This window comes from Actinomycetospora lemnae, from assembly GCF_028737315.1.
GTDB lineage: Bacteria > Actinomycetota > Actinomycetes > Mycobacteriales > Pseudonocardiaceae > Actinomycetospora > Actinomycetospora lemnae.
On sequence record NZ_JAQZAO010000001.1, the window covers coordinates 682,129 to 738,749 of the forward strand.

Genomic DNA, 56,621 nt, shown 5'->3' on the forward strand with positions numbered 1-56,621 from the left:
GAACCTGTCCCCGACCGCCGAGGGCGGCGCGACGATCCTACGGCTGCCGCTGCCCGCCGACGTGCCCGTGCAGATGGTCGCGGTGGCGGACATCGGGCGGGTCGCGGCCGCCGTGCTGCTCGACCCGTCCCGCGTGCCGGGCGGCGCGATCGAGATCGCCGGCGACGAGCTCACCGGGGCGCAGGCCGCCGAGGTGCTCGGCGGGCGCTACGAGGCGCTGCCGGTCGCCGTGCTGGACGACCCGGACCTGCGCGCCATGTTCACCTGGTTCGTCGAGGCGCGACCGGCCTACCAGGCCGACTTCGCCGCGACCCGGGCGCTGGATCCGCAGGTCCTGGACCTCGCGGCGTGGGCGGCGCAGCGGGCGACCGCCTGACCGCCGTGCCCTACTTGCGCTTCTTCTTGTTGCCCTTCTTGCCCCCGCCGCCACCGCGGGGACCGCCGCCACCGCCGCCCCCACCGGGGAAGCTCAGCGCGCCGGGGTCGAAGCCCGCGGGCAGCTCGTTCATCCCCGCGAGCGCGGGCGGGAGCTGGTTGAGGCCCGGGGTCTGGTAGCTGCCGACCGACCGCTCGCTCGACTGCCCGGAGCTCTCCGCCGCGATGCCCGCGATCGCCGGCATCTGCTTCGGCCCCTTGCGGACGTTCTTCGCGGCCTTCGCGGCCTGGCGCTTGCCCTTGCGGCCCCCGCCCATGCCCGGCAGCCCGAACTGGCCGGCCATGTTCTTCATCATCTTGCGGGCCTCGAAGAAGCGCTCGACGAGCTGGTTGACGTCGCTGACGCCCACGCCGGAGCCGTTGGCGATGCGCAGCCGCCGCGAGCCGTTGATGATCTTCGGGTCGGCCCGCTCGGCGGGCGTCATGCCGCGGATGATCGCCTGGACGCGATCCAGGTGCTTCTCGTCGAGGCCGGCGAGCTGGTCCTTCATCTGCGCCGCGCCCGGCAGCATGCCCAGCACGTTGGCGATCGGGCCCATCTTGCGCACGGCCATCATCTGCTCGAGGAAGTCCTCGAGCGTCAGCTCACCGGAGCCCATCTTGGCCGCGGCGGCCTCGGCCTGGCCCTCCTCGAAGGCCTGCTCGGCCTGCTCGATGAGGGTGAGCACGTCGCCCATGCCGAGGATGCGCGAGGCCATCCGGTCGGGGTGGAAGACGTCGAACTCGTCGAGCTTCTCGCCGTTGGAGGCGAAGAGGATCGGCTCGCCGGTCACCTCGCGCACCGACAGCGCGGCGCCACCACGCGCGTCGCCGTCGAGCTTGGTGAGCACCACGCCCGAGAAGCCGACGCCGTCGCGGAACGCCTCGGCGGTGACGACGGCGTCCTGACCGACCATCGCGTCGAGCACGAACAGCGTCTCGTCGGGGCTGACGGCGTCGCGGATGTCCGCGGCCTGGCGCATCAGCTCCTCGTCGACACCGAGGCGGCCCGCGGTGTCGACGACGAGCACGTCGTACTGACGGCTCTTCGCGTCGGCGACGGCGCGGCGCGCCACGTCCACCGGGTCGCCGACGCCGTTGCCGGGCTCGGGCGCGAAGACCTCGACCCCGGCGCGCTCGCCGACGATCTGCAGCTGGTTGACCGCGTTCGGGCGCTGGAGGTCGCAGGCCGCGAGCATCGGGGTGTGGCCCTGGCCCTTGAGCCAGTGCGCGAGCTTGCCGGCCAGGGTCGTCTTGCCCGAGCCCTGCAGGCCGGCCAGCATGATCACGGTCGGCGGGTTCTTCGCGAACCGCAGCCGGCGGGTCTCGCCGCCGAGGATGCCGACGAGCTCCTCGTTGACGATCTTGACGACCTGCTGCGCCGGGTTCAGCGCCTCGGAGACCTCGGCGCCGCGCGCCCGCTCCTTGACCTGCTTGACGAACGCCCGCACCACGGGCAGGGCGACGTCGGCCTCGAGCAGCGCGATGCGGATCTCGCGACACGTGGAGTCGATGTCGGTCTCGGAGAGACGGCCCTTGCCGCGCAGGTCGGACAGGACCGACGTGAGGCGGTCGGACAGGGTGTCGAACACGGCGCTCGCTCTCCTTGTTCTCGCCGGCGGCGCGGAGCCCCGGCGGGCCGGTGGCACCGCCGAGGACGAACACCCAGCTTAACGGTCGGCCGCCGACGGCCCGGGCGTGCGCCCTCGGGCCGCCCCCGCGCCGCACCCGTGGGGCTGTCCGGGCGTCATCCCGCCGACGAGCGCTCCGGGGCCACCAGCCCGGCGTCGGCCGCGGCCAGCACCGCCTCCTCGACCGCCTTCCGGCGGTCGTCGTCGAGGCCCTCGTGCTCGGCGGTCTCCAGGCAGAAGGCGTCGAGCACCGAGCTGCCGATCGTCGACACCCGCGCCCACCGCACGTCGAGGTCCTGGGCCTCGAGCGCGGCCGCGACGCGGTGCAGCAGCCCGATCCGGTCGGAGGTGCGCAGCTCGAGCACCACCGCGCCCGTGGCCTCGTCGTCGAACCACACCACGCGGCTCGGGGCGGGCGCGGGGCCGGGACGGTCGTAGTCGCGCTCCTTGGCCGCGAGCCGCGCGGGCAGGTCGAGCGAGCCGCGCAGCACGCGCACGAGGTCCTCGCGCAGCAGCGACGCCTCGGGCAGGCGACCGAAGCGCGGCGACACCGTGAACGCGTCGACCGCGACGCCGCCGTGCTCGCCGAGGTCGGCCGTGTGGACCTGCAGCGAGTGCAGCGCCAGCACGCCCGCGGCGCGGGAGAGCAGGCCGGGGCGGTCGGGGGCGGCGACGGTCATGGTGATCGTGGTGAGCTCGCCGTCGCCGTCGATCGACACCTCCGGCCGGCCGTTGGCGGCCACCACCCGCGCCAGCGCGAGGGCGTCCTCGGACAGCGGCGACGGCCCGGGCGCCGGGTCGCCGGCCATGACCACGCGGCAGCGGCGTACGAGGTCGCCCATGAGCGTCGCGCGCCACGGCGTCCACACGCCCGGTCCGGTGCCCAGGGAGTCGGCCTCGGCGAGGGCGTGCAGGAGCTCGAGCAGGATCGGGTCCTCGCCCAGGGTCTCGACGACCCGCTCCACCGTCGCCGGGTCCTCGGGGTCGCGGCGCGAGGCGGTGTGGGGCAGCAGCAGGTGGTGGCGCACCATCGCCGCGAGCGTGTCCACGTCGGCGGGCCACAGCCCCAGGCGCTTGCCGAGGTGCGCGGCCAGGCGCTCGCCGACCACGGAGTGGTCCTCGTCGCGGCCCTTGCCGATGTCGTGCACGAGCGCGCCGAGCAGCAGCAGGTCGGGCCGCGAGACCCGCGTCGTCAGCTCCGCGGCGCGGCGGGTGACCTCGACGAGGTGGCGGTCGACGGTCCAGACGTGCTGGCGGTCGCGCGGGGGCAGGTCGCGCACCGCGCCCCACTCGGGGAACAGCCGCCCCCACAGGCCCGTGCGGTCGAGCGCCTCGACGACGTCGACCATCCCCTCCCCCGCCCCGAGCAGCGCGAGCAGCTCGGAGAGCGCGGCGCGCGGCCACGGCTCGCGCAGCTCCGGGGCCGCCTCGGCGAGCCGGTGCAGGGTGCTCGCGGCGATCGGCAGGCGGGTGCGGGCCGCGGTCGCGGCGAGGCGCAGCACCAGGGCCGGGTCGCGCGAGACCTGGGCGTCGCGGGCGAGCACGACCTCGCCCCCGTGCTCCACCACGCCGTCGTCGAGGGGGCGGCGCGCGGGCGCCCGGCGCAGCGCGGCCAGGCCGCGGCGCGGCAGCGCGGCGCGGGCCGAGCGCAGGGCGGCGTCGGTGGCGAAGACGACGGTGCGGGCGGCGCCGGACAGGGCCCGGGCGAGGTCGAAGCGGTCGGTCACGCCGAGGTCGCCCGCCGCGTTGGCGACCACCTCGTGGGCGTCCTCGGCCTGCATGACGTCGCGGGCGCGGCCGGCGCGGCGGTGCAGCTCGACGCGCAGGTCGAGCATGAGGCGGCGGGCGTCCTGCACGTCGACGGTCGGGCGGTCGACGAGCTGCGCGGCGGCCAGGGCGTCGAGGAGCTGGACGTCGCGCAGGCCCCCGTGCCCGTTCTTGAGGTCGGGCTCGATGCGGTGGGCGACCTCGCCGGAGCGCGACCAGCGCGCCTCCGTGGCGGCGACGAGGTCGTCGAAGCGCTGGCGGATACCCGCCCGCCAGGCCTGGCGCGCGGTGGCGGCGAGGCGCTCGGCGAGCTCGGGGTCGCCCGCGAGGTGGCGGACCTCGAGCAGCCCGAGGGCCACGCGCAGGTCGGTGGTGGCGACCTCGATCGCCTCGCCGACCGTGCGCACCGAGTGGTCCAGCCCGATCCCCGCGTCCCACAGGGGGTACCAGAGCGCGTCCGCCACCTGCGAGATCTGCTCCCGCCCGCCGCGGCGTCCCCGCCCGTCGTGGACGAGGACGAGGTCGAGGTCGGAGTACGGCGCGAGCTCCCGGCGACCGAGCGCGCCGACTGCGACCAGCGCCGAGCCCTCCCCCACGCCCACCGCCGCGGCGCGCGAGGAGAGCCAGAAGTCGTGCAGCTCGACCAGGGCCTCCCGCAGCGCCGCCGGACCGAGTCGGCGCGCGCCGGGCGGCGGGTCGAGCAGGGCGGCGCGGGCACGGACGAGGTCGACGGCGTCGCCGTTGGTCGTCCCCCGTTCGCCGTCGAGGCCGGAGGGACCCCCGCTGGTCCCGCCCCGTCCCGCGTCCGCCACGGCCACGCTGTCCCCTCTCCGGTGGTGGTCCTCCTCGACGTCGCCCCGAGCGCCGCCGTGACGACGACGCCGGGTCCCCGAGATGAGGGGGGACCCGGCGTCGTCGCGATCTGCGAGCTCCTAGAGGGCGTCGGCCCCGCGCTCGCCGGTGCGCACCCGCACCACGGTCTCGACGGGGGTCACCCAGACCTTGCCGTCACCGATCTTGCCGGTGCGGGCGGTCTCGGCGATCGCGTCGACGACCTTCTCCGCGGCGGTGTCGTCGGTGACGACCTCGATGCGGACCTTGGGGACGAAGTCCACGGAGTACTCCGCACCCCGGTAGACCTCGGTGTGGCCCTTCTGGCGGCCGTAGCCCTGGACCTCGCTGACGGTCATGCCCAGGACCCCGAGCTGCTCCAGGGCGCCCTTGACGTCCTCCAGCACGAACGGCTTGATGATCGCCGTCACCATCTTCATCTCGCTCAGCCCTCCTTGCCTGCGGTCGCGGTGACCTGCGTCGGAGCGGACAGCGTCGAGTGCGAGGACCCCAGACCGCCACCCCCGCTGCGCAGGCTGGAGAAGTCGTACCCGGACTCGGCGTGCTCGCCCTCGTCCACGCCGGCGGCCTCGCTGTCGTCGTCGACCCGCAGACCCATGATCGCCTTCACGATGAGGGCGATGATCGCCGTGACGATGCCCGAGTAGGCGATGACGGCGACCGCGGCGATGGCCTGGATGCCGAGCTGGGCCCATCCGCCGCCGTAGAAGACGCCCGAGGCCGCGGCCGGGGCGCCGTCCCACGCGAAGAAGCCGATGAGCAGCGTGCCGACGAGACCACCGACGAGGTGGACGCCCACGACGTCGAACGAGTCGTCGAAGCCGAGCTTGTACTTCAGGCCGACGCCGTAGGCGCAGGCGATGCCGGCGATGAAACCGATGGCCATGGCGCCGAGCGGCGTCACCGCGGCACACGCCGGAGTGATGGCGACCAGGCCGGCGACGATGCCCGAGGCGGCACCCAGCGAGGTGGCCTTGCCGTCACGGATCTGCTCGATGATCAGCCAGCCGCAGATCGCGGTGCAGGTGGCCACCACGGTGTTGAGGAAGGCGTACGTGGCGGCGAAGTTCGCGACGGCGGCGGAGCCGGCGTTGAAGCCGAACCAGCCGAACCACAGCAGGCCGGCGCCGAGCATGACCATCGTCAGGTTGTGCGGGCGCATGGCCTCACGCGGCCAGCCACGGCGCTTGCCCAGGACGATGCAGAGCACGAGGGCAGCGGTACCGGCGTTGATGTGCACCGCGGTCCCACCGGCGAAGTCGACCGCACCGATGCCGTTGGCGATCCAGCCGGCGTCGAGGTCGAACACCCAGTGGGCGATCGGGAAGTAGACGAGCGTCGCCCACAGCAGGGAGAACACCATCCACGAGTTGAACTTCATGCGGTCCGCGGCGGCACCGGCGATGAGGCCCACCGTGAGGATCGCGAACATGGCCTGGAAGGCCACGAAGGCGACGTCCGGCAGCCCGTCGGTCTGCACCGTCTCGGACAGCAGGCTCGAGAGCATGAAGTACTGGCCCGGGTTGCCGAGCAGCCCGCCGCCCACGTCGTCACCGAACGCGAGCGAGTAGCCGACGATGACCCACAGCACGCCGACGGTGGCGCACGTGCTGAAGACCATCATCATCATGTTGAGGACGCTCTTCGAGCGCGCCTGGCCGCCGTAGAACAGCGCCAGGCCTGGCGTCATGAGCAGGACCAGCGCGGTGCTGGTCAACATCCAGGCGATCGTACCGCTGTCGAGTTCCACGGCCAGCAGCATCCTTTCGTCGCGGGGGCGGCTTCGCTGAGCGAGGATGCGCAGGGCGTGTTTCGGGAGGCGTCGCGGTTCGTTTCGTGGCAGTTAACAGCCCGCTCGGCCGTGTCACCATCATGTTTCGCAGGCGGGCATTTCCGCCCAGGCCCGTCCGGGGTGAGACGCCGGTCATGACGCTGCGCGATCACGACCCCTGACAGGGGTGCGCGGGGCGTCCCGATCGGAGCACACGCTCTCACGCTCCTCCCACGACGTCGCTGCCGGCGAGCACGAGGCAGAAGGGGTTGCCGTCGGGGTCGAGGAACACCCGGAACGTCGTCCCCGGCTGCGTCTCCGGCTTCGTCGCCCCGGCCTCGAGCACGGCTGCCTCGCCGATGTCGAGGTCGCCGACCTCGAGGTCGAGGTGGAAGTGCAGCGCGCCCTCCTCGGGCCACGCCGGGGCACGCTTCTGCGGCGCGCGCTGGAACGCCAGGGTGGCCGCACCACCGGCGTCGAGCTCGACCCAGTCGTCCTCGGAGTCCTCGGCCACCGGGAGGCCGGTGAGCGCCGAGTAGAAGCGCGCGAGCGCGAACGGATCAGGGGTGTCGATGGCGGTCAGCTGCAGGCGGGCGATGGCGGTCATGGGCGCAGGCTAGGGGCGCGCCCCGACGGCGTCCGCGCGGTCAGCGGAGCAGCGCGTCCACGAACGCCTCGGGCTCGAACGGCGCGAGGTCGTCGGGACCCTCGCCGAGGCCCACGAGCTTCACCGGCACGCCCAGCTCGCGCTGCACCTGGAAGACGATGCCGCCCTTCGCCGTGCCGTCGAGCTTGGTGAGCACGACGCCGGTGACGTCGACGACCTCGCGGAACACGCGCGCCTGGGTCAGGCCGTTCTGGCCGGTGGTGGCGTCGAGGACGAGGAGGACCTCGTCGACCTCGGCCTGGCGCTCGACGACGCGCTTGACCTTGCCGAGCTCGTCCATGAGGCCGGTCTTGGTGTGCAGGCGCCCGGCGGTGTCGAGCAGGACGGCGTCGACGCCGGATTCCGTGCCGCGCTTGACGGCGTCGAACGCGACGCTCGCGGGGTCGGCGCCCTCCTTGCCGCGCACGGTCTCCGCGCCGGCGCGCTCGCCCCACGTCGCGAGCTGCTCCGCGGCGGCGGCGCGGAAGGTGTCGGCCGCGCCGAGGAGCACGACGAAGCCGTCCGCCACGAGGACGCGGGCGAGCTTGCCGGTGGTCGTGGTCTTGCCGGTGCCGTTGACGCCGGCGACGAGCACCACCGCGGGCCGCCCGTCGTGGGCCAGCGCGTGCACGGAGCGCTCCATGTCGGGCCCGAGCTGCTCCACGAGCACCTCGCGCAGCAGCTCGCGGGCCTGCTCGGGCGTGCGGACGCCGCGGGAGGCGATGCGCTCGCGCAGCTTGCCGACGATCTCCTGCGTGGTCGACGAGCCGAGGTCCGCCAGCAGCAGCGTGTCCTCGACCTCCTCCCACGAGTCCTCGTCGAGGTCCCCGGCGCCGAGCAGACCCAGCAGACCCTGCCCGAGCGTCGACCGCGACCGGCCCAGCCGGCCCCGCAGGCGCTCCAGCCGCCCCTCGGACGGCGCGATCTCCTCGGTCGGCGCCGCCGGCGCGACGGTGTCGCCCGTGGGGGGCGGGATGACCTCGGTGGTGTCCTCGGTGGTGGTGGTCGCGGTCGTGGGCGTGCTCGGGGCCGTGGGCGTGCTGGGGGCTGTGGGCGTGCTGGGGGCCGTGGGCGTGCTGGGGGCCGTGGGCGGCGCGGGCGGGGCCTCGGCGGCCTCAGGCGGGGCCGTGGCCTGGGGTCCGGCGAGCTCGGGCTCGTCGAGGACGCCGGGGCCGGTGGTGGCGGTCCCGGTGGTCGTGTCGGTGTCGGTGTCGGTGTCGAGGTCCGGGGGCGCCGTCGTGCCCGTCGTGCCCGTGGTGGCCGTGGTGGCCGTGGTGGGGGTGGTGGGCGCGGGCGGGGCCTCGGCGGCCTCGGGCGGCGCCGTGGCCTGGGGGCCGGCGACCTCGGGCTCGGCCGGTGCCTCGGTGCCGGTCGTGCCGGTGCCGGGGGCGCGCTCGGTGGTGGTGCCGGCGGTCGGCGCGGCCGGCGTCGTCGGCGCGGTCGGCGCGGGCGGGGCCTCGGCGGCCTCGGGTGGCGCCGTGGCCTGGGGGCCGGTGAGCTCGGGCTCCTCGAGCACGCCCGGGCCGGTCGCGGCGGTGTCGGGGGTGGTGTCGGTGTCCGGGGTGGCCGTGGCCGCCGAGCCCGCGGGTGCCGACACCGGCGGCGCCTCGGCCGCGCCGGGCGGGGCGGTGCCCTGGGGGCCACCGGCCTCGGGGCGTCCGGCGGGCTCGGCCGGTTCTGCGGGTTGCGCGGGCTCCTCGGGCGGTAGAGCGCTCGGCCCGCGCCGGGGTGGTGTGAGCGTCGACCCGCCCGTGCCCGCGCTGAAGCTGAAGCCGCCGCCGGCCTTGTAGGTGCCCTTCGTCGGCTTCGGCGGCTCCTCCGGCTCGGGCTCGGCGAGCGAGACCTGCCGACGTCGGCGCAGGTAGAGGCCGATGCCCAGGATGATGAGCAGGAGGACGACCACCGCGATGACCACGATCGTGGCGATCAGCCCCGGCGACAGCCCCGCGGCCGGAGCCACGACGGCGAGCGCCGCGGGGTCCGCGGCGGTCAGGTCGAGCGGGGAGGTCAGCGACGAGCTCCGGAACGACACCCCGCCAGTCTCCCAGTCGCGCGGGCTGGTGGCGCGCGGCCGGGGTCGTCGACGGCCGGGTGCCGCCCAGGTTCCCGGTCGCCCGCCGTGATCGCTCCGGCTGCTCCGGGGACCCTGCGTGACGAGGTCGTGGGAGCACCCGGAGCGATCACGAGCACCCGTCGGTCGATGTGGAGCGAGCGTCGTCCGGGTCCTTGTCCGGGTCACGGGCGACACCACGCGCCACGCGTGGCCTCGCGGGGAGCGTCAGGTACTCGTGATCACCCGGGACGGGGCCCTCAGGCGACGAGCAGGACCAGCGCCGTCACGAGCAGGGTCAGCGCGGCGAGGACGGCCACGCCACCGACCAGCAACAGCGCCGCGCACAGCGAGAACCCCGCCGTGCGCTGGCGCGACGGGCCCAGGGAGCCGGCGAGGCGCGGGAGGGCGGGCGCGCGGTAGAAGACCTCGACGGTGTGGCCGGCGGCCACGGGGACGGCGTCGGCGACGTGACCCCAGGCGCGGCGGCCGGCGCGCCCGTGCTCGACCTCGATCTCGACGAGGTGCCGCCCGGCGGGCAGGTCGATCGGCGTGCGCCCCCACGCGAAGCGCCAGGGCAGCCCGTCGACGCTCACGGCGACCCGCCGCGCGCCGAGGTGCGGGGTCAGGCGGCTGTAGGAGCTGTCGATCACCAGGCGGCCCGACGCGACCTCGGGTGCGCGCTCCGGCTCGGGCGCCCGGACGACCGTGCGCAGCGGCACCAGCGGGCCCGACGGCGCGCCGGTCTCACGGCGGGCATGGCGACCGGTGGTCCCGCCCGGCGGGGTCGGTGGGGCGGGCCGCACGACACCGGGTGCGGGCGTCGCAGCGGTGGTCGGGGCGGCGCCGGGGGCTGCGTGCTCCGGACCGGATCGCACCGCCGTCATGTCCGCTCCCCCCCGGGTCCTCGCGCGCCCTCACCAGCACGGTAGAGGCGCCGACCGCACGCCGGGAGGCCACGACAGCGTCGTCCTCACCGCTCGAACGATGACCCCGACGATACTCACAGCAACGTAGCAGCACGCTGCGTGATCACGTTGGGGTGGTCTGCGCGAACGGTCCCGGTGCGTCGCTTCCCCGCAGGCGCTGGGAGATGACGGCGGTGATGCCGTCGCCGCGCATGCTCACGCCGTAGAGGGCGTCCGCGATCTCCATCGTGGGCTTCTGGTGGGTGATGATGACGAGCTGGGAGCTGCGGCGGAGCTCGGCGAGCAGGCCGATGAGGCGGCGCAGGTTGGCGTCGTCGAGCGCCGCCTCGACCTCGTCCATGACGTAGAACGGCGAGGGCCGCGCGCGGAAGATCGCGACGAGCATGGCGACGGCCGTCAGGGACTTCTCCCCGCCCGAGAGCAGCGAGAGCCGCTTGACCTTCTTGCCGGGCGGGCGGGCCTCGACCTCGACGCCGGTGGCCAGCAGGTCGTCGGGGTCGGTGAGCACCAGCCGCCCGTCGCCACCCGGGAAGAGCACCGGGAACACGGCCTCGAACTCGCGGGCGACGTCGGCGAAGGCGGACGCGAAGACCTCGAGGATCGTCGCGTCGACCTGCGAGACCACCTCGAGGAGGTCCTTGCGGCTGTTCTTGACGTCCTCGAGCTGCGTGGACAGGAAGCGGTAGCGCTCCTCGAGCGCCGCGTACTCCTCGAGGGCGAGCGGATTGACCTTGCCGAGCGTGCCCAGCTCCTTCTCCGCGCGGGTGGCCCGACGCTGCTGGGTGGCCCGGTCGAACGGCTCGGGCGGGGGCATGACGACCTGCTCGCCGCGCTCGCGGGCCGCCTCGACCTCGGCGACCTCGCCGGCCGGCGGCGGGATCGGGACGTCCGGCCCGTACTCGGCGACGAGGTCGTCGAGCCCGATGCCGAAGCGCTCGCCGATCCCCGCCTCCATCTGCTGCAGCCGCGTGCGCTGCTCGGCGCGCACGACCTCGTCGCGGTGGACGGTGTCGGTGAGCCGCTCGAGGCTGGCCTGCAGCTCGCGCTGGCGCTCGCGGGCGGTGTCCAGCTCCCCGGCACGCGCGGTCCGCACGGCGGCCGCGGCGTCGCGGGCCTGCGCGGCGGCCGCGAGCGAGGTCTCCAGGCGCGCGAGGGCCTCCTGCCCGTGGCGGACGGCCTCCTCGGTGACCGCCGCGGCCCGCGCCCGTGCCCGCGCGCGCTCCTCCGCCCGGGCCCGCGCCTCGCGCTCGCCCTCGGCGCGGCGGCGCAGCCCCTCGGCACGGCCGGCCACGGCGCGCAGGCGCTCCTCGGCGGTGCGCAGGGCCAGGCGCGCGTCGACCTCGGCCGCACGGGACGCGGTCAGCGCCGCGGAGGCCTCGTCGCGCGCCGCCGCGTACTGGTCGGTCTCGTCGCCCGCAGCGTCGTCGGCGGCCTCGTCCTGGGCCATCGCGAGCCGCTCGGTGAGCTCGTCGAGCTCGTCGCGGCGCTCGTCGCGCGTGCGCTCGACGGCCGCGCGCCGCTCGGTGAGCCGCTGGGCCTCGGCCTCCGCGGCGCGCACGGTCTCGCTGAGCCGCCCGTGGCGGCGAGCGGCCTCGGCGCGGGCGGCGTCGTCGGCGGCCCGGCGGGCGTCGGCGGCCCGGCGCGCCTCGGCGTCGGCGCGGCGGCGGTCGTCGCGGACCTGCCGGGCCACCCCGACCTCGGCGCGCGCCCCGGACTCGGCCTCCCGCGCGGTCTCGAGCGCGGCGTGGGCCTCGCGGACGTGGCGCTCGGCCGCGGCGAGCCGGTCGCCCGCCTCGTCGGCGGCGGCCTGCATCTCGAGCAGGCTCTGGTTGCCCGACGGGCCGCCGGCCGCCCAGTCGGCGCCCAGGAGGTCGCCGCCGCGGGTGACGGCGCGCAGGTGTGGATGGTCGCGCACCACGGCCCGGGCGGCCTCGCGGTCCTCCACGACCACGACCCCGGCCAGGACGCGGGCGACGGCGCCGGCGAGCTCGTCGGGGGCGACCACGAGGTCGGCGGCCCAGCGGGTGCCCGCGGGCGGCGGGCCGGGCGACGCCGGCGGCGGATCCCCACCGCCGACCAGCAGCCCCGCGCGGCCACCCTCGCTGTCGTGCAGGCGGTCGAGCGCGTCCGCGGCCGCCTCCGGCCCGCGGACCGCGACCGCGTCGGCGGCCGGCCCGAGCGCGGCGGTCACCGCGTCCTCGTCGCCCGCCCCGACCCGCAGCAGGGCGGCGACCGACCCGAGCACCCCGGACGACGCGTCGGCGGCGGCGAGCAGCGCGCCGGCGCCGTCGCGGCGGGTCAGGCCCAGGGCGAGCGCGTCGGTGCGCGCCTTCCAGTGGGCACGGTCGCGCTCGGCGTCGCGGTGGGCCGCGCTCGCGGCGTCGACCGCGGCCCGGGCGGCCTCGTGGCGCTCGACCGCGGCGTCGAGGGCGGCCTCCGGGTCCGGGGCGTCGGGCGCGGCGTCGTCCGGGCTCTGCTCGACCTGCCCGGCCTGCTCGACCGACGGCTCGGCCACCGGCTCCGGGCCGGCCTCCTCCTCCACGGCGGCGAGCTCCTCGCGCGCGGTGGCCGCCCGCTCGTGGGCCTCGGTGAGCGACGACGCGAGCTGCTCCAGCTCCTCGGTGGACGACGCCAGCCGCCCGCGCAGCGTCTCGACCTGGCCCGCGAGCCGCGCCACGCCCTCGCGGCGGTCGGCCGCGGCACGCGTCGCCGCGGCCAGGCGACGTTCGGCGGTGGTCAGCGCGTCCTCGGCGCGCTCGCGCCCCTCGGCGTGCCCATCGAGCACGGCCCGCGCCTCGGCGACCTCGGCCTCCAGCGCCGCCTCGTGCTCGGCGGCCTCGCCGGCGCGGCGCTCGAGCTCGTCGGGGTCGGGCCCCGACGGCGCGTCCTCGACGCCGGCGACGTGCCGATGGCGCTCGGCGGCCAGCGCCACGGTGCCGCGCAGGCGCTCCTGCAGCGCCGAGAGCCGGTACCAGCCCTCCTGGGCGCGGGTGTGCGCCGGCGTCGCGGCCTCGACCGCGGCCTCCAGCGCCGCCACCTGCTCGCCGGCCTCGGCGAGCGCCCGCTCGGTCTCGTCGCGACGGCGGCGGGCGGCGTCCTCATCGGCCTGGTCGCGCTCGATGGTGGTCCGCAGCGTCACCAGGTCGTCGGCGGCGAGGCGCAGCCGGGCGTCGCGCAGGTCGGCCTGGATGGTCTGGGCGCGCCGGGCGATCTCGGCCTGGCGCCCGAGTGGCTTGAGCTGGCGGCGCAGCTCGGTGGTGAGGTCGGACAGGCGGGTGAGGTTCGCCTGCATCGCCTCGAGCTTGCGCAGCGCCTTCTCCTTGCGCTTGCGGTGCTTGAGGACGCCCGCGGCCTCCTCGATGAACGCCCGCCGCTCCTCGGGACGCGACTGCAGGATGGTGTCGAGCTGCCCCTGGCCGACGAGGACGTGCAGCTCGCGACCGATGCCGGAGTCCGACAGCAGCTCCTGGACGTCGAGCAGGCGACAGCTGCTGCCGTTGATCTCGTACTCGCCCGCCCCGGACCGGAAGACCCGCCGGGTGATCGAGACCTCGGAGTACTCGATCGGCAGCGCGCCGTCGGCGTTGTCGATGGTCAGCGTGACCTCGGCCCGGCCGAGCGGGGCGCGCCCCGACGTGCCGGCGAAGATGACGTCCTCCATCTTCCCGCCGCGCAGCGCCTTGGCCCCCTGCTCGCCGAGCACCCAGCTGATGGCGTCGACGACGTTGGACTTGCCCGACCCGTTGGGCCCGACGACGCACGTGATGCCCGGCTCGAAGCGCAGGGTGGTGGTGGACGCGAAGGACTTGAAGCCCTTCAGCGTGAGGCTCTTGAGGTGCACGGCCCGGTCCTCCTCCCCGCCCCGGGTGCGCCAGACGCTACGCGAGCCCCCCGACACGGTGACGGGCGCGGTGAAACGTCGTCCGGATCGGTCGAGCCGGTGTGCCGCGTCGCACGGACGGGCCGGACCGCCCGGTTTCGGGCCCGCGACAGCGCGTCAACCCGTCGGTATGGCTACCGCAACGCACTACCTCGAGGTCAACGCCCCGGCCGCCCAGTGCTACCAGTGGTGGCGGCCGCTGACCCATCTGCCGCAGATCATGGACGACGTGAAGTCGGTGGAGCCGAAGGACGGTTCGGCGGACGTCACGCACTGGGTCGTGGACGGTCCGCTGGGCAAGGCCATCGAGTGGGACGCCAAGATCATCGATGAGGAGACCGACCGCAAGATCGCGTGGAAGTCGCTCGAGCAGAGCAACAACCACGTCGAGACCGGCGGCGCGGTCCGGTTCGACCCGCACGGTGACACCACCGGCGTCGAGGTCAGCCTGCACGTGAACACCCCGGGCGGTGCCGCGGGCGACGCCGTCGCCAAGCTCTTCGCCGACCCGCAGAAGAAGGTCGAGAAGGCGCTCGAGGAGTTCAAGCAGCTCATGGAGCGCTCCTCCCAGAACGTCTGAGCAGCACCCAGCACGGTCCCGGGCCCCGTTCCGCTCCCGCGGAACGGGGCCCGACGCGTGTCCGGGCCGCTAGGCTGGGGGCGTGACCGAGCCGGGATACACCGAGGACGGCGTGCCCACGTTCGAGCACGTCCGCGAGACCATCGAGCGCCGCTCCGCCACCGCGGCGGGCTACGAGGAGCTCGTCGCCGAGAGCCCCGCGGGTCGCGAGCGCGCCGAGCGCGAGGCCGACCACGACGCCGCCGCCCGCGACAAGCTCGAGGAGATCCGCCGCTCGCTGCGCGGCGACGGCTAGGTCACGGCGGCCGGGACGTCACCCCGCGCCCACTCGCATGGCCGCCGACGTGCGGTCGTGCACGCCGAGGGTCGTGTAGACGTTCTCGAGGTGCTTGCCGACGGTGCGGCAACTGATGCCGAGCTCGTGGGCGATCGCGCGGTCCGTGGCGCCGCGCGCCACCATCGCCAGGATCCGGCGCTCGCGCGGCGTCAACCGTACGGGCGCGCCGCCCCCGGCGACCCGCCAGAGGGCGTCGGCGAGGTGGGGGCGCACGAGGCGCAGCAGCGCGAGGTCCCGGTCGTCGAACGGCGCTGCACGGTCCAGCACGACCCGGGCGCGCGCCCCGGCCCGCTCGAGGTCGACCGCGACCCGGTGCCCGCCGGCCGGGCGTGCCCCCGGCCACGCCAGCGTCGCGCCGTCGAAGCCGGTGGCCCGGACGCCGGCGCACGGCACGAGGTCGGCGAGGCGCGGCCACAGGTGCGCGGCGAGGTCGCCCGGGGTCCGCACCGCGGCGGCCCCGGCGGCGAGGGCCAGCGCGGCGGTCAGGACCGGTTCCGGGGTCATCGGGCACGCTCACAGCGGAGGCGGGCCACCGAGTGTGGACCGCCGCCCCGCGTGCCCGGCATCGCCGTCACCCGTCTGGCCTACGGAGTCCTCCGTATCGCTCACGGACGCGGGCTGCTGCTTCATGGGACGCACCGCCGTCCGTGTCCGCAGGAGTCCCAGGAGGTCCCCATGACCCGCCGCATGCTCGACTGTCGCGAGGTCCCCAGCGACAGCGGCTGCTCACTGACCCTCACCGGCACCGAGGACGAGGTCCTCGACGCCGGCGCCGCGCACGCCGTCGCGGTCCACGGGCACACCGACGGCCCCGAGCTCCGCGAGGCCCTGCGCGCCCACCTGCGCACCGCGCCCGTCGCCGCGGGCACGGGGTCGTTCGTGCAGGTCCTCGAGTTCCGGACCACCGAGCCGGAGCGCTTCGACGAGCTCGTCGCGGGGTGGGTCGAGGCGATCGGGGGCGAGCGGACCGCGCAGTGGTACGTGCTCGGTGCCGACCGCGAGTCCCCGGGCACCTACGTCGAGGTGGTCGGCTTCCCCGACCACGAGGCGGCGATGCGCAACTCCGACCACCCCGCGACCGTCCAGTTCGCGGCCAAGCTCGGCGACCTCTGCGAAGGACCGCCGACCTTCCGCGACCTCGACGTCGTCAGCGCGATGACGCCCTGACCGGCGCACTCACGGGTGCCGGCGCCGCGGCCGCGGCTGGCAGTGCGGGCACCAGTACGACGACCGGTTCATGAACGGCGCGCGCCGCACGGGCGTGCCGCAGCGCGGGCAGGGCCGGTCCTCCTGCCCGTAGACCGCGAGGGTGCGGTCGAAGTAGCCGGACTCGCCGTGGACGTCGACGTAGAGCGCGTCGAACGACGTGCCGCCCGCGGCCAGTGCCTCCCCCATCACCTCGGTCGCCGCGGCGAGCACCCGCCGGCCCTCGGGGCGCGACAGGGTCGCCGTCGGCCGCTCGTAGTGCAGCTTCGCGCGCCACAGCGCCTCGTCGGCATAGATGTTGCCGATGCCCGAGACGAGGGTCTGGTCGAGCAGCGCCCGCTTGAGACCGGTCCGGCGCCGGCGCAGCCCCGCGACCGCGGCCTCGCCGTCGAACGCGGGGTCGAGCGGGTCGCGGCCGATGTGGGCCACCGGCACGGGCAGCGCCTCCGGACCGGCGACGTCGACGACGGTCAGCCCGCCGAAGGTGCGCTGGTCGACGAAGCGCAGCTCCGGACCGTCGTCGACGAAGCGCAGCCGGATGCGCAGGTGCTTCTCGTCGGGGCGCTCGGCGGGCTGGACCAGCAGCTGGCCACTCATCCCGAGGTGCGCGAGCAGCGCCGCCTCGGGGGCGTCCTCGCCGAGCTCGACCCACAGGTACTTGCCCCGACGGCGGACGTCACGCAGGACCTGGCCGGTCAGGCGCTCGACGAGCTCGGGGCCGCCGCCGGGCTGGCGGCGCACCGAGCGCGGGTGGAAGACCTCGACCTCGCGGACCCGGCGGCCCAGCACGTGGTCGGCGAGCCCTCGCCGGACGACCTCGACCTCGGGGAGCTCAGGCACGGGTCGCCGACGACCCGTCGTCCCCTTCCAGGAACTGGTAGGCCGAGCGGGCGGCCTTCTGCTCGGCTTCCTTCTTGGTGCGCCCGACCCCGGTGCCGCGTTCCTCGCCGGCGACGACGACCGTCGCCGTGAACTCCTTGAGGTGGTCGGGGCCCTGCTCGGCCATCCGGTACTCGGGGACGCCGAGGTCGCGGGCGGCGGTGAGCTCCTGCAGGCTCGTCTTCCAGTCGAGCCCGGCGCCCAGCAGCGGGGCGGTGCGCAGCAGCTCGCCGAAGAGGCGCTCGACCAGCAGGCGCGAGGTCTCGATGCCGTGCTGGAGGTGGACCGCGCCGAGCACGGCCTCGACCGCGTCGCCGAGGATGCTCGGCTTGTCGCGGCCGCCGGTGAGCTCCTCGCCGCGGCCGAGGTACAGGCGGTCGCCGAGGCCGAGCTCGCGGGCGACCCCGGCGAGCGCGTGCATGTTGACCACGCTCGCGCGCAGCTTCGCCAGCTGCCCCTCGGGCAGGTCGGGGTGCTCGCGGTAGAGCCGTTCGGTCACGACGACGCCGAGCACGGCGTCACCGAGGAACTCGAGACGCTCGTTGGTCGGCAGCCCGCCGTGCTCGTAGGCGTACGAGCGGTGGGTCAGGGCGAGCTCGACCAGCTGCGGGTCGAGCTCGACCTGCAGGACCTCGGTGAGCGTCGGCTCCTGGGGAGGCTCCACCGCCTCCGCACTCGTGGCCGTCACGGCGACGTCGGGTGCGGCCTCAGGCCGGGGTGACGGCGCGGCGACCGGCGTACTGGCCGCAGTGGGGGCACGCGACGTGCGGCGGCTTCGGCTTCGCGCAGGCCTTGTTCTGGCACGCCTCCAGCTGCGGCACCGACGCCTTCCACTGCGAGCGGCGGGCGTGGGTGTTCGCGCGGGACATCCGGCGCTTGGGGACGGCCACGGTCTTGTCTCTCCCTAGTTCTCGGTGCGGCCGGTGCCGCCGTACTTCTCCTGCAGCGCGGCCCAGCGAGGATCGATTCTCTCACGGGCCTCTCCGGCCGGGACGAAGGCCCATGCCTCGGGGTCCGGGGTCGCCACGCCGGGGCAGTCCTCGCGGCACAGCGGGGTCACCGGCAGCTCCAGCAGGACCGCGTCGCGCACGGCCGGCTCGAGGTCGATCCGCTCGTCGACGATGCGGCTGACCTCGTCCTCGTCGGCCGTGTCGTCGGTGACCGAGTCGGGGTAGGCGTAGAGCTCGGTGAGCTCCACGTCGACGTGGTCGGTGAACGGCTCGAGGCAGCGCGAGCACTCGCCGCTCACGTCGGCCTCGACCGTGCCCGACGCCAGCACGCCCTCCATCACCGACTCGAGGCGCAGGTCGAGGTGGATCGGCGCGCCCACGGGCACACCGACCATCTCCAGGCCGAAGCCCTCGGGGGCGGGCACGTCGCGGCGCAACGTCTTCATCTGGCCGGGGCGGCGCAGCAGCTCGCGCGCGACGTCGACCACCCAGGGGCTGGTCGCGTCGACGGACGACTCGGGGCTCTTCTTCTCGCTCGTCATCTCACTGCTCGTGACGGTGGTGCTCGGCGGGCACGTGATCACGGCCCGACGAGCCAGTCTACGCGAGCACGATCAGGCGCCCAGGCGCTCGGTCCAGCGCCGCCAGCCCTCGCGCGGCGCCTCGTCGCGCGGCTCCGGCTCCTCGTCCCGCCGTGGCGGACCCGCGGCGGCCGGACCGACCGGCGCGCTCATCCGCAGCTGGTGGCGGTGGCGCCCGACGGTGTCGAGGACCGACTCGAGCGTCTCGGAGAAGTCGGCGAGGGTGCCGTCGACGTAGTGATCGCACTCCGCGCGGCGGCGGTCGGCCTCGTCGGTGGCCGCGTCGACGATCCGCTCCGCCTCCGCCTGGGCCGCGCGCGTCACCTCGTGGGCCTCGACGAGCCGCGCCTGCTCGGCGCGCCCGTCGGCCACCGAGCGCTCGTAGTCCTGTCGGCCGGCCTCGACCATGCGCTCGGCCTCGGCCTCGGCGCGCTCGGTCAGCTCGGCGTACTCGCGGCGCCCGCGGCCGACCGTGCGCTCCGCCTCGTGCTCGGCTTCGGCGATCATCTGCTGGGCCTGCTCGCGCGCCTCGGCCAGCAGGCGGTCGGCCTCCTCGCGCGCCTCGCGGCGCGCGGTCTCGGCCTCCTCGGTCGCGTCGGCGATCAGCTTGTCGCGGTGGTCCAGGACGTCCTGGGCGTCGTCGAGCTCGCCCGGGATCGCCTCGCGGACGTCGTCGAGGAGCTCCAGCACGTCGCCGCGCGGGACGACGCAGTTGCTGGTCATGGGGAGCCCGCGCGCCTCTTCGCAGAGGGTCACGAGCTCGTCGAGAGCCTCGAACACGCGGTACACGGCGGACAGTGTGGCCCCGGCGATCACCGGGACCGGGGATTGCGCACCTGCGTCGGCGTGTCGGGCGGGGCTCGATCCGGGTGCGGCCTCAGCCGATCCGCTCGCACAGGCGGCGGTGCACCTCGGGGTGCAGGAAGGCGCTGACGTCGCCGCCGCCGCGCGCGACCTCCTTGACCAGCGAGCTCGAGACGTACGACCACCGCGGGTCGGTGATGAGGAACGTGGAGTCGACGCCGGTCTGGTGGCGGTTCATCTGGGCCATCGGCTCCTCGAACCCGAAGTCGACGGACGAGCGCAGCCCCTTGACCAGGGTCGCGGCGCCGATCGCGCGGCAGTAGTCGACGACGAGGCCCTCGAACGCGTCGGTGCGGACGTTGGGGACGCCCTCCAGCGCCGTGGCGAGCAGCTCGCGGCGCTCGTCGACGGTGAACAGGCCCTGCTTGGAGGGGTTCACCGCGACGGCGACGACCACCTCGTCGAACAGCGCCGCCGCGCGGGTGACGACGTCGACGTGCCCGAGCGTGACGGGGTCGAACGAGCCGGGGCACACCGCGATCGCCATGGCGCCTGATCATTCCAGAGCGCGACGATGACCGACGTGGACGCCGACCTCCTGCGCGCCGACCTGGCCGCGCTCTACCCGCAGTTCGGGCTGCGGGTGGCCCACGCCGGGACCGTGCTCCTCGGGCCGACCGACGAGGAGCTGCTCGAGCTCGCCGACATCGTCGCCGAGCCCGGCGGGGTGGTGGAGCCGGGGCGCGAGGGCGAGCTCCTGGGGTGGACGCCCGAGAGCGGCGAGGGGGCCGCCCGGCGCTTCCTCGAGTGGGCGTGGCGGCTACGGGAGGCGCCGTCGCCCGCGCGCTGGCGGGTGCCGCTGGCCGTCCTCGACGGCGGCCGCGCGCTCGGGCTGGCGGTGCTGGCGCACGAGCTCGACGATCCGGCGGGGACGGTCCGCACGTCGTCGTGGCTGGCGCGCGCCGAGCAGGGGCGCGGGCTGGGGCGCCGGGTGCGGCTGATGCTCCTGGAGCTGGCGTTCGCGCACCTCGGGGCCACGCGGGCCGTCACCGGCGCGGCCGAGGGCAACGCCGCCTCGCGGGCCGTGACGGCGCGGCTCGGCTACCGCGAGACGCACCGCGCCACGGGTGGCGACGGTGTCGTCGAGGTCCACGCCGCGATCACCCCGGCGACCTGGCGGCGGCGACGCCTGCCCGACGTCGACGTCGAGGGCGTGGACGCCTTCCTGGCGGCCGTCACGTCGTGAAGGCGGTGACCGTCAGCTCGCCGGGCCCGCCGGTGGCCGACCGGAAGACGATCGCGCCGTCGGGGTTCGCGACGCGCTGCTGGGCGTCGTCGGGCGGGAGCCCGGACGCGGCGCGCCACGATCCGGCGTCGGCGAGGCGGACCGCGAGGACCACGCGGGTGTCGATGCCGCTCTGGGTCTCCAGCCGTGTCACCACCGCGTCCGCCGGCAGCGGGGCGAGCGCGGCGAAGCGCAGGGCCCGGTCGACCTGGGCGGGAGTGGGCGGAGCGTCGCGGGGCTGTGGCGGCGCGGTGGTGCAGGCGCCCAGGGCGACCAGCAGCGCCGTCAGGAGCACGGGCACGAGGTTCGACCGCACGTCGTCGATCGTGGCAGGTGCTCCGTGGCGAGGAGCCGCCGCGCGCAGCAGGCCCTGACCGTCGGCGCGTGGGGCGGGTCCGGCTGGGCCGACCGGCGCCGTTTCCGCACCTCACGGGGACGGCGACCCTGTGGGGTACCCCACAAGGAGGCACAGCATGGCTGACGGTTCCCCGCGGCGCGCCCGACGGACGACCCCCTCGACGGGCGACGGAGCCCGCCGCCCGGAGTCCGAGGAGGGCGCCGAGCGGCGGCAGGACGAGCGGCAGGACGAGCGCCGTGCGGAGCGTCGGGCGTCCGGGTCGACGAGCCCGCGCCCGGAGGGCGGCGGCCGCCCCGACGTCTACCTCGACGTCCCGAAGCTGCAGGTCGACCACATCGGGCTCGAGGTCGAGGACCTGCGCGCGAAGGTGTCGCTGCAGGCCGAGGTCCTCGACCTGCTCAAGCTCAACGTCGGCGTCGACGCCCAGCTCGGCAGGGTCGCACTCGAGATCGACGGCGTGCAGGCCGAGGCGACGCTCAAGGTCCGCCTGGACGAGGTCGCCCGGATCATCGACCGGGTCCTGACCACGATCGACCGCAACCCGCAGATCCTCGAGACGGTGGTGCGCAGCGCCGCGAGCGCGGTGCAGGACGTCGGCTCGGGCCTCGGCGAGGCGACGGGCGAGGTCGGGCGCGCGGCCGGCAGCGCGGTCGGCGAGCTCGGACAGCAGGCCGGCGGGGCCGTCGGCGAGCTCGGGCAGCAGGCCGGCGGGGCCGTGGGTCAGCTCGGCAGCGCGGCCGGGGACGCCGTCGGTGAGGTCGGTCAGCAGGCCGGCAACGCGGTCGGCCAGGTCGGGGACACGGCGGGCGACGTCGTCGGCGAGGTCGGTCAGGTCGGTCAGCAGGCCGGAAGTGCCGTGGGTGGTGCGGCCGGCGACGTCGGGGAGGCCGCGGGCAGCGCGACCCAGGGGGCCGGGGAGGTGGTCGGCTCGACGAGCGGCTCGACGAGCGACTCGGCGGGGGGCTCGGCGGCGGGCTCGGCGACCGGGACGGCAGGCGACGCCGCCGGCGCGGTCGACGACGCGGCCGGGACCGCCGTGTCCGACTCCGACTCCGACTCCGGCTCCGGCTCCGGCTCCGGCTCCGGCGAGGAGGACGCGGTCACCGGCGCGGGCCGCACCGTCGACGAGGCGGCCGGGTCGGCCGGGTCGGCCGACGACCCCGCCACGGAGAGCACCTCCGACACGGCGTCCGACAGCGACACCGGCGAGGAGGGCGCCACCCGGACCTCGAAGCGGTCCTCGAGCGGCGGGCGCTCCCGTCGCGCGACGTCGACGACGCGGCCCCGACCCGCCCGCCGGGCCAGCGGATGAGCGACGACCGCCCGCCGGACCTCGAGTTCCGGGCCACGGTGCGGGCGCGCCGGCTGCGCTTCCACGAGGAGCCGCAGGTCCGGGTCGACCTGACCGGCGACCAGGACGACGCCTCGTCCTCGGGGAGCCGGCGTCGCGACCTCCCCGACCGCGTCCAGGCCCACACGACCTACCGGGACGTGCGCATCGACGAGGCGATCCTGTCCTGGGTCGACGCGCCAGACGACCCGACCTGACCGCTCCCGGGCGGCCGGCACCGCGCCCGCCGGCCGCCCGGGACGTCGATCAGCCCGCCGACCCCGACGAGCTGCGACGACGGCGGGTCGTCGGCTGCTCCTGGTCCCCGGCCTCCGTCGACTGCCGGGGACGCCGCGGCGAGCGCGGACGGGCCGGCTCGTCGGTGCCCGACTCCGACGGCCGCCGGCGCCGCGCTCCCCCGCTGCGGCCCGGCTGCGCGTCGGGCGTCTCCTCGGGGCGCTTGGAGCGGCGGGGCTGGGTCGACGACTGCGACGACCGGGTCGACCCGGACGAACCCGCGGACTCGGACGACCGCGAGGACCCGGACGCCTCCTCGGGCCGGCGGGGGCGACGCAGGTGGAGCCGCTCGGCGAGGCCGTGGCGGCCGTCGCCGTCCTGCCCCTCGTCGGTGCCGTCTCCGTCGGAGCTCCCGGCGCGGGCGCCGGACTGGTCCGCGGCCTCGTCGACGTCGACGCCCTGGTCGCGGGAGGCTCCGGCGGCCGGCGCCTGGTCCTCCTCGTCGGCGTCCTCAGCCTCGGCGTCCTCCTCCGCGTCGTCCTCGGCGTCCTCGGCGTCGGCGTCCTCGGCGTCGGCGTCCTCGGCGTCGGCGTCCTCGGCGTCGGCGTCCTCGGCGTCGGCGTCCTCGGCGTCGGCGTCCTCGGCCTCGGCGTCGTCCTCCGCCTCGAGGTCCTCGGTCTCGTCCTCGAGGTCCTCGGTCTCGTCCTCGGTCTCGTCCTCGAGGTCCTCGGTCTCGTCTGCCTGGTCCTCGACCTCGTCGTCCGCCTCGTCCTCAGCCTCGTCGTCGGCTTCGTCGTCGGCTTCGTCGTCGAGATCGCTCTCGGCCTCGGCGTCCGCGTCCGCGTCGTCGGCCTCGTCGTCCGCCTCGTCGTCGAGGTCCTCGGCCTCGGCGTCCTCGGCGTCCTCGGCCTCGAGATCCTCGGCCTCGAGATCCTCGGCCTCGAGATCCTCGGACTCGTCGTCGCCCTCGTCCTCGTCAGCCGCCTCGGCGTCCTCCGCCTCGTCGTCCGCCCGGTCGTCGGCCTCGGCCTCGGCGTCCTCGACCTCGTCGTCGCCCTCGTCCCCGGCGTCCTCCGCCTCGAGGTCGTCGTCCTCCGCGTCCTCGGCGTCGAGATCCTCGGCCTGGTCCTCGTCGGCCTGGTCCTCGTCGGCCTGGTCCTCGTCCTCGACGTCGGCGCTGTCCTCGACGTCGCCGTCCTCGCCGGTGTCCTCGTCGCGGGCCTCGCCCGTCTCCTCACCCCCGAGCCCGTCGGACCGCACGCCGACGCCGTCCTGCTCGCCGGTGCCGTCCTGGCTCTGTCCGGTGACGCGCTGCTGGCCGTCCTCCTCGGTCGTGATGTCGATCCGCACCCGCCGTCCGCCGATGACGACGGAGCCGTGGAGGTCGATCGATTCGATGCCGAGCGCTTCGGTCATGGGTGGGTCCTTCCCGATGATCGGACGTCGCCGTCCGAGGGAGCGGGCAGGGCCGTGGTGGTCGACCCGCCGCGTGGGAGCCCGGCATTCCCGGCGCACGGACGGGTGACGCCGTGCGGGCGGCCGTCGCGACGAAGTGGCTCCGAGCGGCGCAGCCGGTGCGCCCCGCCACTGCGCGGCGCTGCGCCGCCGTCGCGCGGCCGTCCGTCCGGACGGCGCGACCGACCGCTCCCTCTGTTGCGGCGTGTCGCGTCGGCGAGCAGGTGGCGATCCTGACGTTCAACGCCAGCGTGGACGCCACGCTGGCACACCCCGTGTGCCACTCGGGCTCGGTGCGGGGGCCGGGTCAGGTCGGGGCGGTGGCGAGGTGGAGGGTCGTCTCGCCGTAGGTGCGGGGCACCTCGGGGTCGAGGCCCTCGGGCCAGGTGGGCGCGGGCGAGCGGGTGTCCCGCTCGACGACCACGAGCCCGCCCCCGCGCACCCAGCGCGGCAGGAGGGCGAGGACCGCATCGACGGGGTCGGCGTAGGGCGGGTCGACGAAGACGAGGTCGACCGGGCCCGGCGTCCGCTTGAGGTACGCGAGCACCGACGACCGCCGCACCAGCGCGCCCCGCACCCCGGCCACCCCGACGTTGCTCTGGATCACCGCGCAGGCCCGCGGGTCCCGCTCGACGAGCAGCGCGGTGGACGCCCCGCGCGAGAGCGCCTCGATGCCCAGCGCGCCGGAGCCGGCGAAGAGGTCGAGGACCTCCGCGTCCTCCAGCGCGTCGCGCGCCTCGAGCGCGGAGAACAGGGCCTCGCGGACCCGGTCCGCGGTCGGGCGGGTGCCGGTCGGCGGCACGGCGATCTGACGACCGCCGGCCACGCCGCCGATGATGCGCGTCATCTACGCCAGCACCACGACCAGGTCGCCGCCCTCCACCTGCTGGACCGACGCGATCGCCAGGCGCTCCACCGTGCCGGCCCTCGGCGCGGTGATCGACGCCTCCATCTTCATCGCCTCGATCGTCGCGACGGTGTCGCCGGCCTCGACCCGGTCGCCCTCGCCCACCTGCAACGTCACCACGCCCGCGAACGGCGCCGGCACGTGGCCCGGGTCGCTGCGGTCGGCCTTCTCGGCGGCCTTGACGTCGGTGTGGACGGCGCGGTCACGGACCTGCAGCGGCCGCAGCTGCCCGTTGAGCGACATCAGCACCGTGCGCATCCCGCGCTCGTCGGGCTCCGAGATCGCCTGCAGCTCGATGAGCAGCTGCACGCCCGTGTCGATGTCGACGGCGTACTCGCGCTCGGACTCCAGCCCGTAGAAGAACTCCTGGCTGCGCAGCACCGAGGTGTCGCCGTAGGAGTGACGATGCTCGCGGAAGTCCTTCGTCGGCCCCGGGAAGAGCAGCTCGTTGAGCGTCGCGGCGCGGTCGGCCTCGAGGCCCTTGCGGTCGTCGTCGCTCAGCTCCGCGAGCCCCGGGCGCTCGGTGCGGCCCTCGAGCGCCCGCGAGCGCAGCGGCTCGGGCCAGCCGCCGGGCGGGTCGCCGAGCTCACCGCGCAGGAAGCCGATCACCGAATCGGGGATGTCGTACTTCGACGGCTCCGCCTCGAACGCCGCCGGGTCGACGCCGGCGCCGACGAAGTGCAGCGCGAGGTCCCCGACGACCTTCGACGACGGCGTGACCTTCACCAGGTGCCCGAGCATCCGGTCGGCGGCCGCGTAGGCGTCCTCGACCTGCTCGAACCGGTCCCCCAGCCCCAGCGCCACGGCCTGCTGGCGCAGGTTCGACAGCTGCCCGCCGGGGATCTCGTGGGTGTAGACGCGCCCGGTCGGCGACGCCAGCCCCGCCTCGAACGGCGCGTAGACCCTGCGGACCAGCTCCCAGTACGGCTCGAGGGCGTTGACGGCGTCGAGCGAGAGCCCCGTCGGGCGGTCCGAGTGGTCGGTCGCGGCGACGAGCGCCGACAGCGACGGCTGCGACGTCGTCCCGGCCATCGACGCCACCGCGGCGTCCACCGCGTCCACGCCCGCGTCGATCGCCGCGGTCAGCGTCGCGAGCTGGCCGCCGGCGGTGTCGTGGGTGTGCAGGTGCACGGGCAGGTCGAAGCGCTCCCGCAGGGCCGTCACGAGCCTGCGCGCGGCGGGCGGGCGCAGCAGCCCCGCCATGTCCTTGATCGCCAGCACGTGCGCGCCCGCCTCGACGATCTGCTCGGCGAGGCGCAGGTAGTAGTCGAGCGTGTAGAGCTTCTCCGACGGGTCGTCCAGGTCGCTCGTGTAGCAGAGCGCGACCTCGGCGACCGCCCCGCCGGACGCGCGCACGGCGTCGATCGCCGGGCGCATCTGCGAGACGTCGTTGAGCGCGTCGAAGATCCGGAAGATGTCGATGCCGACGCGGGCGGCCTCGGCGACGAAGGCGTCGGTCACCTCGGTCGGGTAGGGCGTGTATCCGACGGTGTTGCGCCCGCGCAGCAGCATCTGCAGGCACAGGTTGGGGACGGCCTCGCGCAGGCGGGCGAGGCGCTCCCACGGGTCCTCGGCGAGGAAGCGCAGCGCGACGTCGTACGTCGCCCCGCCCCAGCACTCGAGCGAGAGCAGCTCCGGGGTGGTGCGCGCGACGTGCGGGGCGATGTCGATCAGGTCGCGGGTGCGCACGCGCGTCGCGAGCAGCGACTGGTGGGCGTCGCGGAACGTCGTGTCGGTGACCGGGACCGTCGACTGCTCGCGCAGCCACGACGCGAACCCCTCGGGGCCCAGCTCGGCCAGGCGGCGGCGCGACCCGTCCGGCGGCGCCGCCGACAGGTCGACCGCGGGCCGCTTCTCGCGCGGGTCGACGAGGCGCGGCGGCTCGCCGTAGGGCTTGTTGACGGTGACGTCGGCGAGGTAGGCCATCAGGCGCGTGCCGCGGTCGGCGGGGGCGCGCGCGGAGAGCAGCTCGGGGTGCTCGGCGATGAAGCTCGTCGTCACGCGGCCCTCGCGGAAGTCCGGCTCGTCGAGCAGGGCCATGAGGAACGGGATGTTGGTGGCGACGCCGCGCACGCGGAACTCGGCGAGCGCCCGGCGGGCCCGGCGCACCGCGGTGGTGAAGTCGCGCCCGCGGCACGTGACCTTGACCAGCAGCGAGTCGAAGTGCGCGCTGATCTCCGCGCCGGCGTAGGCCGTCCCGCCGTCGAGGCGCACGCCCGAGCCGGACGCCGAGCGGTAGGCCGAGATCATCCCGATGTCGGGGCGGAACTCGTTGGCCGGGTCCTCGGTGGTGATGCGGCACTGGACGGCGAACCCGTGCAGGGCGACCGAGTCCTGGGAGAGCTCGAGGTCGGCGAGCGTCTCCCCCGACGCGATGCGCATCTGGGCGGCCACGAGGTCGACGTCGGCGACCTCCTCGGTGACCGTGTGCTCCACCTGGATGCGCGGATTCATCTCGATGAAGTGGTGGTGGCCGTCGGCGTCGAGCAGGAACTCGACGGTGCCCGCGTTGACGTAGCCGATGGCCTCGGCGAACTTGACCGCGTCCGCGCAGATGCGCTCGCGCAGCTCGGACGAGAGGTGCGGCGCGGGCGCGATCTCGACGACCTTCTGGTGACGCCGCTGCACCGAGCAGTCGCGCTCGAAGAGGTGCATGACGTGCCCGGCGCCGTCGGCGAGGATCTGGACCTCGATGTGGCGCGGGTCGATGACCGCCTGCTCGAGGATCACGGTGGCGTCGCCGAAGGCGCCCGACGCCTCGTTCATCGCCGCCTGCAGGGCGTCGCGCAGCGCGCTCGGCTCCTTGACCAGCCGCATGCCGCGCCCGCCACCGCCCGCGACGGCCTTGACGAACACCGGGAAGGTCATCGACTCGGACGCCGCGAGCAGGGTGTCGAGGTCGTCGGACGGGTCGGACGAGTCGAGCACCGGGACGCCGGCCTCGCGGGCGGCGGCGACCGCGCGGTGCTTGTTGCCGGCCATCGCGAGCACCCGCGGCGGCGGACCGATGAACGTGATGCCCGCCTGCTGGCACGCCGTGGCGAGCCCCGGGTTCTCCGACAGGAACCCGTAGCCGGGGTAGACGGCGTCGGCGCCGGAGCGCTGCGCGGCCGCGATGATCTCCTCGATCGACAGGTACGCGCGGACCGGGTGGCCGACCTCGCCGATCTGGTAGGCCTCGTCGGCCTTGAGCCGGTGCTCGGAGTTGCGGTCCTCGTGGGGGAACACGGCCACGGTGGCCGCGCCGAGCTCGTAGGCCGCCCGGAAGGCCCGGATCGCGATCTCGCCACGGTTGGCGACGAGCACCTTGCGGAACATCTCTGCGACACACCCCTCCCACCGGCACCACCCGGCACCCGGGTCGGCGGAGGCTATCGCGACCGGGCGGTGTCATGAGGGCGACGTGTGTCATGGCGGTGCGGTATCAAGGAGGGTGAGAGCAGAGCCAGGAGGAGGACATCGTGGACCGACCCCGACGTTCCGCCGCCCCGTGGCTGTTCGGCCTCGCCGCGCTGCTCACGCTGCTCTCGCCCGTGGTCTTCCTCGCCGTGTGGGTCGCCGCGGGCGACATCGAGGGCGTGGGCGTCGCCCTCCTGGCCGCGGTGGTCGACCTCTTCCTCGCCGCCGTCGCGGCGATCACCGCCACCGTCCTCGCCGTGCGCCGCGGCGTCACCCGCGTGCGCACGGTGGTGCACGGCCACCCCCAGGGCCGCGCCGGGCGCATGGCCGAGCACGACGCCGCCCGCTGGCACCTCGCGCGCGACCGCTTCGCGAAGCTCCAGGCCGAGTACGCCGCGTTCGAGGCCGACCCGCGCGCCGTCGCCGCCCGCCCCGCGCTCGCCGACGTCACCGTCCCGGCCACCGCGCGCTTCGTGCAGGCGATGGGCGACGCCGAGTTCCTCGCCACCGAGACCGAGCCCGCCGGCCCCCGCCGCGCCGAGTTCGCCGCCGCGGTGGACCGCGCCGAGACGGCCTGGCAGGACGCCCAGCGCGTCGCCGAGGGCCTCGCGCAGTCCCGTCACGAGGCCCCGCCGGCGCGCGAGACCCGCGCGGTCGACCCCGCTCCCCCGCGCGTCGTGGGGGCCGGGGCGCCGCCCGGGTCGGAGTACACCCAGGCCGCCGACGCCGTGCGCCGCGCCGCCGTCCGCGGGGCCCGCGACCTGCGCGACCGCCTGCGCGCCTGAGGATCCGCAGCGAACGCGCTGTTCGCTGCTCCTAGGCGTCCGAAGTCCCCGTTGATCACCCCGCGCGCACGGCGTCCGCGAACGCCGCCGGCTGCTCGACGAGCGTGTAGTGCCCCGCCCCGGGCACGACGACCACCCGCCGGTCGGGGCGCAGCGCGCTGACGGTGGCGGCGCTGATGTCCGGGGCGCCGCCGGCGACGACGAGCACCGGCATCGCCAGCGGCCTGGGGTCGGCGCGCTGGGCCACGGCGTCCCGGTCGAGCGCCCGGTAGCGACCCATCGCGGCGTCCAGGCGCCCGGGCGGGGCGTGGGCGGCGACGGCGTCGTCGAGCGGGAAGGCCGGCGTGCCGGTGAAGGCGGCGAGGAAGGCGCGCAGCCGCGGGCGTTCGGCGGCCTCCACCACTCCGGGCGGCGCGTCGCCGAAGGTCCGCAGGTGCGCCGGGCCGAGCTCCGCCAGCCCGTACCCGGGGACGCCTCCGCCGGAGAGCACGAGCCGTGCCACCCGGTCGGGGCGGGCGCGGGCCCAGGCGACGGCGGCCATCGCGCCGAGGTCGTGCCCGACGACCGTGGCCGCCGGCAGGTCCAGGGCGCGCGCGAGGTCGGTGAGGTCGGCCGCGAGGTCCGCGGCGGCGTAGGCGTCGGTGCCCGGCGGGGCGAAGCCCGAGCAGCCGGCGCCGCGCAGGTCCGGGACGACGACGTGGTGGTCGGCGGCGAGATCGGTGGCGACGGCGCGCCAGGTCGCCGACGTCTCGGGGAAGCCGTGCAGGAGCACGACGGCCGGCGCATCCGGCGGCCCCGCGAGGGTCACGTGGAGGCGCGTGCCGGCCGCGTCGACGGACCGGGTCATCCCGCCAGCCACGATCGGAGCACAGGGCTCAGGACCGTTCGGCGCAGCACATGCGCCCAGTGGCACCACCAGCACCAGCAGTACAGCCGCCACGACACGTGCCACTCGCCCAGGGTGACCGGTCGGCGCACGAGAACGACCGATCGGCCGCGGCAGGGATGTTTGTCACGGTCCCCGTGGGGCATCCGACCCGTGCGCGGACCAGGTGGGTGGGAGCTGGGGAGCCTCCGGCCACCGTATGGTCCGGGCCCGTCGTTCTGGGCGACGGGCCCGGACTCCGCCTACCTCGCGGCCACGGCGGTGCTCAGAGGACCCGGCGCACCGTGTTCACGTCGTCCATGCGCCGCTCGACCTCCGAGATCTTGACGTCGGAGCCGGTGCGCGGCGCCTCGATCATCTTGCCGCCGCCGATGTAGATGCCGGCGTGGCTGACCGGTTCGTTGAAGAAGATCAGGTCGCCGGCCCGCATGTTGTCCACGCTGACCTCCTGGCCCTCGGTGGCCTGGGCGCGAGAGGTCCGCGGCAGCTCGACGCCGGCCTTCTCGTACGCGAACTGGATCAGCCCGGAGCAGTCGAACCCGTCCGGGGTCGTGCCGCCCCAGACGTAGGGCACGCCCAGCTGGGCGCGCGCCGCCGAGATCGCCTGCTGCGCGGCGGACGAGCCCGCCGACGAGGACGACTCCTCGCGGCTCTCCGACGACTGCGAGCTGCGCGCCGACTGCCGCTCGCCCTGCTGCGAGCTGCTCGCCGCGGCCCGCGTCTGCGGCGAGTCGTGCTTGATCGACGGGGCGGCGGCCGCCGCCGGGCTGATCACCGGCAGCACCGAGGAGGTCGCGGCGTCCGTGCTGGGCGACGCGGGCGCGGCCGGCGCGACGGCGAGGGCCGCCGAGGCCAGCTCCGGGGCGGCCGCGAACTCGCCGGTGGCCGGGGGCTCCTCGTCGCCCAGGAGACCGTGCGTGGCCATCCCGCCGGCGGTCGCGACGGCACCGAGGGCGGCCAGCGAGAGGCCGGCGGTGCGCGCGGCCCGCGAGACGGGGGAGGTCGCCGAGCCGTGGCGGCCCGTGGGACCGGCCGGACGGCCGTGACGGCCGTGGGCGGAGCGGGAGCGGCGGTCGGCGGGGACGATGCCCATCGAGCCGGTCGTCGCGTCCTCGGGAGCGCGGTGGCGTCCGGCGGGACGCGGCGCGGCACCCTCGGCGATCTCGGGCAGCACAGCCGTCATGCGCGATCTCCTCGCCCGCCGGGCGGCGCTCGCCGGACTCGCGGCCGCGGGGACGGCCGGGGTCCGCGGACGGCGGGCCGCTGGGGAGCTGCGGCTCGACGTCGGTCACCCGCCCCGTCCTGGGAGGTCGTGCGCTCCGGGGAGGCCGCCGGACGGGGAGTCGGACGAAGCGGCCGAGCGCGCCGCCACGCTGATGCCTGGCGACCACCGGAACGTAACCGATCCGTGACCCTCGTCCGCCACGCCACGCCGTCACAGCGCGCTCACCGGTCATCGCACCGCGCTCACTGGTGCGCGGGGTTGACCCGGGACCGCTCAGCGCGGAGCTGGCCCGATCCGGTGACGACGAGCGGACGTGTTCACACCCCGTCGCCGCCGTGCGGCCGGACGAGCAGGGGCCTACAGCCGATCGAGGAACGCCGCCTCGGCCTCGCCGACCACCGACCGCACGAGTCCGGCCAGTCCCGGGTGACGGGCGAGCAACGGGTCGTCGGCCATCACCGCGCGGGCCTCCTCGCGCGCCTCGGCCACGAGGTCGCCGTGCTTGAGCACCGAGAGCATGTGCAGTCCCGACCGGCGCCCGGACTGCTGGGCGCCGAGCACGTCGCCCTCGTCGCGCACCTCGAGGTCGATGCGCGAGACCTCGAACCCGTCGGGCGTCGCCGCCAGCCGCTCGAGGCGCTGGAGGGCCGGTGAGCCCTCCGCGGCCTCGGTGACGAGCAGGCACGACGACGCCGCCGCGCCGCGACCCACGCGGCCGCGCAGCTGGTGGAGCTGGGAGACGCCGAACCGGTCGGCATCCATGATGATCATCATCGTGGCGTTCGGGACGTCGACACCCACCTCGATGACCGTCGTCGCGACGAGCACGTCGACCCGGCCCTCCGAGAAGGCGCGCATCACCGCGTCCTTCTCGTCGGTGGGCATCCGGCCGTGGAGGATCTCGAGCCGCAGCCCGGCCAGCGGGCCCTCGGCGAGCATCGGCCCGACGTCGGTGACGGCGAGCGGCGGGCGCGCGGCCTCCTCCTGCTCCTCCTCGTCCGGCGGGCGCAGCTTGCGGAGGGCCTCCTCGAACTCGTCGGGCCCCGGCGCCTCCGGGTCGAGCAGGTCGCCGGCCGGCGGCTCGGGCCACTGCTCGCCGGGCTCGCCGCCTTCGTCGCCGATCCGCGGGCACACGACGTAGGCCTGGTGGCCCGCGGCGACCTCCTCGCGCACCCGCTCCCACGCCCGCTCCAGCCACCGCGGCTTGACGCCCGCCGGCACCGCCGTCGTGGCGATCGGCTTGCGTCCCGTCGGCAGCTCGTCGAGCACGGAGATGTCGAGGTCGCCGTAGAGGGTCAGCGCCACCGTGCGCGGGATCGGCGTCGCGGTCATGACGAGCACGTGCGGCGTCGTCGGGCCCGACCGCGAGCGCAGCTCGTCGCGCTGGTGGACCCCGAAGCGGTGCTGCTCGTCGACGACGACCAGCCCCAGGTCGGCGAAGCCCACGCCCTGCTGGATCACCGCGTGGGTGCCGACGACGATCCCCGCCGCCCCCGACTGGGCGTCGAGCAGCGCCTGCCGCCGGGCCTTCGCCCCCAGCGAGCCGGTCAGCAGGGTGACGCGTGTGGCGTGCTCGGGGTCGGCAGCGGGATCGTCGGAGAGCTCGCCCGCCCGGCCCAGCGGCCCGAGCATCGCCTGCAGCGACCGGGCGTGCTGGGCCGCGAGGACCTCCGTCGGCGCGAGCAGCACCGCCTGCCGCCCGGCGTCCACCACCTGGAGCATCGCCCGCAGCGCCACGACCGTCTTGCCCGAGCCGACGTCGCCCTGCAGCAGGCGGTTGAGCGGCTCCTCGCCGGCCAGCGCCTCGCTCAGCGACTCCCCCACGGATCGCTGCGCGCCGGTGAGCGCGAAGGGCAGGCGCGCGTCGAACGCCGCCGCGAGCCCGTCGTCGCGGCGCGGGCAGGCGGGCGCGGGCCGGGTGGTCGCGCTCGCCCGGCGCCCGGCCATCGCGAGCTGCAGGCCGAACGCCTCGTCCCACACGAGCCGGCGCCGCGCCTCGCGCTCCTCCTCACGGGTGTCGGGCAGGTGGACCCGGCGCAGCGCGTCGCCGAGCGAGGCGAGACCGTGGGTGGCGCGCAGGGTGTCGGGCAGCGGGTCCTCGGGCTCGTCGAGCAGGTCGAGCACCTGGCGCACCGCCAGCATCACCACCCAGGACCGCAGCTTGCGCGTGGCCGGGTAGATCGGGATGAGGCCGGGCAGCTGCGCCTCGGCCCCCGCGTTGAGCACGATGAACTCGGGCGCCGCGAGCTGCCAGCCGCCGCGGTAGCGGCTCAGGTCGCCGGAGAACAGCGCGCGCGTGCCGGGGGCGAGGTCGCGCTCGCGGTAGGGCTGGTTGAAGAACGTGCAGGTGAAGCGCTGGGCGCCGACCGACACGGTGGCCTCGACGATGTGGCCCTTGCGGTGGCGCATCCGGCGGCCCGCGACCTTCTCGACCGTGCCCAGCAGCGTCACGTGCTCGCCGGGCCGGAACCGCTGGTCCTCGCGCTCCGAGGTGTGGGTGACCGTGGCGTGCTCGATGTACTTGCGCGGATAGTGACGCAGCAGGTCGCCCACCGTCTCCAGCTCGAGCTGGCGGGCGAGCGGCCGCGCGGTCTTGTCGCCCAGGGCCGTGCGCAGCGACGTGTCCATCCCGACCACGGCGACGAGCATGTCATCCCGGTCCGACAGCGCCGGGGCGAGCGTCGGCGAGCCCGTGCCCGCGACCCCGCCGGACGCCCGCGGGGCGGGCCTCGGTTACGCTGGTCGGGAGTGCGCACCACCGTCCGGTGTCCGTGCGCCTGCGGAAATCTCATCAGCGTGTCGAGGAGTTCAGCCGTGAGTGCCGTCTGTGACGTGTGCGCGAAGGGCCCCGGGTTCGGGAAGTCGGTGTCGCACTCGCACGTGCGCACGAACCGCCGTTGGAACCCGAACGTGCAGGTCGTCCACACCCGCCTGGCCAACGGCAACCGCAAGCGGATGAACGTCTGCACCTCGTGCCTCAAGGCTGGCAAGATCGCGCGCTGAGCGCGTCCACCGGTTGAGCCGGCCTAACGGCCGAGTTCGTCGCGCAGCGTCCGCAGGGCGTCCCGGGTCCCGTCCGGGGGCAGCGCCTGGACGCGGAGCAGCTCCATGGTGGCGAGGTAGTCGTCGACGTCGGCGCGCTTGTCGAGGTACAGCGCGCTGGTGAGCTGCTCGAGGTAGACCACGTCGGGCACCCCGGCCTCGCGCGGGAAGCGCAGGATGCTGAACGGTCCGCCGGCGCCCGCGTGCCCGCCGAGCCCGAGCGGCACCATCTGCACGACGACGTGGCGTTGCTCGGACACCTCGAGCAGGTGGTCGATCTGGGCCTGCATGACCTCGACCCCGCCGGTGGGCCGCCGCAGCGCCGCCTCGTCGAGCACCGCCCACAGCGTCGGCGGGTCGTCGCGGTCGAGGACCTCCTGGCGACGCAGCCGCAGCTCCACGCGCCGCTCGTGCTCGCCGGCCGGCATCGACCCGAGCAGCAGCGCGGTGACGTGCCGGACCATCGCCTCGGTCTGCAGCAGCCCGGGGACGAACTGGGGCTCGTAGGTGCGGATGTGGTCCGCGGCCTGCTCGAGCCCGACGTAGGTCTCGAACCACGGGGGCAGCAGGTCGGAGTACTGGTGCCACCAGCCCGGCGTGTTGGCCTGCCGCGCCAGCCCGAGCAGCGCCTCGCGCTCGTCGGCGTCGTGCACGCCGTAGAGCGTCAGCAGGTCGCCGACGTCGCGCTCCTTGAAGCCGGTGCGCCCGTTCTCGAGCCGGCTGATCTTGGCGTGGGACCCGCGGATGCGGTCGCCCGCGGCCTCGCGCGTCACCCTCGCCCGCTCGCGCAGGGCCCGCAGCTGCTGGCCCAGCATGATCCGCAGCACGGTCGGTCCCCCGCCCGGCGCGTCGCGGATGTCACGGGCACGGTCCGGGACCTGCTCGGCCGCCACCCCCGCGGGCTCCTGGGGTGGGACCACGCCGGTACCTCCACCAGCCTCGCCTCGCCGTGCGCACGGGGGCGCGCCCGGTCAGGGGGCCGACCCTAGCAGTCGGTCCCCGGCGATCCGGCCCCGTTCGGCGCGTCGGACGGCGTCAGGCGCCCTCGGCGAGGAGGTCGTCGAAGTCGCCGTCCTTCGCGCCCAGCAGGAAGGCCGTCATCTCCGCGCGCGTGTAGACGAGCACGGGGCCCTCCCGGTGGCGCGAGTTGCGCACGGCCACCCCGCCGTCGGGGAGCGGGGCCACCTCCACGCAGTTGCCCTTCGGGTTGCTGCGGCGGCTCTTGCGCCAGGGGACGCCGTCGGCGACCGTGCCGTGGGCTCCCGGTGCCGGCGCTCCCGATGGTCCCGTCGGCCCCGTCTGCTCCGTCATGCGACCTCCCCCTGGCCGTGCAACAGCTCTCGGCGGTGCAGATGTTCTTGCATCTGCACACTACGTCGGTCAGGATCGAGGACGTCGCCGACGTCGGGGAGTGCGACGAACGGAGGTCCACGTGAGCCAGCCGGGACGCCCAGGATCTCCAGGGCGTGCACCTGCGCCGCTCCGTGTCACCTCCGAACGTCTCGGTGAGGACGAGGCCCGGGAGGCCCGGGAGGCCGACGCGGTGTCCGTCGCCACACCGGCCCGCACCGCCACCGTCACGGCCGCCGGCCCGCTCCCGGCCGGCCCGCCGCAGCCCGCGTCCGCGTCTGTGTCTGCGGCGCCCGTCGTCGCACCCCGTCCGGCCCTGCCGGTGATGGCTCCGCGCCCGCGGCGCCGGTGGTCCGACCTGTGGCGGATGGTGTTCGCGCGCCGCCGCGCGGGGCGCCACCGTCCGGAGACCACGCCGCCGCAGAGCTGGAGCATGATCTCGCCGCAGCGTCGGCGGCGCACCCGCCGCTGGGGCCGGTACTGATCGTCTAGGGCAGGCGCCAGTCGACCGGCTCGTCCCCGAGCTCGGTCAGGTACTCGTCGACGCGGCTGAACGGCCGCGAGCCGAAGAACCCACGGTCCGCCGACATCGGGCTCGGGTGCGCGGACTCGACGGTCGGGACGTCCTCGCCGAGCAGCGGCTTCACCGTCTGCGCGTCCCGCCCCCACAGCACCGCGACGAGCGGCTGGTCGGGGCGCGCCACCAGCGCCGCGACGGCCGCCTCGGTGACCTTCTCCCAGCCCTTGTTGCGGTGCGACCCCGGCGCGCCGGGCCCGACCGTCAGCACGCGGTTGAGCAGCAGCACCCCGTTGGCGGCCCACGGCGAGAGGTCGCCGGTGCTCGGCGGCGGGTGGCCGAGGTCGTCCGTGTACTCGCGGAAGATGTTGACCAGGCTCTTCGGCAGCGGCCGCACGTCCGGCGCGACCGAGAACGAGAGCCCGACGGCGTGGCCCGGGGTCGGGTAGGGGTCCTGGCCCATGACCAGCACCCGCACGTCGTCGAACGGCTGCTGGAACGCGCGCAGCACGTTCGGCCCCGCCGGCAGGTACCTGCGGCCCTCGGCCACCTCGGTGCGCAGGAAGTCACCCATCGCCGCCACGGTGTCCGCCACCGGCGCGAGCGCCTCGGCCCACCCGGCCTCGACGGATTCGGAGAGGGGACGGGCCACGGTACGAGCCTCCGGACAGGCGCGGGAGCGGGGACGGCGGGTGACGGGACCCGGCTCGGGCGACGCTAGCGCCCGTCGGCGGCGTCGCGGTCGCCGACCCTCGTCCGGGCCGACGCGGCGGAGCGCGAGGCTCAGCTCGACGCGCCGGCGAAGCAGAGGCTGCTCGGCTCGTCGCGGTAGGTGCCGAAGCGTGGGATCGGGACGTAACCCCGCGCGCGGTAGAAGGCGAGCGCCTCGGGCTGCTCGGTGCCGGTCTCGAGGACGGTCCGGCGGTGATCTCCTGCCCGTCGTCGAGCTCGATGTCAGGGTGGGTCCACTGCCCCGAGCGGTGTCGGTCTCGGGGCCGCGTCGCGCTCCGGTCCCGAGGAGGAGGTCCGATGACGGTCCGGGTCGCCGTCTGCTGGGACGTCGACGGCACGCTCCTGCGCGCCGGACGGGTCGGGGGCGCCGTGCTGCGCACCGCGTTCGCCGAGGTCACCGGCCTGGACGCGCCCGAGGGCGTCGTCATGGGCGGGCTCACCGACCGCTTGGTGGCCGACGCCTACCGCGACCTGCTGCCCCCCGACGCCGCCGCGGCCCTGCACGCCCGCGGCGACGAGTACGGCGTGGCCTTCGCCGAGGCCGTCACCCGCGCCTGGGCCGGGCGCGACGCCGAGCTCGCCGCCGTCACCGCGCCGCTGCCCGGGGTGCCCGAGACCGTCGCCGCCCTGGCCGCGGAGCCCGGCGTCACCCAGGTCGTCGTCACCGGGAACGTCCGGGCCGGCGCCGAGGCCAAGCTGCGCGCCGCCGGGCTGGGGCGGTACCTGGACCTCGACCGCGGCGCCTACGGGCACCTCGGTGGGCCGCGGGCGACGCTCGTGCACGCGGCGCGCGCCGCGCTCCGGACCCACCACGGCGCCTCGGTGACCCTCGTCGTCGTGGGCGACACCCCCCGCGACGTCGAGGCCGCGCACGCCGCCGGGGCGGTCGCGGTCGGCGTCGCGACGGGCGCCGCGAGCACCGGGGATCTGCACGCCGCGGGCGCCGAGCACGTCTTCGACGACCTGTCCGACCCGTCCCGTCTGGTGGCGGTGGTCCGCACCACGCGCGAGGATTCGTGGCACACCACGCAAGGAGGCTCGTGATGCCCGAGCGGACGATGGAGGCCCCCCACGGCGGCACCGGGAGCGACGCCCCCTCGGCGGCGACCCCGCCCGCGGCGGTGGGACCGGAGCTGGCCCGGGACTTCCGCGACGTCCTGCCCGCCGATCTGGTGATCACCGACGAGGTGGGACGGCGCAGCTACGAGTGCGACGGGCTCACCGGGTTCCGGCAGGTCCCGGCCCTGGTCGTGCTGCCGCGCGACGCCGAGGAGGTCGCCGCCTGCGTGCGGATCTGCGCCCGCCACGGCGTCCCGTTCGTCGCCCGCGGCGCCGGCACCGGGCTGTCGGGCGGCGCGATGCCCGTCGCCGACGGCGTCGTGATCTCGGTGCAGAAGCTGCGCCGCATCCTCGAGATCGACGTGGAGAACCGGCGCGCGGTGCTCGAGCCCGGCGTCTACAACCTCGAGATCTCGAAGGCCGCCCAGCCCCACGGCCTCTACTACGCGCCCGACCCGTCGAGCCAGCAGGTCTGCACCATCGGCGGCAACGTGGCCGAGAACTCCGGCGGCGCGCACTGCCTGAAGTACGGCTTCACCACCAACCACGTCCTCGAGATGGAGGTCGTGCTCGCCGACGGCTCGGTGGTCACCCTCGGTGGTCCCACCGGCGAGCAGGCCGGCCCCGACCTGCGCGGGTTGTTCATCGGCTCCGAGGGCACGCTCGGCATCTGCACCAGGGTGACCGTCCGGCTGCTGCAGACCCCGGAGACGGTCCGCACGGTGCTGGCGGACTTCCCGTCGATCGAGGCCGCGGGCGACACCGTCGGCGACATCGTCGACGCGGCGATCATCCCGGCCGCGGTGGAGATGATGGACTCGCTGTCGATGGAGGCCTCCGAGGCCGCCACCGGCGCCGGGCTCACCGTCGACGCCCCCGCCGCGCTGATCATCGAGCTGGACGGTCCGGCCGACGAGGTCGAGGCCGAGTTCGAGCACCTCACCGCCATCTGCGAGCGCCACGGCGCCACGCGCCTGCACGTTCCGACCGAGGCCGAGGAGCGCCAGAAGGTGTGGAAGGGGCGCAAGGCCGCCTTCGCCGCGGTCGGGCGGATCAGCCCCGACTACATCGTCCAGGACGGGGTCGTCCCCCGGACGCGGCTGGCCGAGGTGCTCACGCGCATCGCCGAGATGGGCCGCGACGCCGGCCTGCGCGTGGCCAACGTCTTCCACGCGGGCGACGGCAACCTGCACCCGCTGGTGCTCTACTCGGAGTCCGCGGGCGAGCACGACGCCGCGGAGAAGCTCTCCACCGACATCGCCGAGCTGTGCGTCGAGCTGGGCGGGTCGCTGTCGGGCGAGCACGGCATCGGCACCGACAAGGCCTGCTCGATGCCGGTGATGTTCTCCTCCGACGACCTCGGCGTCATGCACCGCGTGCGGCTCGCCTTCGACCCGGACTCGCGCTGCAACCCGGGCAAGCTCTTCCCGACGCCCCGGCTCTGCGGCGAGCGGCCCGGCAAGTACCAGCCCCACCCCCTCGAGGAAGCAGGAGTGATCGAGCGCCTGTGAGCACCCCACGGGTAGAGACCGTCACGCCCACCACCGTCGACGACCTGCGCGCCGCCGTCCTCGACCGCCCCGGCACGATCCGCCTCGCCGGCGCCGGCACCGCCGCCGACTGGGCGGGCACGCCCGCACCCGCGGACACGGTCCTCGACCTCACGGGGCTGTCCGGGATCGTCACGCACAACCCCGGCGACATGACCGTCGAGGTCCACGCCGGCACGCCGTTCGCGCAGCTCCAGGAGGAGCTGGGCGAGCACCACCAGCGCGTCGCCGTCGACCCCGCCCGGGTCGCCGAGGGCGCCACCCTCGGCGGGCTGTTCGCCACCGCCGACTCCGGTCCGCGCGCGCTGCAGTACGGCTCCCTGCGCGACCTCGTCATCGGCGCGACGATCGTGCTCGCCGACGGCACCGTCGCCCGCTCCGGCGGACACGTGATCAAGAACGTCGCGGGCTACGACCTCACCAAGGTCCTGCACGGCGCCCATGGCACGCTCGGCGTCGTCGCCCGGCTCGTGCTGCGCCTGCACCCGACGCCGCAGGCCACGGTCACCGTCGCGGTGCCGTGCGAGCGGTCGGGGTCGGCGGACCTCGCCCGGCGGGTGGCCGACAGCCCGGTCGAGGCCACGGCGATCCAGTGGCACGGGTCCGATCAGGGTGACCGGCTCCTCGTCCTCGTCGAGGGCTCCGAGAGCGGCGCCGACGCCCGGGCCCGGCGGCTCGTCGACGCCGTGGGCGGCGAGCTCCTCGCCCCCGACGACGCCGGGGCGGCGTGGGAGGCGCACGCGGCGTCGGTCCGCGCGCGCCCGGCGGACCGTGCCGTGTTCCGCTTCGGCGTCATCCCCTCCTCGCTGACCGGCGTGCTCGACGGCCTGGAGGCCGACACCGGCGGGCTCACCGAGGTCACCACGTCGCCGCGCACCGGCGTCGCCACCGTGGCGGTCCCGGCCGACGCCGACGTCGTCGCCGCCGCGCACCGCCGGGTCGCCGACGCCGGGGGCACGTCCTCGCTGCGCCAGCGCCCGGCCGGTGCCGAGCTGCCCGCGTTCGGGCCCGCGCCCCCGTCGGCCGCGCTGCTGCGCGCCGTCGCCACGTCCCTCGACCCCGACCAGCGCCTGGGCCGCGGACGGCTCGCGCCCTGGATCCCTGCACCGACCGGAGTGAGCGCATGACCACCCACCCCACCACCGGTCCGACGCCCGACTTCTCCTCCGAGCGCGGCGAGAAGCCCGCCCCGGAGCGCGCCGACCTGCTCGGCGGCGAGTTCGGCTCGTTCGACGACCACCACCCGCCGGCCCAGGAGCTGCTCGACGACTGCGTGCACTGCGGCTTCTGCCTGCCGACGTGCCCGACGTACGCGCTGTGGGGCGAGGAGATGGACTCCCCCCGCGGGCGCATCTACCTCATGGAGATGGCGGAGAAGGGCGAGATCCCGCTCGAGGGCGCGTTCACCACGCACATCGACCGGTGTCTGGGCTGCATGGCCTGCGTGACGGCGTGCCCGTCGGGCGTCCAGTACGACCGTCTGCTCGAGGCCACCCGCCCGCAGATCGAGCGCAACGTGCGCCGGTCGCGCTCCGACCGGCTCTTCCGCGAGGCGATCTTCGCGCTGTTCCCCTACAAGCGACGGCTGCGCGCGGCGTCGCTCGGCGGCGCGCTGTACCAGAAGCTGCGGCCGAAGAGCATGGAGAAGCTGCTGGCCAGGGTGCCGGAGCGCTTCGGGCGGCTGGTCGCCATGGAGTCGCTGCTGCCGCCGGTGAGCGTGCGCGACGCGTTCCGGCGGATGCCCGAGCGCACCCCGGCGGTGCTCGACCCCGCCCACCCCGAACGCCGGGGCCGGGTCGGCCTGCTCACCGGGTGCGTGCAGGACGTGTTCTTCCACCCGGTCAACGAGGCCACCGCGCGGGTGCTCGCCGCCGAGGGGTGGGACGTCATCGCCCCGCGCGAGCAGGCGTGCTGCGGGGCGCTGGGGCTGCACGCGGGCCGGGAGGCCGAGGCCGTCGAGCGGGCGAAGAAGCTCATCGCGACGTTCGAGCGCGCGCAGGTCGACACGATCGCCACCAACGTCGCCGGTTGCGGGTCGTCGATGAAGGAGTACGGCGAGCTGCTGGCCGACGACCCGGAGTGGGCGGACCGCGCGCAGGCGTTCGCGGCCAAGGTGCGCGACATCTCCGAGGTCGTCGACGAGACCCTCGCCGACCCGCGGGCGCGCCGGCACCCGCTCGAGGCGACGGTCGTCTACCACGACGCCTGCCACCTCGGGCACGCCCAGAAGATCCGCAGCGAGCCGCGCCGGGTGCTGCGCGCGATCCCGGGCGTCGAGCTCGTCGAGTTGCCCGAGGCGGAGATCTGCTGCGGGTCGGCGGGGATCTACAACATGCTCCAGCCGCAGGCCGCGAGCGACCTCGGCCGGCGCAAGGCCGACAACATCAAGGGCACCGGCGCCGACGTCCTCGTCACCGCCAACCCGGGGTGCCTGCTGCAGATCCGGAAGTACCTGGACGGCGAGCTGCCGATGCTCCACCCGATCCAGCTCGTCGACGCCTCCATCCGCGGCGTCCGGCCGCCGGAGATGGGCTGACACCGCCTCGTGAGTACTTTCCGCGGCTATAGCCGCGGAAAGTACTCACATAGGGGTCAGCGCCAGTGCCGCCAGCCCGGGTCGCCGGCGCCGCCCCAGCGGTCGGCGTCGACGGTGACGCCCGTGCCGGCGCGGATCTCCCCGCACACCGCCCACCCGTCGGGCACGACGTCCTCGCTCGGGAAGGTGGCGACGAGCGCGTGGTCCTCGCCGCCGGTCAGGGCCCAGCCCAGCGGGTCGCCGCCGAGCGCCGAGGCCACGTCACGCAGCTTGTCGGCCACCGGCAGCAGGCGCGAGGACAGGTCGACGTGGACCCGTGAGGCGGCGGCGACGTGACCGAGGTCCGCGAGCAGGCCGTCCGAGGTGTCGATCATCGACGTCGCCCCGGCCCGCGCGGCGACCGGGCCCTCGCGCCACGGCGGGCGGGGCGTCCGGTGGGCGGCGACCATCGCGACCGGCGAGCGGAAGCCCCGGCGCAGCACCGCCATCCCGGCCGCCGACCACCCGAGGTCGCCGCGCACCGCCACCACGTCGCCCGGCCGCGCGCCGGAGCGCGTCACGGGCGCCCGACCCTCGAGATCGCCCAGCGCCGTGATCGAGACCACCATGGTGTCGGCGGACACGGTGTCGCCCCCGACGACGCCGATCCCGGCGTCCGCCGCGGCGTCCCACACGCCCGCCGCGAGGCCGTCGAGGACCTCCGTGCTCGTCGTCCCGGGGCAGGCCAGCGAGAGCAGCAGGGCCGTCGGGACCGCGCCCATCGCGGCGACGTCGGCCAGGTTGGCCGCGACCGCCTTGCGCCCGACCTGCTCGGGCGCGGACCAGTCGAAACGGAAGTGCACGCCCTCGACCAGCGTGTCCACCGTCGCGACCACGCGCCCGTCCGGGGCCGCGACCAGCGCCGCGTCGTCCCCGGGACCCAGCAGCACGGGCTCGGGCTGGAAGCGGTCCCCGGTGAGCCGCTCGATCACGCCGAACTCGCCGAGCTCCCCGGCCGTGTCCGCGGCAGCCGGGACCGACCGGCCGGCTCCTGCGCCGCCCGGCACGCTCGCGCTCCGTCGGGTGGACCCCTCGGTACGTCCGTGTCCCCCGCGCCCGTTCGCCGTCCGGCTCACCCCTCGTCTCCCTGCGGTACCTTCCCTGCCACCCTGGCCGGCGTCACCGTCGGCCCGTTCCCCCGAGGAGGCACATCCGTGGTCCAGGCCTACATCCTGATCCAGACCGAGGTGGGTCGTGCCGCCGCGGTCGCCTCGGACGTGGCCGGCATCGACGGTGTGACCCGGGCCCAGGACGTCACCGGACCCTACGACGTCATCGTCACCGCGGAGGCCGATGACGTCGACACGCTCGGGCGGGATGTCGTCGGCGCGGTGCAGAAGGTCCCCGGTATCACCCGCACGCTCACCTGCCCCGTCGTCTCGACCGACTGAGCGTGGTCCTGCGCAGCGCGCCCGAGGTGGCGCGCCGGCTCCCCCGTGTGCTCGTCGTGCTCGTGCTGACGGTGCCCGTGCTCGTGGTGGCCGGGGTGTTCGTGGCGTCGCTGGTGCTGGTGCGCGAGCCCGTGCCCGACGCCGACACCGTGCGCCTGCGGGTCCCCGCCGTCCCGACGCCCGCCGCCGCGAGCGCCGACTGCTCACGCCTGCTCTCCGGCCTGCCCGGCGAGATGGCCACCGAGCAGGGCATGCTGGCGCGCCGCGTGCTCGCCGACCCCGTGCCGCCGGCGACGGTGGCCTGGGGCGGCGAGGAGGGGGCTGCGCCCGTCGTCCTGCGCTGCGGCCTGCCCCGGCCGGCGGCGATGACCGCGGGGGGCTCGATGACGGTCGTCAACGGCGTCGACTGGGTCGAGGTCGACGACGGCGTGCCGGGCAGCGCGACCTGGGTGACGACCGACCGCGCGGTCTACGTCGGGGTCACGGTGCCCGACGGCATCGGCACCGCCCCGATCCAGGACGTCTCGCGCGGCGTCAAGATCTCGCTCGTGAGCCGTTGAGCGCGGTCTCGACCAGCGTCGTGAGCAGCGTCGGGTAGTCGATGCCCGCCGTCGCCCACATCCGCGGGTAGAGCGAGGTCGCCGTGAACCCGGGCATGGTGTTGAGCTCGTTGACGAGCAGCCGCCACGACGGTCGGGCTCCGCTGCGCTGCGTCTCCACGTCGCCGGTGAGGAAGAAGTCGACGCGCGCGAGGCCCTCGACGCCCATCGTCCGGAACACCTCGATCGCCCGGGTGCGCACGGTCTCGGCCACCTCGTCGTCGAGCTTCGCGGGCACGTCGAGCTCGCAGGCGTCGTCGAGGTACTTGGTGTCGAAGTCGTACCAGCCGGCGTCGCCACCGACGACGCGGATCTCGGCCGGCACGCTCGCCTCGACGCGGCCGTCGGGGTGCTCGAGCACGCCGCACTCGATCTCGCGCCCGACGATCGCGGCCTCCACCAGGACCTTGGGGTCCTCCCTCCGCGCCGTGGCGATGGCCGCGTCGAGGCCGGCCCAGTCGGTGACCCGCGTGATGCCCACCGACGACCCGGCCCGCGCGGGCTTGACGAACACCGGCAGGCCCAGGCGCTCGCGCTCGGCGGCGGTGAGGTCCGTCCCTCCCGGGCGGTCCGGGGTCAGCACGACGGCGTCGCCGACGGCCAGCCCGGCGTCGCGGAGCAGGCGCTTGGTGACGTCCTTGTCCATCGAGGCCGCGCTCGCCAGCACCCCGGCGCCGACGTAGGGGACGCCGGCCGACTCGAGCAGGCCCTGGACGGTGCCGTCCTCGCCGCCGGGGCCGTGCAGCACGGGCACGACGACGTCGACGCGGCCCAGCGACGCGCCGTCGTCGAGCGCGACGAGCTCGCGGCGCGTGTCGGCGGGCAGGGCCACCGGGCGCCCGGAGGTCACCTCGGGCAGCTCGCGGCCGCGCAGGCGCAGCTCGGCGGGGTCGGTGGGCCCGAGCACCCAGGCGCCCGCGGGCGTGATGCCGACGGGGAGGACGTCGTAGCGCTCCCGGTCGAGGTGCGCGAGCACGCTGCCGGCCGACAGACACGAGATCTTGTGCTCGCTGCTGCGGCCGCCGAAGAGCACGACGACGCGGGGGCGGTGCGGCTCCCCCTGCGGGGTCGAGCTCCGCTCCGCTCCGTCTCCCGGGCCCGTCATGGCGGCGGAGCCTACGCGCTGCTACAGCGCCGTCCGCACGGCGTAGAGCTCGGGGAAGAATGTCAGGTCGAGGACGCGGCGCAGGAACGAGGCGCCGGTCGTCCCGCCGGTGCCGGTGCGGAAGCCGATGGTACGCTCGACGGTCTTGAGGTGGCGGAAGCGCCAGAGCTGCAGGTTGTCCTCGACGTCGACGAGCTCCTCGCACGCCTCGTAGACGTCCCAGTTCCGCTCCGGCGCGTCGTAGATCGCGCGGAACACCTCGACCAGCCGCGGGTCCTCCTCGTGCGCCGCGCGGACGTCGCGCTCGAGCAGGTCGGCGGGCACGGGGTGGCCCCGGCGCGCGAGCAGGCGCAGGAACTCGTCGTAGAGGCTGGGCCGTTCCAGCGCGGCGGTGAGCAGGGCCCGCGCGGCCTCGTCCTTGCCCAGCACCTCGATCATGGCCGGGTCCTTGGCGCCGAGCAGGAACTCGACGGCCCGGTACTGGTAGCTCTGGAACCCCGACGACGTCCCGAGGAACCCGCGGAACTGCTGGTACTCGGTGGGCGTGAGCGTCGCGAGCACCGACCACTGCTCGATGAGCTGCTTCTGGACGTGCTTGACGCGCGCCAGGCGCTTGAGGGCGAGCGGGAGGTCGTCGCGGGCCAGGTCGTCGCACGCGCCGGTGAGCTCGTGCAGCGCCAGCTTGAGCCAGAGCTCCGAGGTCTGGTGCTGGACGATGAACAGCAGCTCGTCGTGGGCCTCGGGACGCGAGAGCGGGTGCTGCGCCCCGAGCAGCTCGTCGAGGTGCAGGTACTGCCCGTAGGTCAGGGACTCGGCCACGCCCCCGATCCTCCTCCCCGACGGGCCCCCAGCACGTCCCCGAGTCGCGCGAGCGCCCCGTCCAGGTCCGACGCCGCCGGCCCCGCCCAGCCGACGAGCACCCCGCGCGCGGCGTCCGCGGCGCCGGGGTCGAGGTGGGTCTCGACGAGGCCGACGAGGAGCAGGCCCCGGTGCGTGGCGTCGGCGAGCACGGCGTCCTCGGTCGACCGGTCGGGCAGCGGGACGACGAGGTGCGCGCCCGCCCGGTCGCCGCGCACGGCGTGCCCCGCCGCCCGCACCACGTCCACCACGCGGGCCCGGCGCGCGGCGAGCTCGCGGCGCAGGCGGGCGAGGTGGCGGGCGAGCGCGCCGTCGGCGTGCAGGGCGGCGACCACCTGCTGGCCCGCCGGCGACGGGCGCACCGACGTGGCCCGCCGCCGCGCCAGCACCTCGTCGCGGACCTCCGGCGGCGCGACCATCCAGCCCGCGCCGAGGTCCGGGGTCAGGATTTTGCTCGTGGTGCCGAGGTGCACGGTGACGTCGGGCGCGAGGCCCGCGAGCAGCGGCAGCGGGGCGACGTCGTAGCGGAGCTCGCCGTCGTAGTCGTCCTCGAGCAGCAGCAGGCCCTCGGCGCGGGCACGGGCGACGAGCGCGGCGCGCCGGGCGACGGGCAGGCGGGCGCCGAGCGGGTACTGGTGCGCGGGCGTCAGGTACACGGCGTCGACGCCGGCCGGGAGGTCGTCGACCCGCACGCCCTGGCCGTCGACGCCCACGCCGACCGGCTCCGCGCCGGCGTCCCGCAGCAGGGCCGTGGCGCGGGGGTAGCCGGGCTCCTCGACCGCGACGCGGGGCGCCCGCCCGGTCCGCACCCGGAGCAGGGTCACGATCTCGGCGAGCCCGTCGGTGGTGCCCGCGGTGGCGAGCACGTCGTCGGGCGCGGCGGCCAGCCCGCGGTGGTGGAGCAGCAGGCGCGCGACGGCCTCGCGGTACGCGGGCACCCCGGCGTGCTCGGGGCGGGCGGTGGGGTCCCGGTCCCCGGCACGCCGCCAGGCCCGGCGCCACGCCCGCCGGTCGAGGACCGCGAGGCACGGGACGCCGGGGCGCAGGTCGACCGGCTCCACCCCACGTGAGCGAACTTCTGAGCGATAGCTCGGGAGTTCGCTCACGTGGGCCGTCGCCAGCACGTACGTGCCCGCGCCGCGGCGGGGGCCGAGCCAGCCCTCGGCGACGAGCTGGTCGTACGCGGCGGCGGTGACCGTGCGGCTCACGCCCAGCTCCGTCGCCAGCGCGCGGGTCGAGGGCACCCGCTCGCCGACCCGCAGCGCCCCGCGCGCCACCGCCCCGCGCAACCCCTCCGCGAGCTGCACGGCGAGCGGGGTCGGCGCGCTCCGGTCGAGCGGGAGGGCGAGCTCCGGGGACACGCCGCGCACGAGTGGCCTCCTGACTCCGCGCCGAAGTGGCCGTTCGAGGATGCCACCTCGGCGTCGACGATGGTGCGCGTGACCGCACCGCCCCTCTCCCCCACCGACCGCTCACGGGTCCGCCGCCACCGCGACCGCCAGCGCAGCGACCGTGCCGAACTGCACGCCGTCCTCGACGAGGCCCTGGTCGCGCACCTCGGCCGCGTCGTCGACGGCGAGCCCGTCGTGCTGCCGACGCTGCACGCCCGCCTCGGCGAGACGCTCTACCTGCACGGATCGAGCGGCGCGGGGAGCCTGCGCGGCGACGAGCCGGTGTGCGTCACCGTCACGCTCATCGACGGGCTCGTCTACGCCCGCCGCTGGTTCACCCACTCCGCGAACTACCGCAGCGCGGTCGTGCGCGGCCACGCCCGACGCGTCACCGACCCGGACGAGGCGCTGGCCGCGCTGCGGGCGCTCGTGGCGCAGGTCGCGCCGGGCCAGGAGGACCACGCCGAGGCGCCGAGCCGCAAGGAGATGGCCGCGACGTCGGTGATCGCCGTCGACCTCGACGAGGCCAGCGTGAAGGTCCGCACCGGCCCGCCCGGCGACGGCGACGCGGTGGCGGCCGGCGACGACCGCTGGGCCGGTGTGGTGCGGCTGGAGACGCGCGTGGCCGAGATCACGACCTGTCCCGCGCTGCCGGCGGACACGCCCGTCCCGGCCCACGTCCCCCGCCGCGGGACGACGCTCCGGGTCTAGGCGCGGACGAGGGCCTCGGCCCGCGCGGGGACCGGCACGCGGCGACGCAGCTGCACCGTGGTGCCCTGCTCGCCGGGCAGCACGGCGGTGGAGTGCATCAGCTCGCGCATCAGCGGCAGCCCGCGCCCGCGCCAGCCGGGACCGGTGCTCTGACGCCAGGCACCCTCGTCGACGACGGTGACGACGAGGTCGCGGCCGGTCAGCAGCGGGCAGGACACGGCCGCCCACAGCGTCATGAGGCCCGGCGCGCCGCGGTCGGCGTAGGCGTGGTCGACGACGTTGGCGAGCGCCTCGTACACCGCGAGCGCGAGGTCGTCGGCGGTGTCGACGTCGGTGATGTCGCCGACCCAGCAGCGGAAACGGCGGCGCAGCGTCGCGGCGTTCTCGGTCGTGGCGAGCGCGCAGAGCTCCAGCGGAGCCACCGCCGTCGCCGGCGCGGTCCGCGGTCCCATGCGCTGCAGCACGTCCATCCCGGCCAGTGTTCCCGGGCCCGGTGGCGGCAAACGTGAGGGGTGGCGCTCGACCCGGGGAGATCCGCTACTCGACCTTCAGCTCCCGGTTGATCAGCTCGTCGCCGACCTCCTTGGCCGACACCTCGCCGTCGCACACCCGCCGCACCGCGTCCACGATCGGGGTGTCCACGCCGTGGCGGCGGGCCAGCTCGCTGATCGCGTCGCACGACTTGACGCCCTCGGCGACCTGCCCGTGGTTGGCCTCCTCCGCCTCGGCCACGCTCATCCCGCGGCCCAGCGCCTCGCCGAAGCGGCGGTTGCGCGACAGCGGCGAGGAGCAGGTCGCGACCAGGTCGCCCATGCCCGCGAGGCCGGCGAGCGTCAGCGGCTCCGCGCCCAGGGCGACCGCGAGCCGGGAGATCTCGGCGAGACCGCGGGTGATCAGCGAGGCCATGGTGTTGTCGCCGTAGCCGAGACCCACCGCGGTCCCGCAGGCGAGCGCGATGACGTTCTTGCACGCCCCGCCGAGCTCGCAGCCCACGACGTCGGTGTTGGTGTAGGGCTTGAAGTAGCCGGTCGAGCAGGCGTGCTGCACGGCGACGGCGCGGTCGTGGTCGCGGCACGCGACGACGGTCGCGGTCGGCTGCTCGGCGGCGATCTCGCCCGCGAGGTTCGGCCCGGACACCACCGCGACGCGGTCGGCGCCGGCGTCGGTGACCTGGCAGATCACCTCGCTCATCCGCAGCAGCGTGCCGCGCTCCACGCCCTTGGCGAGGCTGACCAGCGTCACGCCCTCGGGCAGGTGCGGGCGCCAGTGCTCGAGGTTCTCCCGCAGCCGCTGGGCGGGCAGGGCCAGCACGACGGCCTCGGCGCCGGCGAGCGCCTCGTCGGCGTCGGCGGTCGCGGCGAGCTCCGCGGGCAGCGTCACGTCGGGCAGGTACTCGGGGTTGCGGTGCTCGCGCGCCACCGCCTCGGCGACCTCGGCCCGCCGCGCCCACAGCGTCACGGGCGTGCCGGCGTCGGCCAGGACCTTGGCGAACGTCGTGCCCCAGGACCCGGCGCCGAGCACCGCGACCCGCCGCAGGGGCGCCACGCCGTCGGGGGGTGCCGTGCTCACTGCTCGCTGCCCCGCGACCCGCGGACGGGCGCCGGCACCGGCTCGCCGCGGACCTCGCCGAGCAGCTCGCGCACGGCGGTCATCATGCGGTCGGTGGCCTCGCGCAGCGCCGAGACCTCCGCGCTGCGCTCGCGTCCGGGCTCGGCGTCGCGCACCCGCGCGCGCAGGTCGTCCATGGGGATCGGTTCGCCCGCCTTCACGGTGATCGTCTTGCGGGGCGAGGGCCGGAAGCGGCGCCGGTAGTGGTCGTAGACCGACTTCGTGCCCCAGTGCACGACCGGGACCACGGGGACGCCCTCGCCCTGCAGCGCCAGGCGCGCCGCGCCGGACCGGGCCGCCATCGGCCACCCGGTCTCGTCGCGGGTGATGGTGCCCTCGGGGTAGATGACCACGACGCCGTCGTCGTCGAAGGACGCACGCGCCGCCTCGAGGCTGGCCCCAGCGTCCGCGGAGCCCCGGCTCACCGGGATCTGGCGGCTCCCGCTCAGCACGCGACCGAAGAACGGCACCTTCCACAGCGACGCCTTGGCGAGGAAGCGCGGCACACGCCGGGCGCGGTGCACGAACACCGCGGTGTACACCGGGTCCAGGTACGAGACGTGGTTGCACACGAGCAGCGCAGGCCCCTGTGCGGGCACGTGCTCGAGGCCCTCCATGCGGCGCCTGGCCAGCAGCCACGTGAGGGGATAGAAGACCGCGGCGGCCAGCGCCACCCACGGCCCGCCCTTCTCGCGCGCCCGTGCCACCGGCTCGCCACCTCCGCCTGCGTTCTCGGGATTCGGTTCGGGCACGGAGGAGTCCGCCCCGACGCGCGCAGTCTCTCCCGGGCCCGGCGAGCGGTCCAGCGAGACCCGCCACCGTCACTCGCTCCGTCCCCGCTGCGCCGACCGGGGGCAGACTGGGGCGGTGGACGTCGCGGTCGACCTGGTGGTGCCGGTCAAGGAGCTCCGCCGGGCCAAGTCGCGTCTCGCGCCGGCGGTGGCCGACCTCCCCGGCGACGACGTCGACCGCGAGCAGGCCCACCGCGCCCTCGCGCTCGCCCTGGCCCGCGACACCCTGCGCGCCGCCCGGGCCGCGGGCCGCGTGGGGCGGCTGGTCGTCGTCACCGCCGAGCCCGCGGGCCGCCTGGGTGCCGCCGGCGAGCCGCGCGAGCTCGTGCCCGACGAGGGCGGCGGGCTCAACGCCGCCGTCCTGCGCGGGGCGGCGCACCTGTACCGCCCCGGCGCCCGGGCCGTCGCCGCCCTCCAGGCCGACCTGCCGGCCCTGCGGCCCGAGGAGCTCGACGACGCGCTGGCGCGGGCGTCGGCGCTGTTCGCGGGCGGGGTCGACGCGGCCTTCGTCGCCGACCACGACGGCACGGGCACGACGCTGCTGATCGCCGCTCCCGGGCGCTCGCTGTGGCCCCGCTTCGGCCCCGGCTCGGCGCGGGCCCACGCCCGGTCCGGCGCGGTGGCCCTGGACGGCGACTGGCCGGGGCTGCGCGGCGACGTCGACACCGCGGCCGACCTCGCCCGCGCCCGCGCGCTGGGCACCGGGCCGGCGACGTCGGCCTGGTCCGACGACCACGCGCCCGTCGCCGACCACGCGCCGGCACCCGGCGGCTACTGACCGACGCGGCCACGGGACGACGCGGGAGGACGCGGGAGGACGCGGCACGGGTCGCGGTCGCTCGCGGCCGGCCGCCGCCTCGGGCACCATCGGACGTCGTGAGCCATCCCGCCTCCTCCGCGACGTCCACGGCCGCCCCCGGGTCGGCCGACGAGACCCACGGCGTGCTCGAGCGGGAGGCGGACGGCGCGCACGCGGACGCCGCCGACCTCACCGGTCCCCGCCCGCCGGCCGCCGCGGACGAGACCACCCGCAGCGTCCGTCGCACGCCGGGCGCCCCGGCGGCCCCGACCGCGGGCCCGGCGGCCGCCGCGGACCTGCCCCCGGACCGCTACGACAGCCGCGAGCTGTCGTGGCTCGAGTTCAACGCGCGCGTGCTCGCCCTGGCCGAGGACCCCAGCCAGCCGCTGCTCGAGCGGGCGAAGTTCCTGGCGATCTTCGCGTCGAACCTCGACGAGTTCTACATGGTCCGCGTGGCCGGGCTGAAGCGCCGCGACCAGGCCGGGCTCGCCGTGCGGGGCGCCGACGGCCTCACCCCGCGCGAGCAGCTGGCGCGCATCTCCGCCCGCACCCAGGAGCTCGCGCACAAGCACGCACGGGTCTTCCTCGACGAGGTCGCCCCGGCCCTCGCCGAGGCCGGCATCCACATCATCGACTGGTCGCAGGTCACCGAGGCGGCCCGCCCGCGCCTGTCGGACTGGTTCGCCCGCCAGGTCTTCCCGGTGCTCACGCCGCTGGCCGTCGACCCGGCGCACCCGTTCCCCTACATCTCCAACCAGTCGCTGAACCTCGCGGTCGCCGTCCACGACCCGCAGACGGGCACCGAGCACTTCGCCCGCGTGAAGGTGCCGAACAACGTGCCGCGGCTGGTGCGCGTGGGGCGCGACCCCGACCCCGGTGCCGACACCGACGGCGTCGGCGACACCGACCGCCAGGCCTGGTTCCTGCCGATCGAGGACCTCATCGCCGAGAACCTCGACCAGCTCTTCGAGGGCATGCGGGTCACCGAGCACCACGTCTTCCGCGTGACCCGCAACGCCGACCTCGAGGTCGAGGAGGACCGCGACGAGGACCTGCTGCAGGCCCTCGAGCGGGAGCTGGCGCGGCGGCGCTTCGGCCCGCCGGTGCGCCTCGAGATCACCGACACGATGAGCGAGCACATGCTCGAGCTCCTGCTGCGCGAGCTCGACGTGGACCCGCACGACGTCGTCAAGGTGCCGGGGCTGCTCGACCTCTCGGCGCTCATGGAGCTGCAGGGCCTCAACCGCCCCGAGCTCAAGGACCCGGTGTTCGTGCCGGCCACGCACCCCGCGTTCAGCGAGGGCGAGACGCCGAAGAGCGTGTTCGCCACCCTGCGCGAGGGCGACGTCCTCGTGCACCACCCCTACGACTCGTTCTCCACGAGCGTCCACCGCTTCATCGAGCAGGCCGCGGCGGACCCCAAGGTGCTGGCGATCAAGCAGACGCTCTACCGCACCTCCGGCGACTCCCCCATCGTCGAGTCGCTGATCGACGCCGCCGAGGCCGGCAAGCAGGTCGTGGCCGTGGTCGAGATCAAGGCGCGGTTCGACGAGCGCGCCAACATCGGCTGGGCCCGGGCGCTGGAGCGGGCGGGCGTGCACGTCGTCTACGGCCTCGTGGGCCTCAAGACCCACTGCAAGGCCGTGCTCGTCGTGCGCCAGGAGGGCTCGACGATCAAGCGGTACTGCCACCTGGGCACCGGCAACTACAACCCGAAGACCGCCCGGCTCTACGAGGACATGGGCGTGTTCACCGCCGACGAGACGGTGGCCGCCGACCTCACCGACCTGTTCAACGTGCTCACCGGCTACGCCCGGCGCACCTCCTACCGCAAGCTGCTCGTCGCGCCCTACGGCCTGCGGCGCGGCATCGTCGAGCGGATCGACGGCGAGCGCGAGCGGGCCGAGCGCGGCGAGACCGCCGGCATCCGGATCAAGGTCAACGGGCTGGTCGACGAGCAGGTCATCGACGCGCTCTACCGCGCCTCGGCCGCCGGGGTGTCGATCGACCTCGTCGTGCGCGGGCTGTGCTCGCTGCGGGCGGGGGTGCCCGGCCTGTCGGAGAACATCCGGGTGCGCTCGGTGCTCGGGCGCTTCCTCGAGCACTCGCGGATCTTCCACTTCGTGGGCGCCGACGAGTACTGGATCGGCAGTGCCGACATGATGCACCGCAACCTCGACCGCCGCGTCGAGCTGCTCGTCCCGGTCACCGACCCTCGCCTGACCGCCCAGCTCGACCTCGTGCTGGACTCGACGACGGCCCCGTCGACCCGGTGCTGGGTCCTCCAGCCCGACGGCTCCTGGGACCCCTGGCCGGTCGCGTCCGGCCAGGACCACGAGGGGATGGCCGTCTGCGACCACCAGGTCCAGCTGCTGGCGCGGCGGCAGGGAGACAAGTGACCACCCACGCTGCCGGTGCCGTCCTCTGGCGTCCCACCGCCGACGGGGTCGAGGTGGCCGTCGTCCACCGCCCGCACCACCGTGACTGGAGCCTGCCCAAGGGCAAGGTCGACCCCGGCGAGTCCCGCGCCGACGCCGCGGTCCGCGAGCTCGCCGAGGAGACCGGGTTCGCCGCGGTGCTCGGCCGGCACCTGCGCACCGTGCGCTACGCGGTGAACGGCGAGGAGAAGGTCGTCGAGTTCTGGGCCGCGCGCGCCGGGGAGGGCCACTTCCACCCGGGTGACGAGACGGACGAGCTGCGCTGGCTGCCACCTGCCGAGGCGTCGGCGCTGCTGAGCTACCCCTCCGACCGCGAGGTGCTCGACGCCTTCACCGCGCGCCCGGCGGACCTGCGCACCCTGCTGCTCGTGCGCCACGCGCTGGCCGGCAAGCGCTCCGAGTGGGAGGGCCCGGACAGCGAGCGCCCCCTCGTCGACGAGGGCCGGGTGCAGGCGCAGCACCTGGTCGCGCTGCTCGCGCGGTTCGGGGTGGAGGTGCTCCACGCGGTGCCGAAGACCCGGTGCCGGCAGACGCTCGAGCCCTACGCCGAGGCCACCGGGCTGACCGTCCACGACGCCCCCGAGCTCGGCGACGGCGCGGTGGCGCGCGACGACGGCCCGGCGCGGGCCACGCTCGCGAAGCTCGTCGCCGGCGAGGCCACCGCGGCGGTGTGCGCCCAGGGCGACGGCATCCCGCACCTCGTGCGCGTGCTCGCGGCCGCGGCCGACGAGCCCCCGGTCGCCGAGCGCGACCTCACCGACCCGCCGTGCCGCAAGGGCAGTGTCTGGGTCCTGTCGTTCACGCCCGCCGGCGACCTCGTCGCCGCCGACTACGTCCGCGACGCCGCCGTCTGACGAGATCTCCGTCGCAGGACGAACCGGTCTTCGGAGCACGGACGGGGAGGGATCGGGGCGGGCGCGGTCACGCCTCCTGCCTGGGCTAACGTCGCCCGCACCCCCAGCCCCTCCCCCTCCCGCTGCCCTCCGAGCGGCAGCGGCCGTCGTTGCCGCCGACCCCGCAGGAGCCCTCCCCGGTGCGTCCGTCGAACTCCCGGCGTGTCCGACAGGCCGTCCTCGTCGTGGTCGCGGCGGTCGTCCTCCTGGGCGTCAACGTCCCGCCGGCGTGGTCCTACATCAGCGAGTGGCGGCACGAGCAGCTGATCAACAGCCCGGAGTACGTGCGGCAGTACGGGCACTGGGACGTCGTCGACGTCCCCGAGGAGAGCCGGGTCAACGCGATCCACGCGGCGCTGCTGTCGTCGGGCAAGGTCCTGCTGATCGCCGGGTCGGGCAACAAGGAGGACATGTTCGCGACGCGGGCGCTCAAGAGCCTGCTCTACGACCCGGCCACCGGGCGGACGCGGATGATCCCGGTCCCCGACGACATGTTCTGCGGCGGCCAGACGACGCTGCCCGACGGCCGCCTGCTCGTCGCGGGCGGCACCCAGCGCTACGAGAAGCTCGACGGCGCGGTGACCAACGCCGCGGGCGCGATGACCGTCAAGAACGAGGACCCGAACGTCCCGCGGGTGCTCCCCGCGGGGACGGTCTTCGTCGGCCCGACCGGGCTGCGCTACCGCGCGACGCAGGAGGTCCGCCTCGACCCGGCGCAGAAGACCGGGCAGGGCCGGCGCACGACCGTGACCGCCTCGGAGGAGCAGGTCTTCGTCGAGGCCGTGGACCCCGGGCCCGCCGCGGTGACGCCGCCGGAGAAGTACCAGGTCGAGGGCCTGCCGCCCGACGTCGCGCGCAACGTCTACGGGCAGGGCCAGGCGATGACCCTGCGCAAGCAGGACTACCAGGGCACGGACCAGGCGTACACGTTCGACCCGGTCGGCGAGACGTGGTCGCGGGTCTCGGACATGGAGTTCCACCGCTGGTACGCGACGCTGACGCCGATGTCCGACGGCCGGGTGCTGACGACGGCCGGGCTCGACGGGGTCGGCGAGGTCCTCGCCGGGCAGACCGAGGTCTTCGACCCGACGACCAACGCCTTCACCGAGCGCAAGGACCTCCAGCACTACTTCCCGACCTACCCGGCGATCTTCGAGACCGCGCGGGCCGGGCGGATGGTCTACACCGGCGCGAACGCCGGCTACGGCCCGGCCGACCGGGGCCGCGAGCCCGGGTTCTGGGACCTCGACACCGGCGCCTTCACCGCGATCCCCGGCCTGCGCGATCCCGACCTGCTCGAGACGGCCGGCTCGGCGTTCCTCGGCCCGGTCAACGACCAGCGGATGGCCGTCGTGGGCGGGGGCGGCGTCGGCGAGAGCCCCCGCTCGACGGGGCGCATCGACTACCTGGACCTCACCGACCCGGCGCCGCACTTCACCCCGGGCCCGGCGCTGCCCGAGGGCGTGCGCTACCCGAACCTCGTCGACCTCCCGGACGACACCCTCCTGATCTCGGGCGGCTCGCGGGACTACCGCGGCAAGGGTGGCACCAACAACCACATCGCACGGCTGCTGCACCCCGACACCGGCGCGCTGGCCCCCGCCGCCGACCCGGCCGTCGGCCGCGACTACCACACCGAGGCGCTCCTGCTGCCCGACGGCCGCGTGCTCACCGCCGGCTCGGACCCGCTGTTCGACGACGAGCAGAACCTCGTCCCGGGCACCTTCGAGCAGCGCATCGAGATCTACAGCCCGCCCTACCTGTTCCAGGGGGCGCGCCCCACGATCACCGAGGCGCCGCCGACCCTGGCCCGCGACCAGACGGCGACGATCCCGACCCCCGACGCCGGGCACATCCGCGCCGCGCGGCTGATCAAGGCGTCGACGGCGACGCACGTGACCACCACCGACATGCGCTCGGTGGCCCTCGACGTCGCCCCCACCGCGGACGGGGTGTCGGTGCACGTGCCGGAGAACCCGGCGCTCACCCCGCCCGGGCCGTACATGCTCTTCCTCGTCGACGACCGCGGCGTGCCCTCGGTGGCGAGGATGGTGTCGGTCAGCGCACC

General features: G+C 75.6%; 54 protein-coding genes (3 of these 54 cut by a window edge). 21 read left to right on the forward strand and 33 right to left on the reverse strand.

The features are described 5' to 3' along the window. Positions 1-376: the final stretch of an NmrA/HSCARG family protein gene (locus tag PGB27_RS03305; protein ID WP_274198895.1), read on the forward strand. 449 nt of this gene lie to the left of the window's left edge; 376 of the gene's 825 nt are visible here — the last part of the coding sequence; its start codon lies beyond the left edge, outside the window; the stop codon is at positions 374-376. A 10-nt stretch (positions 377-386) separates the two neighbouring features. Here the strand turns inward: PGB27_RS03305 and ffh are convergent, their stop codons facing one another. The 8 genes from ffh to smc form a co-directional block, all read right to left on the reverse strand. Next, positions 387-2,006 carry a signal recognition particle protein gene (gene ffh, locus PGB27_RS03310; protein ID WP_274198896.1) on the reverse strand — a complete coding sequence of 540 codons (1,620 nt, stop codon included), beginning with the start codon at positions 2,004-2,006 and terminating at the stop codon, positions 387-389. Positions 2,007-2,161: 155 nt separating this feature from the next. Next, the gene (locus PGB27_RS03315) at positions 2,162-4,624 is read right to left on the reverse strand and encodes a [protein-PII] uridylyltransferase (protein ID WP_408630003.1); all 2,463 of its coding nucleotides are present in this window, start codon (positions 4,622-4,624) and stop codon (positions 2,162-2,164) included. Between the two features lie 120 nt (positions 4,625-4,744). Beyond that, a complete protein-coding gene (locus PGB27_RS03320) occupies positions 4,745-5,083 on the reverse strand; it encodes a P-II family nitrogen regulator (RefSeq protein WP_133824904.1) in 339 nt (112 codons plus the stop codon). Between the two features lie 5 nt (positions 5,084-5,088). Continuing rightward, on the reverse strand, positions 5,089-6,384 hold the full coding sequence (locus PGB27_RS03325; protein ID WP_274198898.1) for an ammonium transporter: 1,296 nt from the start codon (positions 6,382-6,384) through the stop codon (positions 5,089-5,091). A 271-nt stretch (positions 6,385-6,655) separates the two neighbouring features. After that, positions 6,656-7,042, reverse strand: a complete 387-nt coding sequence (locus tag PGB27_RS03330) for a VOC family protein (RefSeq protein WP_274198899.1) — start codon at positions 7,040-7,042, stop codon at positions 6,656-6,658. Between the two features lie 40 nt (positions 7,043-7,082). After that, positions 7,083-9,113, reverse strand: coding sequence for a signal recognition particle-docking protein FtsY (gene ftsY / locus PGB27_RS03335; RefSeq protein WP_408629992.1), 2,031 nt, complete (start codon positions 9,111-9,113; stop codon positions 7,083-7,085). A 278-nt stretch (positions 9,114-9,391) separates the two neighbouring features. After that, the gene (locus PGB27_RS03340) at positions 9,392-10,018 is read right to left on the reverse strand and encodes a hypothetical protein (RefSeq protein WP_274198900.1); all 627 of its coding nucleotides are present in this window, start codon (positions 10,016-10,018) and stop codon (positions 9,392-9,394) included. Between the two features lie 145 nt (positions 10,019-10,163). Continuing rightward, a complete protein-coding gene (gene smc, locus PGB27_RS03345; RefSeq protein WP_274198901.1) occupies positions 10,164-13,901 on the reverse strand; it encodes a chromosome segregation protein SMC in 3,738 nt (1,245 codons plus the stop codon). 169 nt (positions 13,902-14,070) lie between these two features. Between smc and PGB27_RS03350 the strand changes: the two genes are divergently transcribed. Further along, positions 14,071-14,520 (forward strand): SRPBCC family protein, encoded by a 450-nt coding sequence (locus tag PGB27_RS03350; RefSeq protein ID WP_274198902.1) that lies wholly within the window; start codon positions 14,071-14,073, stop codon positions 14,518-14,520. Positions 14,521-14,602: 82 nt separating this feature from the next. Continuing rightward, a complete protein-coding gene (locus tag PGB27_RS03355; protein ID WP_274198903.1) occupies positions 14,603-14,815 on the forward strand; it encodes a hypothetical protein in 213 nt (70 codons plus the stop codon). 18 nt (positions 14,816-14,833) lie between these two features. On the opposite strand, the gene PGB27_RS03360 is transcribed toward PGB27_RS03355, so the two are convergent. Next, positions 14,834-15,361: a helix-turn-helix transcriptional regulator gene (locus PGB27_RS03360; protein WP_274198904.1), complete on the reverse strand. Its 528-nt coding sequence runs from the start codon at positions 15,359-15,361 to the stop codon at positions 14,834-14,836. Between the two features lie 171 nt (positions 15,362-15,532). Here PGB27_RS03360 and PGB27_RS03365 point away from each other — a divergent pair, with 171 nt between their 5' ends. Beyond that, positions 15,533-16,024, forward strand: coding sequence for a DUF1059 domain-containing protein (locus tag PGB27_RS03365; RefSeq protein ID WP_274198905.1), 492 nt, complete (start codon positions 15,533-15,535; stop codon positions 16,022-16,024). Positions 16,025-16,033: 9 nt separating this feature from the next. Here the strand turns inward: PGB27_RS03365 and mutM are convergent, their stop codons facing one another. The 6 genes from mutM to coaD form a co-directional block, all read right to left on the reverse strand. Continuing rightward, complete coding sequence (gene mutM, locus PGB27_RS03370) at positions 16,034-16,903, reverse strand: bifunctional DNA-formamidopyrimidine glycosylase/DNA-(apurinic or apyrimidinic site) lyase (protein ID WP_274198906.1); 870 nt, start codon at positions 16,901-16,903, stop codon at positions 16,034-16,036. Beyond that, on the reverse strand, positions 16,896-17,606 hold the full coding sequence (gene rnc / locus PGB27_RS03375; protein ID WP_274198907.1) for a ribonuclease III: 711 nt from the start codon (positions 17,604-17,606) through the stop codon (positions 16,896-16,898). The genes mutM and rnc overlap by 8 nt, the downstream gene beginning before the upstream one ends. A 43-nt stretch (positions 17,607-17,649) precedes the next feature. Further along, a complete protein-coding gene (gene rpmF, locus PGB27_RS03380; RefSeq protein WP_274198908.1) occupies positions 17,650-17,832 on the reverse strand; it encodes a 50S ribosomal protein L32 in 183 nt (60 codons plus the stop codon). A gap of 14 nt (positions 17,833-17,846) precedes the next feature. After that, entirely contained in the window at positions 17,847-18,434 is a 588-nt protein-coding gene (locus PGB27_RS03385) for a YceD family protein (RefSeq protein WP_274198909.1), read from the reverse strand. A 72-nt stretch (positions 18,435-18,506) separates the two neighbouring features. Next, the gene (locus PGB27_RS03390) at positions 18,507-19,262 is read right to left on the reverse strand and encodes a DivIVA domain-containing protein (RefSeq protein ID WP_274198910.1); all 756 of its coding nucleotides are present in this window, start codon (positions 19,260-19,262) and stop codon (positions 18,507-18,509) included. A gap of 88 nt (positions 19,263-19,350) precedes the next feature. Then, positions 19,351-19,824 carry a pantetheine-phosphate adenylyltransferase gene (gene coaD, locus PGB27_RS03395; protein WP_274198911.1) on the reverse strand — a complete coding sequence of 158 codons (474 nt, stop codon included), beginning with the start codon at positions 19,822-19,824 and terminating at the stop codon, positions 19,351-19,353. A gap of 36 nt (positions 19,825-19,860) precedes the next feature. On the opposite strand from coaD, the gene PGB27_RS03400 reads away from it, so the two are divergent. After that, positions 19,861-20,523 (forward strand): GNAT family N-acetyltransferase, encoded by a 663-nt coding sequence (locus PGB27_RS03400; RefSeq protein ID WP_274198912.1) that lies wholly within the window; start codon positions 19,861-19,863, stop codon positions 20,521-20,523. Here the strand turns inward: PGB27_RS03400 and PGB27_RS03405 are convergent. After that, positions 20,513-20,878 carry a hypothetical protein gene (locus tag PGB27_RS03405; protein WP_274198913.1) on the reverse strand — a complete coding sequence of 122 codons (366 nt, stop codon included), beginning with the start codon at positions 20,876-20,878 and terminating at the stop codon, positions 20,513-20,515. The two genes, PGB27_RS03400 and PGB27_RS03405, sit on opposite strands and share 11 nt — an antisense overlap. Before the next feature lie 157 nt (positions 20,879-21,035). Between PGB27_RS03405 and PGB27_RS03410 the strand changes: the two genes are divergently transcribed. Together PGB27_RS03410 and PGB27_RS03415 are read left to right on the forward strand one after the other, a co-directional pair. Further along, positions 21,036-22,232 carry a hypothetical protein gene (locus PGB27_RS03410; protein ID WP_274198914.1) on the forward strand — a complete coding sequence of 399 codons (1,197 nt, stop codon included), beginning with the start codon at positions 21,036-21,038 and terminating at the stop codon, positions 22,230-22,232. Then, entirely contained in the window at positions 22,229-22,468 is a 240-nt protein-coding gene (locus PGB27_RS03415; protein ID WP_274198915.1) for a hypothetical protein, read from the forward strand. The genes PGB27_RS03410 and PGB27_RS03415 overlap by 4 nt, the downstream gene beginning before the upstream one ends. Before the next feature lie 49 nt (positions 22,469-22,517). Here the strand turns inward: PGB27_RS03415 and PGB27_RS03420 are convergent, their stop codons facing one another. From PGB27_RS03420 to PGB27_RS03430, 3 genes are all read right to left on the reverse strand, one after another. Then, the gene (locus tag PGB27_RS03420) at positions 22,518-23,903 is read right to left on the reverse strand and encodes a hypothetical protein (RefSeq protein WP_274198916.1); all 1,386 of its coding nucleotides are present in this window, start codon (positions 23,901-23,903) and stop codon (positions 22,518-22,520) included. 346 nt (positions 23,904-24,249) lie between these two features. Beyond that, positions 24,250-24,789 carry a 16S rRNA (guanine(966)-N(2))-methyltransferase RsmD gene (gene rsmD / locus PGB27_RS03425; protein ID WP_274198917.1) on the reverse strand — a complete coding sequence of 180 codons (540 nt, stop codon included), beginning with the start codon at positions 24,787-24,789 and terminating at the stop codon, positions 24,250-24,252. Then, entirely contained in the window at positions 24,790-28,167 is a 3,378-nt protein-coding gene (locus PGB27_RS03430; protein WP_274198918.1) for a pyruvate carboxylase, read from the reverse strand. Positions 28,168-28,310: 143 nt separating this feature from the next. Between PGB27_RS03430 and PGB27_RS03435 the strand changes: the two genes are divergently transcribed. Next, positions 28,311-29,033, forward strand: a complete 723-nt coding sequence (locus PGB27_RS03435; RefSeq protein ID WP_274198919.1) for a hypothetical protein — start codon at positions 28,311-28,313, stop codon at positions 29,031-29,033. A gap of 55 nt (positions 29,034-29,088) precedes the next feature. On the opposite strand, the gene PGB27_RS03440 is transcribed toward PGB27_RS03435, so the two are convergent. The 3 genes from PGB27_RS03440 to recG form a co-directional block, all read right to left on the reverse strand. Next, entirely contained in the window at positions 29,089-29,880 is a 792-nt protein-coding gene (locus PGB27_RS03440; protein ID WP_274198920.1) for an alpha/beta fold hydrolase, read from the reverse strand. A gap of 304 nt (positions 29,881-30,184) precedes the next feature. Further along, the gene (locus PGB27_RS03445; protein ID WP_274198921.1) at positions 30,185-31,102 is read right to left on the reverse strand and encodes a C40 family peptidase; all 918 of its coding nucleotides are present in this window, start codon (positions 31,100-31,102) and stop codon (positions 30,185-30,187) included. Positions 31,103-31,501: 399 nt separating this feature from the next. Continuing rightward, positions 31,502-33,793, reverse strand: a complete 2,292-nt coding sequence (recG, locus tag PGB27_RS03450; protein WP_274198922.1) for an ATP-dependent DNA helicase RecG — start codon at positions 33,791-33,793, stop codon at positions 31,502-31,504. 165 nt (positions 33,794-33,958) lie between these two features. Here recG and rpmB point away from each other — a divergent pair, with 165 nt between their 5' ends. Then, complete coding sequence (gene rpmB / locus PGB27_RS03455) at positions 33,959-34,147, forward strand: 50S ribosomal protein L28 (RefSeq protein WP_274198923.1); 189 nt, start codon at positions 33,959-33,961, stop codon at positions 34,145-34,147. Between the two features lie 23 nt (positions 34,148-34,170). Here the strand turns inward: rpmB and PGB27_RS03460 are convergent, their stop codons facing one another. Together PGB27_RS03460 and PGB27_RS03465 are read right to left on the reverse strand one after the other, a co-directional pair. Continuing rightward, positions 34,171-35,106 carry a helix-turn-helix domain-containing protein gene (locus PGB27_RS03460; protein WP_274198924.1) on the reverse strand — a complete coding sequence of 312 codons (936 nt, stop codon included), beginning with the start codon at positions 35,104-35,106 and terminating at the stop codon, positions 34,171-34,173. A 115-nt stretch (positions 35,107-35,221) separates the two neighbouring features. Then, the gene (locus tag PGB27_RS03465; protein ID WP_274198925.1) at positions 35,222-35,497 is read right to left on the reverse strand and encodes a DUF397 domain-containing protein; all 276 of its coding nucleotides are present in this window, start codon (positions 35,495-35,497) and stop codon (positions 35,222-35,224) included. Positions 35,498-35,861: 364 nt separating this feature from the next. Between PGB27_RS03465 and PGB27_RS03470 the strand changes: the two genes are divergently transcribed. Next, positions 35,862-36,020 (forward strand): hypothetical protein, encoded by a 159-nt coding sequence (locus tag PGB27_RS03470; protein ID WP_274198926.1) that lies wholly within the window; start codon positions 35,862-35,864, stop codon positions 36,018-36,020. 4 nt (positions 36,021-36,024) lie between these two features. On the opposite strand, the gene PGB27_RS03475 is transcribed toward PGB27_RS03470, so the two are convergent. Further along, on the reverse strand, positions 36,025-36,705 hold the full coding sequence (locus tag PGB27_RS03475) for a uracil-DNA glycosylase (RefSeq protein ID WP_274198927.1): 681 nt from the start codon (positions 36,703-36,705) through the stop codon (positions 36,025-36,027). Between the two features lie 377 nt (positions 36,706-37,082). Here PGB27_RS03475 and PGB27_RS03485 point away from each other — a divergent pair, with 377 nt between their 5' ends. Genes PGB27_RS03485 through PGB27_RS03500 form a run of 4 tightly spaced genes read left to right on the forward strand, consistent with a single transcriptional unit; the run spans position 37,083 to position 41,930 of the window. Beyond that, positions 37,083-37,829, forward strand: coding sequence for an HAD family hydrolase (locus tag PGB27_RS03485; RefSeq protein WP_274198928.1), 747 nt, complete (start codon positions 37,083-37,085; stop codon positions 37,827-37,829). Then, on the forward strand, positions 37,829-39,355 hold the full coding sequence (locus PGB27_RS03490) for an FAD-binding oxidoreductase (protein WP_274198929.1): 1,527 nt from the start codon (positions 37,829-37,831) through the stop codon (positions 39,353-39,355). Before PGB27_RS03485 ends, PGB27_RS03490 begins: the two co-directional genes overlap by 1 nt. Beyond that, a complete protein-coding gene (locus PGB27_RS03495; RefSeq protein ID WP_274198930.1) occupies positions 39,352-40,521 on the forward strand; it encodes an FAD-binding oxidoreductase in 1,170 nt (389 codons plus the stop codon). Before PGB27_RS03490 ends, PGB27_RS03495 begins: the two co-directional genes overlap by 4 nt. Continuing rightward, on the forward strand, positions 40,518-41,930 hold the full coding sequence (locus tag PGB27_RS03500) for a (Fe-S)-binding protein (protein WP_274198931.1): 1,413 nt from the start codon (positions 40,518-40,520) through the stop codon (positions 41,928-41,930). The genes PGB27_RS03495 and PGB27_RS03500 overlap by 4 nt, the downstream gene beginning before the upstream one ends. 56 nt (positions 41,931-41,986) lie before the next feature. Here the strand turns inward: PGB27_RS03500 and PGB27_RS03505 are convergent, their stop codons facing one another. Continuing rightward, complete coding sequence (locus tag PGB27_RS03505) at positions 41,987-42,976, reverse strand: thiamine-phosphate kinase (protein ID WP_274198932.1); 990 nt, start codon at positions 42,974-42,976, stop codon at positions 41,987-41,989. Between the two features lie 147 nt (positions 42,977-43,123). Here PGB27_RS03505 and PGB27_RS03510 point away from each other — a divergent pair, with 147 nt between their 5' ends. Both PGB27_RS03510 and PGB27_RS03515 read left to right on the forward strand, forming a co-directional pair. Further along, complete coding sequence (locus PGB27_RS03510; protein WP_274198933.1) at positions 43,124-43,360, forward strand: Lrp/AsnC ligand binding domain-containing protein; 237 nt, start codon at positions 43,124-43,126, stop codon at positions 43,358-43,360. Positions 43,361-43,362: 2 nt separating this feature from the next. Next, positions 43,363-43,920: a DUF3515 domain-containing protein gene (locus PGB27_RS03515; RefSeq protein ID WP_274198934.1), complete on the forward strand. Its 558-nt coding sequence runs from the start codon at positions 43,363-43,365 to the stop codon at positions 43,918-43,920. On the opposite strand, the gene PGB27_RS03520 is transcribed toward PGB27_RS03515, so the two are convergent. Genes PGB27_RS03520 through pdxR form a run of 3 tightly spaced genes read right to left on the reverse strand, consistent with a single transcriptional unit; the run spans position 43,895 to position 47,292 of the window. Further along, the gene (locus tag PGB27_RS03520) at positions 43,895-45,064 is read right to left on the reverse strand and encodes a D-alanine--D-alanine ligase family protein (protein WP_274198935.1); all 1,170 of its coding nucleotides are present in this window, start codon (positions 45,062-45,064) and stop codon (positions 43,895-43,897) included. The two genes, PGB27_RS03515 and PGB27_RS03520, sit on opposite strands and share 26 nt — an antisense overlap. A 21-nt stretch (positions 45,065-45,085) precedes the next feature. Next, the gene (locus PGB27_RS03525; protein ID WP_274198936.1) at positions 45,086-45,883 is read right to left on the reverse strand and encodes a tryptophan 2,3-dioxygenase; all 798 of its coding nucleotides are present in this window, start codon (positions 45,881-45,883) and stop codon (positions 45,086-45,088) included. Continuing rightward, positions 45,868-47,292: a MocR-like pyridoxine biosynthesis transcription factor PdxR gene (gene pdxR / locus PGB27_RS03530; protein ID WP_274198937.1), complete on the reverse strand. Its 1,425-nt coding sequence runs from the start codon at positions 47,290-47,292 to the stop codon at positions 45,868-45,870. The genes PGB27_RS03525 and pdxR overlap by 16 nt, the downstream gene beginning before the upstream one ends. A 69-nt stretch (positions 47,293-47,361) precedes the next feature. On the opposite strand from pdxR, the gene PGB27_RS03535 reads away from it, so the two are divergent. Further along, a complete protein-coding gene (locus tag PGB27_RS03535; protein WP_274198938.1) occupies positions 47,362-48,024 on the forward strand; it encodes a pyridoxamine 5'-phosphate oxidase family protein in 663 nt (220 codons plus the stop codon). Here the strand turns inward: PGB27_RS03535 and PGB27_RS03540 are convergent. The 3 genes from PGB27_RS03540 to PGB27_RS03550 form a co-directional block, all read right to left on the reverse strand. Then, the gene (locus PGB27_RS03540) at positions 48,021-48,494 is read right to left on the reverse strand and encodes an ATP-binding protein (protein WP_274198939.1); all 474 of its coding nucleotides are present in this window, start codon (positions 48,492-48,494) and stop codon (positions 48,021-48,023) included. The two genes, PGB27_RS03535 and PGB27_RS03540, sit on opposite strands and share 4 nt — an antisense overlap. A 67-nt stretch (positions 48,495-48,561) precedes the next feature. Continuing rightward, positions 48,562-49,593, reverse strand: coding sequence for an NAD(P)H-dependent glycerol-3-phosphate dehydrogenase (locus PGB27_RS03545; RefSeq protein WP_408629993.1), 1,032 nt, complete (start codon positions 49,591-49,593; stop codon positions 48,562-48,564). Continuing rightward, positions 49,590-50,339: a lysophospholipid acyltransferase family protein gene (locus tag PGB27_RS03550; RefSeq protein WP_274198940.1), complete on the reverse strand. Its 750-nt coding sequence runs from the start codon at positions 50,337-50,339 to the stop codon at positions 49,590-49,592. The genes PGB27_RS03545 and PGB27_RS03550 overlap by 4 nt, the downstream gene beginning before the upstream one ends. A gap of 160 nt (positions 50,340-50,499) precedes the next feature. Here PGB27_RS03550 and cofC point away from each other — a divergent pair, with 160 nt between their 5' ends. From cofC to glxA, 4 genes are all read left to right on the forward strand, one after another. After that, entirely contained in the window at positions 50,500-51,201 is a 702-nt protein-coding gene (cofC, locus tag PGB27_RS03555; protein ID WP_274198941.1) for a 2-phospho-L-lactate guanylyltransferase, read from the forward strand. A 98-nt stretch (positions 51,202-51,299) separates the two neighbouring features. Further along, positions 51,300-53,621 carry an RNA degradosome polyphosphate kinase gene (locus PGB27_RS03560; protein ID WP_274198942.1) on the forward strand — a complete coding sequence of 774 codons (2,322 nt, stop codon included), beginning with the start codon at positions 51,300-51,302 and terminating at the stop codon, positions 53,619-53,621. Then, the gene (locus tag PGB27_RS03565) at positions 53,618-54,514 is read left to right on the forward strand and encodes an NUDIX hydrolase (protein WP_274198943.1); all 897 of its coding nucleotides are present in this window, start codon (positions 53,618-53,620) and stop codon (positions 54,512-54,514) included. Before PGB27_RS03560 ends, PGB27_RS03565 begins: the two co-directional genes overlap by 4 nt. Positions 54,515-54,693: 179 nt before the next feature. Next, positions 54,694-56,621 carry the 5' portion of a radical copper oxidase GlxA gene (gene glxA / locus PGB27_RS03570; RefSeq protein WP_274198944.1) on the forward strand. 10 nt of this gene lie beyond the right edge of the window, so 1,928 of the gene's 1,938 nt are visible here — the first part of the coding sequence; the start codon lies at positions 54,694-54,696; its stop codon lies off the right edge, out of view. Further along, positions 56,612-56,621 carry the final stretch of a glycoside hydrolase family 16 protein gene (locus PGB27_RS03575; protein ID WP_274198945.1) on the reverse strand. Its footprint extends 671 nt past the window's final position, so the window shows 10 of its 681 coding nt (coding positions 672-681); its start codon lies off the right edge, out of view — the gene reads right to left on this strand; its stop codon occupies positions 56,612-56,614. The two genes, glxA and PGB27_RS03575, sit on opposite strands and share 20 nt — an antisense overlap.

Coding starts and splice junctions, on each gene's coding strand:
- PGB27_RS03320 (WP_133824904.1), bottom strand. CDS start 5,083: ATGAAGATGGTGACGGCGATCATCAAGCCGTTCGTGCTGGAGGACGTC.
- PGB27_RS03325 (WP_274198898.1), bottom strand. CDS start 6,384: ATGTTGACCAGCACCGCGCTGGTCCTGCTCATGACGCCAGGCCTGGCG.
- PGB27_RS03330 (WP_274198899.1), bottom strand. CDS start 7,042: ATGACCGCCATCGCCCGCCTGCAGCTGACCGCCATCGACACCCCTGAT.
- PGB27_RS03340 (WP_274198900.1), bottom strand. CDS start 10,018: ATGACGGCGGTGCGATCCGGTCCGGAGCACGCAGCCCCCGGCGCCGCC.
- PGB27_RS03350 (WP_274198902.1), top strand. CDS start 14,071: ATGGCTACCGCAACGCACTACCTCGAGGTCAACGCCCCGGCCGCCCAG.
- PGB27_RS03360 (WP_274198904.1), bottom strand. CDS start 15,361: ATGACCCCGGAACCGGTCCTGACCGCCGCGCTGGCCCTCGCCGCCGGG.
- PGB27_RS03365 (WP_274198905.1), top strand. CDS start 15,533: ATGACCCGCCGCATGCTCGACTGTCGCGAGGTCCCCAGCGACAGCGGC.
- PGB27_RS03385 (WP_274198909.1), bottom strand. CDS start 18,434: ATGACGAGCGAGAAGAAGAGCCCCGAGTCGTCCGTCGACGCGACCAGC.
- coaD (WP_274198911.1), bottom strand. CDS start 19,824: ATGGCGATCGCGGTGTGCCCCGGCTCGTTCGACCCCGTCACGCTCGGG.
- PGB27_RS03410 (WP_274198914.1), top strand. CDS start 21,036: ATGGCTGACGGTTCCCCGCGGCGCGCCCGACGGACGACCCCCTCGACG.
- PGB27_RS03415 (WP_274198915.1), top strand. CDS start 22,229: ATGAGCGACGACCGCCCGCCGGACCTCGAGTTCCGGGCCACGGTGCGG.
- PGB27_RS03420 (WP_274198916.1), bottom strand. CDS start 23,903: ATGACCGAAGCGCTCGGCATCGAATCGATCGACCTCCACGGCTCCGTC.
- rsmD (WP_274198917.1), bottom strand. CDS start 24,789: ATGACGCGCATCATCGGCGGCGTGGCCGGCGGTCGTCAGATCGCCGTG.
- PGB27_RS03430 (WP_274198918.1), bottom strand. CDS start 28,167: ATGTTCCGCAAGGTGCTCGTCGCCAACCGTGGCGAGATCGCGATCCGG.
- PGB27_RS03440 (WP_274198920.1), bottom strand. CDS start 29,880: ATGACCCGGTCCGTCGACGCGGCCGGCACGCGCCTCCACGTGACCCTC.
- PGB27_RS03445 (WP_274198921.1), bottom strand. CDS start 31,102: ATGACGGCTGTGCTGCCCGAGATCGCCGAGGGTGCCGCGCCGCGTCCC.
- recG (WP_274198922.1), bottom strand. CDS start 33,793: ATGCTCGTCGCCGTGGTCGGGATGGACACGTCGCTGCGCACGGCCCTG.
- PGB27_RS03465 (WP_274198925.1), bottom strand. CDS start 35,497: ATGACGGAGCAGACGGGGCCGACGGGACCATCGGGAGCGCCGGCACCG.
- PGB27_RS03470 (WP_274198926.1), top strand. CDS start 35,862: ATGGCTCCGCGCCCGCGGCGCCGGTGGTCCGACCTGTGGCGGATGGTG.
- PGB27_RS03485 (WP_274198928.1), top strand. CDS start 37,083: ATGACGGTCCGGGTCGCCGTCTGCTGGGACGTCGACGGCACGCTCCTG.
- PGB27_RS03490 (WP_274198929.1), top strand. CDS start 37,829: ATGCCCGAGCGGACGATGGAGGCCCCCCACGGCGGCACCGGGAGCGAC.
- PGB27_RS03500 (WP_274198931.1), top strand. CDS start 40,518: ATGACCACCCACCCCACCACCGGTCCGACGCCCGACTTCTCCTCCGAG.
- PGB27_RS03520 (WP_274198935.1), bottom strand. CDS start 45,064: ATGACGGGCCCGGGAGACGGAGCGGAGCGGAGCTCGACCCCGCAGGGG.
- PGB27_RS03540 (WP_274198939.1), bottom strand. CDS start 48,494: ATGGACGTGCTGCAGCGCATGGGACCGCGGACCGCGCCGGCGACGGCG.